This window comes from Ruegeria sp. HKCCD7181, assembly GCF_057221055.1.
Genome location: NZ_JBWVBC010000002.1, coordinates 556,962 through 612,837, shown reverse-complemented (window position 1 = coordinate 612,837; position 55,876 = coordinate 556,962). Strand labels below are relative to the sequence as shown.

53 protein-coding genes, 1 tRNA gene and 2 riboswitches (2 of these 56 only partly in view) are annotated in these 55,876 nt (G+C 58.1%); of the genes, 20 read left to right on the top strand and 34 right to left on the bottom strand.

Translation table 11 applies throughout. From position 1 onward, the window contains the following. The 4 genes in view from AC2TCY_RS06570 to AC2TCY_RS06555 are tightly spaced (each overlapping or abutting the next) and all read right to left on the bottom strand, a layout consistent with a single transcriptional unit that may run on beyond the window. Positions 1 to 457, bottom strand: the 5' portion of a protein-coding gene (locus AC2TCY_RS06570) for a Na+/H+ antiporter subunit E (RefSeq protein ID WP_480846311.1). 41 nt of this gene lie to the left of the window's left edge; the window shows 457 of its 498 coding nt (coding positions 1-457); the start codon lies at positions 455 to 457; the stop codon falls past the left edge of the window. Continuing rightward, a complete protein-coding gene (locus tag AC2TCY_RS06565; protein ID WP_480846310.1) occupies positions 457 to 1,995 on the bottom strand; it encodes a monovalent cation/H+ antiporter subunit D in 1,539 nt (512 codons plus the stop codon). The genes AC2TCY_RS06570 and AC2TCY_RS06565 overlap by 1 nt, the downstream gene beginning before the upstream one ends. Next, entirely contained in the window at positions 1,992 to 2,351 is a 360-nt protein-coding gene (locus AC2TCY_RS06560; protein ID WP_480842597.1) for a Na+/H+ antiporter subunit C, read from the bottom strand. Before AC2TCY_RS06560 ends, AC2TCY_RS06565 begins: the two co-directional genes overlap by 4 nt. After that, complete coding sequence (locus AC2TCY_RS06555) at positions 2,351 to 5,221, bottom strand: monovalent cation/H+ antiporter subunit A (protein WP_480846373.1); 2,871 nt, start codon at positions 5,219 to 5,221, stop codon at positions 2,351 to 2,353. Before AC2TCY_RS06555 ends, AC2TCY_RS06560 begins: the two co-directional genes overlap by 1 nt. 219 nt (positions 5,222 to 5,440) lie before the next feature. Here AC2TCY_RS06555 and AC2TCY_RS06550 point away from each other — a divergent pair, with 219 nt between their 5' ends. Then, positions 5,441 to 5,911 (top strand): rhodanese-like domain-containing protein, encoded by a 471-nt coding sequence (locus AC2TCY_RS06550; protein ID WP_480846308.1) that lies wholly within the window; start codon positions 5,441 to 5,443, stop codon positions 5,909 to 5,911. Then, complete coding sequence (locus AC2TCY_RS06545; RefSeq protein ID WP_480846307.1) at positions 5,911 to 6,726, top strand: CE1 family esterase; 816 nt, start codon at positions 5,911 to 5,913, stop codon at positions 6,724 to 6,726. The genes AC2TCY_RS06550 and AC2TCY_RS06545 overlap by 1 nt, the downstream gene beginning before the upstream one ends. Here AC2TCY_RS06545 and mdoH read toward each other — a convergent pair whose 3' ends face one another. From mdoH to AC2TCY_RS06510, 7 genes are all read right to left on the bottom strand, one after another. Further along, positions 6,727 to 8,598: a glucans biosynthesis glucosyltransferase MdoH gene (gene mdoH / locus AC2TCY_RS06540; protein WP_480846306.1), complete on the bottom strand. Its 1,872-nt coding sequence runs from the start codon at positions 8,596 to 8,598 to the stop codon at positions 6,727 to 6,729. Beyond that, entirely contained in the window at positions 8,595 to 10,094 is a 1,500-nt protein-coding gene (locus tag AC2TCY_RS06535) for an OpgD/OpgG family glucan biosynthesis protein (RefSeq protein WP_480846305.1), read from the bottom strand. The genes mdoH and AC2TCY_RS06535 overlap by 4 nt, the downstream gene beginning before the upstream one ends. Continuing rightward, entirely contained in the window at positions 10,091 to 11,308 is a 1,218-nt protein-coding gene (locus AC2TCY_RS06530) for an OpgC family protein (RefSeq protein WP_480846303.1), read from the bottom strand. Before AC2TCY_RS06530 ends, AC2TCY_RS06535 begins: the two co-directional genes overlap by 4 nt. 37 nt (positions 11,309 to 11,345) lie before the next feature. After that, positions 11,346 to 12,716 carry a tetratricopeptide repeat protein gene (locus tag AC2TCY_RS06525; protein WP_480846302.1) on the bottom strand — a complete coding sequence of 457 codons (1,371 nt, stop codon included), beginning with the start codon at positions 12,714 to 12,716 and terminating at the stop codon, positions 11,346 to 11,348. A gap of 180 nt (positions 12,717 to 12,896) precedes the next feature. Next, a complete protein-coding gene (locus tag AC2TCY_RS06520; protein ID WP_480846300.1) occupies positions 12,897 to 14,081 on the bottom strand; it encodes a CaiB/BaiF CoA transferase family protein in 1,185 nt (394 codons plus the stop codon). After that, positions 14,068 to 15,687: a thiamine pyrophosphate-binding protein gene (locus tag AC2TCY_RS06515; protein WP_480846298.1), complete on the bottom strand. Its 1,620-nt coding sequence runs from the start codon at positions 15,685 to 15,687 to the stop codon at positions 14,068 to 14,070. The genes AC2TCY_RS06520 and AC2TCY_RS06515 overlap by 14 nt, the downstream gene beginning before the upstream one ends. Before the next feature lie 79 nt (positions 15,688 to 15,766). After that, on the bottom strand, positions 15,767 to 16,225 hold the full coding sequence (locus tag AC2TCY_RS06510) for a DUF302 domain-containing protein (RefSeq protein WP_480846296.1): 459 nt from the start codon (positions 16,223 to 16,225) through the stop codon (positions 15,767 to 15,769). A 150-nt stretch (positions 16,226 to 16,375) separates the two neighbouring features. On the opposite strand from AC2TCY_RS06510, the gene AC2TCY_RS06505 reads away from it, so the two are divergent. After that, a complete protein-coding gene (locus tag AC2TCY_RS06505) occupies positions 16,376 to 16,720 on the top strand; it encodes a DUF1636 family protein (RefSeq protein ID WP_480846295.1) in 345 nt (114 codons plus the stop codon). Here the strand turns inward: AC2TCY_RS06505 and AC2TCY_RS06500 are convergent. The 9 genes from AC2TCY_RS06500 to cbiE form a co-directional block, all read right to left on the bottom strand. Beyond that, on the bottom strand, positions 16,717 to 17,211 hold the full coding sequence (locus tag AC2TCY_RS06500; RefSeq protein WP_480846294.1) for a hypothetical protein: 495 nt from the start codon (positions 17,209 to 17,211) through the stop codon (positions 16,717 to 16,719). The two genes, AC2TCY_RS06505 and AC2TCY_RS06500, sit on opposite strands and share 4 nt — an antisense overlap. Positions 17,212 to 17,273: 62 nt before the next feature. Continuing rightward, entirely contained in the window at positions 17,274 to 17,972 is a 699-nt protein-coding gene (locus tag AC2TCY_RS06495) for a CbtA family protein (RefSeq protein ID WP_480846372.1), read from the bottom strand. Positions 17,973 to 17,976: 4 nt separating this feature from the next. Next, positions 17,977 to 18,147, bottom strand: a complete 171-nt coding sequence (locus AC2TCY_RS06490; protein ID WP_480842572.1) for a CbtB domain-containing protein — start codon at positions 18,145 to 18,147, stop codon at positions 17,977 to 17,979. Between the two features lie 36 nt (positions 18,148 to 18,183). Beyond that, positions 18,184 to 18,389: riboswitch (cobalamin riboswitch) on the bottom strand. Positions 18,390 to 18,432: 43 nt separating this feature from the next. Next, positions 18,433 to 19,176, bottom strand: a complete 744-nt coding sequence (gene cobF / locus AC2TCY_RS06485; RefSeq protein ID WP_480846292.1) for a precorrin-6A synthase (deacetylating) — start codon at positions 19,174 to 19,176, stop codon at positions 18,433 to 18,435. Beyond that, a complete protein-coding gene (gene cobA / locus AC2TCY_RS06480) occupies positions 19,169 to 19,897 on the bottom strand; it encodes a uroporphyrinogen-III C-methyltransferase (protein WP_480846291.1) in 729 nt (242 codons plus the stop codon). Before cobA ends, cobF begins: the two co-directional genes overlap by 8 nt. Beyond that, the gene (locus tag AC2TCY_RS06475) at positions 19,894 to 21,216 is read right to left on the bottom strand and encodes a cobyrinic acid a,c-diamide synthase CobB (RefSeq protein WP_480846290.1); all 1,323 of its coding nucleotides are present in this window, start codon (positions 21,214 to 21,216) and stop codon (positions 19,894 to 19,896) included. Before AC2TCY_RS06475 ends, cobA begins: the two co-directional genes overlap by 4 nt. Continuing rightward, on the bottom strand, positions 21,203 to 21,997 hold the full coding sequence (gene cobM, locus AC2TCY_RS06470) for a precorrin-4 C(11)-methyltransferase (RefSeq protein WP_480846288.1): 795 nt from the start codon (positions 21,995 to 21,997) through the stop codon (positions 21,203 to 21,205). Before cobM ends, AC2TCY_RS06475 begins: the two co-directional genes overlap by 14 nt. Further along, positions 21,994 to 22,362 carry a cobalamin biosynthesis protein gene (locus tag AC2TCY_RS06465; RefSeq protein ID WP_480846370.1) on the bottom strand — a complete coding sequence of 123 codons (369 nt, stop codon included), beginning with the start codon at positions 22,360 to 22,362 and terminating at the stop codon, positions 21,994 to 21,996. Before AC2TCY_RS06465 ends, cobM begins: the two co-directional genes overlap by 4 nt. Continuing rightward, positions 22,359 to 23,558 carry a precorrin-6y C5,15-methyltransferase (decarboxylating) subunit CbiE gene (cbiE, locus tag AC2TCY_RS06460; protein WP_480846287.1) on the bottom strand — a complete coding sequence of 400 codons (1,200 nt, stop codon included), beginning with the start codon at positions 23,556 to 23,558 and terminating at the stop codon, positions 22,359 to 22,361. The genes AC2TCY_RS06465 and cbiE overlap by 4 nt, the downstream gene beginning before the upstream one ends. Between cbiE and AC2TCY_RS06455 the strand changes: the two genes are divergently transcribed. Further along, complete coding sequence (locus tag AC2TCY_RS06455) at positions 23,557 to 24,306, top strand: cobalt-precorrin-6A reductase (protein WP_480846285.1); 750 nt, start codon at positions 23,557 to 23,559, stop codon at positions 24,304 to 24,306. The two genes, cbiE and AC2TCY_RS06455, sit on opposite strands and share 2 nt — an antisense overlap. Here the strand turns inward: AC2TCY_RS06455 and cobJ are convergent. The 7 genes from cobJ to AC2TCY_RS06420 are packed head-to-tail and all read right to left on the bottom strand — an operon-like array spanning position 24,279 to position 32,248. After that, positions 24,279 to 25,031: a precorrin-3B C(17)-methyltransferase gene (gene cobJ, locus AC2TCY_RS06450; protein WP_480846283.1), complete on the bottom strand. Its 753-nt coding sequence runs from the start codon at positions 25,029 to 25,031 to the stop codon at positions 24,279 to 24,281. The genes AC2TCY_RS06455 and cobJ overlap by 28 nt on opposite strands. Further along, positions 25,028 to 25,756: a precorrin-2 C(20)-methyltransferase gene (locus AC2TCY_RS06445; RefSeq protein WP_480846282.1), complete on the bottom strand. Its 729-nt coding sequence runs from the start codon at positions 25,754 to 25,756 to the stop codon at positions 25,028 to 25,030. The genes cobJ and AC2TCY_RS06445 overlap by 4 nt, the downstream gene beginning before the upstream one ends. Beyond that, the gene (locus tag AC2TCY_RS06440) at positions 25,753 to 26,382 is read right to left on the bottom strand and encodes a precorrin-8X methylmutase (protein WP_480846281.1); all 630 of its coding nucleotides are present in this window, start codon (positions 26,380 to 26,382) and stop codon (positions 25,753 to 25,755) included. The genes AC2TCY_RS06445 and AC2TCY_RS06440 overlap by 4 nt, the downstream gene beginning before the upstream one ends. Beyond that, positions 26,382 to 27,509, bottom strand: coding sequence for a cobalamin biosynthesis protein CobG (locus tag AC2TCY_RS06435; protein ID WP_480846279.1), 1,128 nt, complete (start codon positions 27,507 to 27,509; stop codon positions 26,382 to 26,384). The genes AC2TCY_RS06440 and AC2TCY_RS06435 overlap by 1 nt, the downstream gene beginning before the upstream one ends. After that, positions 27,506 to 30,799 (bottom strand): cobaltochelatase subunit CobN, encoded by a 3,294-nt coding sequence (gene cobN, locus AC2TCY_RS06430; RefSeq protein ID WP_480846277.1) that lies wholly within the window; start codon positions 30,797 to 30,799, stop codon positions 27,506 to 27,508. The genes AC2TCY_RS06435 and cobN overlap by 4 nt, the downstream gene beginning before the upstream one ends. Positions 30,800 to 30,805: 6 nt before the next feature. Next, on the bottom strand, positions 30,806 to 31,861 hold the full coding sequence (gene cobW, locus AC2TCY_RS06425) for a cobalamin biosynthesis protein CobW (RefSeq protein ID WP_480846276.1): 1,056 nt from the start codon (positions 31,859 to 31,861) through the stop codon (positions 30,806 to 30,808). Positions 31,862 to 31,864: 3 nt separating this feature from the next. Next, complete coding sequence (locus tag AC2TCY_RS06420; RefSeq protein ID WP_480846274.1) at positions 31,865 to 32,248, bottom strand: DUF1636 family protein; 384 nt, start codon at positions 32,246 to 32,248, stop codon at positions 31,865 to 31,867. An 83-nt stretch (positions 32,249 to 32,331) separates the two neighbouring features. Next, positions 32,332 to 32,536: riboswitch (cobalamin riboswitch) on the bottom strand. A 147-nt stretch (positions 32,537 to 32,683) separates the two neighbouring features. Here AC2TCY_RS06420 and AC2TCY_RS06415 point away from each other — a divergent pair. After that, positions 32,684 to 33,640 carry an NAD(P)-dependent oxidoreductase gene (locus AC2TCY_RS06415; protein WP_480846273.1) on the top strand — a complete coding sequence of 319 codons (957 nt, stop codon included), beginning with the start codon at positions 32,684 to 32,686 and terminating at the stop codon, positions 33,638 to 33,640. Here the strand turns inward: AC2TCY_RS06415 and AC2TCY_RS06410 are convergent. Both AC2TCY_RS06410 and AC2TCY_RS06405 read right to left on the bottom strand, forming a co-directional pair. Then, a complete protein-coding gene (locus AC2TCY_RS06410) occupies positions 33,534 to 34,103 on the bottom strand; it encodes a hypothetical protein (RefSeq protein ID WP_480846369.1) in 570 nt (189 codons plus the stop codon). The two genes, AC2TCY_RS06415 and AC2TCY_RS06410, sit on opposite strands and share 107 nt — an antisense overlap. A gap of 346 nt (positions 34,104 to 34,449) precedes the next feature. Further along, a tRNA-Cys gene (locus tag AC2TCY_RS06405) sits at positions 34,450 to 34,523 on the bottom strand. A 237-nt stretch (positions 34,524 to 34,760) separates the two neighbouring features. On the opposite strand from AC2TCY_RS06405, the gene AC2TCY_RS06400 reads away from it, so the two are divergent. The 3 genes from AC2TCY_RS06400 (at position 34,761) to AC2TCY_RS06390 (ending at position 37,836) form a co-directional block, all read left to right on the top strand. Beyond that, positions 34,761 to 35,414 carry a protein-L-isoaspartate O-methyltransferase family protein gene (locus AC2TCY_RS06400; RefSeq protein WP_480846272.1) on the top strand — a complete coding sequence of 218 codons (654 nt, stop codon included), beginning with the start codon at positions 34,761 to 34,763 and terminating at the stop codon, positions 35,412 to 35,414. Between the two features lie 95 nt (positions 35,415 to 35,509). Continuing rightward, positions 35,510 to 36,928, top strand: a complete 1,419-nt coding sequence (locus AC2TCY_RS06395) for a TolC family outer membrane protein (protein WP_480846271.1) — start codon at positions 35,510 to 35,512, stop codon at positions 36,926 to 36,928. 74 nt (positions 36,929 to 37,002) lie between these two features. Continuing rightward, on the top strand, positions 37,003 to 37,836 hold the full coding sequence (locus tag AC2TCY_RS06390) for a hypothetical protein (RefSeq protein ID WP_480846270.1): 834 nt from the start codon (positions 37,003 to 37,005) through the stop codon (positions 37,834 to 37,836). A 3-nt stretch (positions 37,837 to 37,839) separates the two neighbouring features. Here the strand turns inward: AC2TCY_RS06390 and AC2TCY_RS06385 are convergent, their stop codons facing one another. Further along, entirely contained in the window at positions 37,840 to 39,297 is a 1,458-nt protein-coding gene (locus AC2TCY_RS06385) for a cobyric acid synthase (protein ID WP_480846269.1), read from the bottom strand. Between the two features lie 60 nt (positions 39,298 to 39,357). Between AC2TCY_RS06385 and AC2TCY_RS06380 the strand changes: the two genes are divergently transcribed. After that, a complete protein-coding gene (locus AC2TCY_RS06380; protein ID WP_480846268.1) occupies positions 39,358 to 39,819 on the top strand; it encodes a cobalamin biosynthesis protein CobQ in 462 nt (153 codons plus the stop codon). A 180-nt stretch (positions 39,820 to 39,999) separates the two neighbouring features. Here the strand turns inward: AC2TCY_RS06380 and AC2TCY_RS06375 are convergent, their stop codons facing one another. Further along, complete coding sequence (locus AC2TCY_RS06375) at positions 40,000 to 40,320, bottom strand: DUF6280 family protein (RefSeq protein WP_008757056.1); 321 nt, start codon at positions 40,318 to 40,320, stop codon at positions 40,000 to 40,002. Positions 40,321 to 40,539: 219 nt separating this feature from the next. On the opposite strand from AC2TCY_RS06375, the gene efp reads away from it, so the two are divergent. After that, positions 40,540 to 41,103, top strand: coding sequence for an elongation factor P (efp, locus tag AC2TCY_RS06370; protein WP_480846266.1), 564 nt, complete (start codon positions 40,540 to 40,542; stop codon positions 41,101 to 41,103). Between the two features lie 54 nt (positions 41,104 to 41,157). Here efp and AC2TCY_RS06365 read toward each other — a convergent pair whose 3' ends face one another. Both AC2TCY_RS06365 and ygfZ read right to left on the bottom strand, forming a co-directional pair. After that, entirely contained in the window at positions 41,158 to 42,105 is a 948-nt protein-coding gene (locus tag AC2TCY_RS06365; RefSeq protein WP_480846265.1) for an ABC transporter transmembrane domain-containing protein, read from the bottom strand. Positions 42,106 to 42,213: 108 nt separating this feature from the next. Then, positions 42,214 to 42,951, bottom strand: coding sequence for a CAF17-like 4Fe-4S cluster assembly/insertion protein YgfZ (gene ygfZ / locus AC2TCY_RS06360; protein WP_480846263.1), 738 nt, complete (start codon positions 42,949 to 42,951; stop codon positions 42,214 to 42,216). A gap of 73 nt (positions 42,952 to 43,024) precedes the next feature. Here ygfZ and AC2TCY_RS06355 point away from each other — a divergent pair, with 73 nt between their 5' ends. Beyond that, positions 43,025 to 43,699: a TIGR04283 family arsenosugar biosynthesis glycosyltransferase gene (locus tag AC2TCY_RS06355; RefSeq protein WP_480846262.1), complete on the top strand. Its 675-nt coding sequence runs from the start codon at positions 43,025 to 43,027 to the stop codon at positions 43,697 to 43,699. Positions 43,700 to 44,531: 832 nt separating this feature from the next. Here AC2TCY_RS06355 and AC2TCY_RS06350 read toward each other — a convergent pair. Beyond that, on the bottom strand, positions 44,532 to 45,401 hold the full coding sequence (locus AC2TCY_RS06350; protein WP_480846260.1) for a MurR/RpiR family transcriptional regulator: 870 nt from the start codon (positions 45,399 to 45,401) through the stop codon (positions 44,532 to 44,534). A 120-nt stretch (positions 45,402 to 45,521) separates the two neighbouring features. Here AC2TCY_RS06350 and AC2TCY_RS06345 point away from each other — a divergent pair, with 120 nt between their 5' ends. The 9 genes from AC2TCY_RS06345 to AC2TCY_RS06305 form a co-directional block, all read left to right on the top strand. Beyond that, positions 45,522 to 46,298: an N-formylglutamate amidohydrolase gene (locus AC2TCY_RS06345; RefSeq protein ID WP_480846259.1), complete on the top strand. Its 777-nt coding sequence runs from the start codon at positions 45,522 to 45,524 to the stop codon at positions 46,296 to 46,298. Further along, positions 46,295 to 46,879: a TRAP transporter small permease subunit gene (locus AC2TCY_RS06340; RefSeq protein ID WP_480846258.1), complete on the top strand. Its 585-nt coding sequence runs from the start codon at positions 46,295 to 46,297 to the stop codon at positions 46,877 to 46,879. The genes AC2TCY_RS06345 and AC2TCY_RS06340 overlap by 4 nt, the downstream gene beginning before the upstream one ends. Further along, positions 46,876 to 48,195: a TRAP transporter large permease gene (locus tag AC2TCY_RS06335; protein ID WP_480846257.1), complete on the top strand. Its 1,320-nt coding sequence runs from the start codon at positions 46,876 to 46,878 to the stop codon at positions 48,193 to 48,195. Before AC2TCY_RS06340 ends, AC2TCY_RS06335 begins: the two co-directional genes overlap by 4 nt. Positions 48,196 to 48,246: 51 nt before the next feature. Then, a complete protein-coding gene (locus AC2TCY_RS06330; protein ID WP_480846256.1) occupies positions 48,247 to 49,281 on the top strand; it encodes a TRAP transporter substrate-binding protein in 1,035 nt (344 codons plus the stop codon). 147 nt (positions 49,282 to 49,428) lie between these two features. Next, positions 49,429 to 51,114: a Na/Pi cotransporter family protein gene (locus AC2TCY_RS06325; protein ID WP_480846255.1), complete on the top strand. Its 1,686-nt coding sequence runs from the start codon at positions 49,429 to 49,431 to the stop codon at positions 51,112 to 51,114. 56 nt (positions 51,115 to 51,170) lie between these two features. Continuing rightward, positions 51,171 to 52,532: a glutamine synthetase family protein gene (locus tag AC2TCY_RS06320; protein WP_480846253.1), complete on the top strand. Its 1,362-nt coding sequence runs from the start codon at positions 51,171 to 51,173 to the stop codon at positions 52,530 to 52,532. Between the two features lie 91 nt (positions 52,533 to 52,623). Further along, positions 52,624 to 54,006 (top strand): aldehyde dehydrogenase family protein, encoded by a 1,383-nt coding sequence (locus AC2TCY_RS06315; protein WP_480846251.1) that lies wholly within the window; start codon positions 52,624 to 52,626, stop codon positions 54,004 to 54,006. Next, on the top strand, positions 54,003 to 55,148 hold the full coding sequence (locus AC2TCY_RS06310; protein WP_480846250.1) for an iron-containing alcohol dehydrogenase: 1,146 nt from the start codon (positions 54,003 to 54,005) through the stop codon (positions 55,146 to 55,148). The genes AC2TCY_RS06315 and AC2TCY_RS06310 overlap by 4 nt, the downstream gene beginning before the upstream one ends. Positions 55,149 to 55,222: 74 nt before the next feature. Beyond that, a protein-coding gene (locus AC2TCY_RS06305) for an EamA family transporter (RefSeq protein WP_480846249.1) crosses the window boundary here: on the top strand, positions 55,223 to 55,876 show its 5' portion. The gene runs 186 nt beyond the window's last position; the window shows 654 of its 840 coding nt (coding positions 1-654); it begins with the start codon at positions 55,223 to 55,225; its stop codon lies off the right edge, out of view.

The following is a 55,876-nucleotide window of genomic DNA, read 5'->3' as shown; positions in this document are numbered from 1 at the left end:
TGATCTGGTCGCGGACGCTGTCGGGGTCAGGCGCGTCCAGACAATGAACCAGCAGGTTGTGACCCTGGGCCGACAGATCACAACTAACCGTGCCAGGCGTCATGGTGATGGTTCCGGCAAGGACGGTGATAGCCTCGGGTGTACGCAGCTCCAGCGGGACACAGATCCAGTTCGGTTGGCGGTCCGCGTCGCGTTTGAACAGGATGATCCGGGCGACTGTGATGTTGGCCATCACGATATCCCAGAGCACCACCAGCATGTATTCCACGATCATTGGCCAATTGCGCAGTATTGGGCGATCCGGCCAGTAGGGTTGCGTGATGAACGGGATGATGATTCCAAGGATCAGCCCGAATACTAGCGAATTCAGCGAAGGCTCGTTCGCCAGCAGCATCCAGACCAGCGTCAATAGGACCGTCAGGTGAGGGTGTGGAAAAACTCGGCGCAGCAGCTTCATTACTCTTCCCTTCCCAATACGGCCGAGATGTAATCATCCGGCGTGAACAGTTGATGCGCAGTTTTGCTGGTATACTCCAAAGCCGGCCCGGCAAAGAGTGTAAGCAGGACGAGGCCTAAAACAGCGCCAAAGACTGCGGTAAAGGCGAGCCCCGGTTGCGGTTCAGGTGCGGCAGATTGCTCGACCTCTTCTTCGGTCTCGGTCTGAGGGCCGTTCACTGTGTCATAGCTTTTCCAGAAGATCAGCGAGCCAGCACGGGCAAGACCAACGATCGTGACGAATGACCCGATCAGGATCACCGCCCAGATCACATTGGCGTCTGGGGCGTTCCGTGCCGCATCAAGTACGAGCAGTTTTCCGACGAAACCCGACAATGGCGGCATCCCTGCCATTGCAATTGCGCCCACAAAGAACAGCGAGGCGATAAGTCCGCTCTGCGGCATGGGTGGTTTGGCCGCGATTGCACCGCCCTGACGCTCCATCACCATGTCGGCCACAAGGAAAAGCAACGCCGTCGCCAACGTCGAATGGAAGATGTAATAGAGTGCGGCTGCCGTTGCCGTTTCGTCGAACAATGAGATCGCGATTAGCAAGGTGCCCATAGATGCAATGGCGCAAAAGGCCACCATCCGCGCGATATGCCGTGTACCCAGGATACCAATTGTTCCGACGGCCAACGTCAGCAAGGCGGCAGGTTGCAGCCAGTCGCCGATAAGACCTTCAGTCGCTGCAACGTCCGGTCCGAAAGCAAGAGTATAAACCCGCAGGATCGAATAGGCGCCCACCTTGGTCATAATGGCGAACAGCGCGGCCACGGGCAGCGGCGCGTTGGCATAGCTGGCCGGCAGCCAGAAATGCAAAGGCAAGACAGCAGCTTTGATGCAAAAGACAAGTAACAACAGGACGGCACCAACACGCAGCAGCGCGGTGTCTTCTGGCGGTATCTCTGCAACGCGCACGGCCAGATCGGCCATGTTCAAAGTCCCGGTCACGCCGTAAATCGTGCCCAAGGCAAACAGGAACAGGGTCGATCCGATCAGGTTATAGGCGACATATTGCACCCCGGCCTTCAGTCGTACCGATCCGCCGCCATGGGTCATCAAACCGTAAGAGGCGATCAACAAAACTTCGAAGAAAACGAAAAGGTTGAAGGCGTCCCCCGTCAGGAACGCTCCGCAAACGCCCATCAGCTGGAAATGGAACAGCGCGTGGAAATGTTTGCCCCGGTCATCCCATCCCGAAGCAATGGAATATAAGACAATGGGCAGCGCAAGCAGCGCGGTCAGCAGCACCATCATCGCCGACATTCGATCCAGCACCAATACGATGCCGAAGGGGGCAGGCCAGTTTCCGAGCTCATAAACCTGGATGTCTCCGCCCGAAGCCTGGGCGGTGATGGTCAGCGCAATACCCAGAAGGCCGATAACCCCGGCCACCGAGAAGATACGCTGCAGGTCCAGATGGTAACGAAGGACCATGATGATAAAGGGGGCCAGGATCGCGGGCAAGACGATCGGCGCAACGATCCAGTGGTTCATGCGTCTTCTCCCGGCGCGTCCACGCTGTCCTGTGCGGTCATGTCGATATGGTCATCCTTTGAGGACAGATAGGCGCTGAGCGCGATCATCACGATCACAGCCGTCATCCCGAACGAGATCACGATGGCCGTCAGCACTAGCGCCTGCGGCAACGGGTCTGTGTATGGGACATCTTCGTACTTGTTCAGGACTGCTGGCGCGTTCAGCGCCAACCGTCCTGTTGCGAACAGAAAGACGTTAACGGCATAAGTAATCAGGGACAGGCCCAGAATGACGGGGAACGTCCGACGGCGCAGGATCAGGAAAATCCCGGCAGCGGTCAAAACGCCAACGGCAGAGGCTACGAGCGCTTCCATCAGGCCTGCTCCTTCTCTTGTTCTTCTTCCGGCGGATCATCCCGCAACGGGTTGATATCCATCGGATGTTCTTGCGCCATGCCCGGTTGCCAGGCAAAACGCGACAGGCTGTCGAGCGCCAGCATCACCGCGCCCAGAACAGCAAGAAACACGCCTGTGTCGAACAACATGGCCGTGGCCCATTCGAATTCTTCCAGTGGCGGCCAGTTGATGTAGCCGAAATCGCTGGTCAGGAAGGGCCGTTCGTTGAACCACGCGCCCAGACCGGTGGCAGCGGCAATAAGAACACCCCAGCCGATGGTGCCGTGATAGTAGAAACGTTGTCGCTCGATTGCCCATGTGTATCCGCTGGCCATGTATTGCATCAGATAGGCAATGGCGACTATGAGACCGGCGATGAAGCCGCCTCCGGGCTGGTTGTGCCCGCGGAAGAAGATATAGGCCCCGACCATCAGTGCAATCGGCATCATTACTCGCGTTGCGACCACCATCATGAGCGGATGCGAGTCACCTGATTGCGGCCAGTGCGGTTTGCGGTTCAGCAAGTAGCTGCGGACATTGGTGCCCAACACTGCCTCGGTCAGGGCAAAGATGATCAGCGCGGCGATGCCCAGAACGATGATTTCGCCAAAAGTATCAAATCCCCGGAAATCCACGAGGATCACGTTGACGACATTGGTGCCACCACCGCCTTTGTACGAATTCGCCAGATGAAAGTCCGAGATCGTTGGAAAGGCGAAATCGCGCAACATCAGAGCATAGATCAAACCACCTGCGCCCAAGCCCGCCACGACCGAGATCGCAGCATCCCGCCAACGTCGGGGCGCCGTGCTGTCCCACGGCGTTTCGGTTGGAAGGAAGTTGAGCGAGAGCAGCAACAGGATCATCGTTACCACTTCGACCGAAATCTGGGTCAACGCCAGATCCGGCGCGGACAGGTAGTTGAACGCCATCGAGACGATCAGCCCGACAACTCCGATCAGCACCAGCGACAACAGGCGGTTGCGGTGGAACCACATGATCGCCAGCGTCGCGCCGACAAGGCAAATCCATCCGATGATGGGAATGATCGGCGCCGGCAAGGGCACCCGCGTTTCAAGGCCGATGGTGCCGGTGGCGTAGGCATAATACCCCAACCCAACCGTGAATGTGATCAAGATGATCGCATAGCGGCTGATGACGCCGTTATGCAACTCGTCCGTGATCCAACGGCTGACCCGAGTCATCGCACCGATCACCGCGTCAAAGATAGTTTTAGCCTCGGGGCGGGGCAGGGCGTTCCAGATTTGATCACCCCGACGATGCAGCGAAAGCAAGAAAAGACCACCGAGTGTCGCTACGACCGACATATAAAGCGCGGGCGTAAATCCATGCCATAGTTTGAGCGAGTAGTAGGGGAGCTTCTCACCACCGATCACCGCACTTGAAACGACCGCAACCAGCGGTCCGACAATTGCGGCAGAATACAGTCCGATCAGGACGACCAGAACCACCAGAAACGCGGGGGCCAGCCATAGGCCTACCGGCGGATCATGCGGGTGCGCGGGGTAGTCGTCACGCTGTGGTCCGAGGAAGACATGCCCGACAAACCGGAACGAATAGGCGGCCGAGAACACTGCGGCCAGCAAGGCCAGGCCGGGCACCAGGTATTGTGAATGCAGCCATGTGGTGTGAACGGTTTCTTCCAGCATCATTTCCTTGGATAGGAAGCCGTTCAGAGGTGGCAGGCCTGCCATCGACAGGGCCGCAATCGTACCGATCGTGAATGTGATTGGCATCAGATGGCGCAGCCCACCCAGACGTTTGACATCGCGCGTGCCGGTCTCGTGATCGACGATACCGGCGGTCATGAACAATGCGGCTTTAAATGTTGCGTGGTTGATGATGTGGAAAACAGCGGCAACGGCCGCAATCTGGGTGCCAAAGCCCAGCAGCATTGTCACCAATCCCAAATGCGAAACGGTGGAAAACGCCAAAAGTGCCTTCAGGTCATCCTTGAACAGCGCAATCACTGCGCCGATCAGCATGGTCACCAGACCGGTCGTGGCCACGATATAAAACCACGCCTCCGTACCTGCCAGAACCGGCCACATGCGTGCCATCAGGAACAGACCGGCTTTCACCATCGTAGCTGAGTGCAGGTAAGCCGAAACCGGTGTCGGCGCTGCCATCGCGTGCGGCAGCCAGAAATGGAACGGGAACTGTGCGGATTTGGTAAAGCACCCTAGCAGAATCAGGATCAGCGCCGGGAGGTAGTAGGGCGAGTCCTGAATGAGTTCCTTGTTCTGTAAAATGACGCTCAGGTCATAGGACCCCACGATATTGCCCAGGATCAGCATCCCGGCGATCATTGCCAACCCGCCTGATCCGGTCACGGCAAGCGCCATTCGAGCACCTTGGCGCCCCTCGGGCAGGTGCTTCCAATAGCCGATCAGAAGGAATGAACTTAGCGATGTAAGCTCCCAAAAAACAATAAGAAGTAGGATGTTGTCGGATAGCACAATACCGACCATCGCGCCCTGAAAAAGCAGCAAATAGGTATAGAACTGCCCCATTGGGTCTTCGCGCGACAAATAGAACCGCGCATAGAGGATAATCAGCAGGCCAATGCCGAGGATAAGCAGCGCAAACAGGAACCCCAACCCGTCCAGCATGAAATTGGCGTTCAGCCCAAGCCCGGGGATCCAGTCAAAGCGGGCAGTCACCACCTCCCCACGCATTACGGCGGGAATGTGGATTAGCAGCCCGGCCAGCGCCAGGAAGGTGGTCAACCCTGCGGCCGAGGCGGCTGCGTTGCGTCCTGCGCGGATCAGCAGGGCGGGAAAGACAGCTCCGAGGAAAGGAAGGGCCGCGATAAGGAATAGGGACAACAGCGATACTCCGGAATTGGCGGTCATTGCGATAGAACTCGTAGCGATAATTTAATGACTGCTCAACAATTGCAAGGTTTCCAACGACCTCCCAATGCACCTATCACATATGTTTCCCCTGCGTGATAATGACGCGAACTTTACCAGCTGCTCCAAATTTGACGCGGTATCGGCCTTTTGGCTGTGGTAAAAGCAGCTGGCGAACTTGGAGAAAGCGGCGTGGCGGACAAAACGTACCGAACTCGGAGGTGGGTCATATTGGGCGGTGGTTCCGTCGTAGCCGCTGGATTTGCCATCCGCGAATACCGCCTGATTCCTCAGGATTATGCCGGCGGTCAGCTGAGTGTGTCAGACGCTCACGCTCAGGCCCTGTCTGGAAGCATCCTTCTCGTCGACATCCGAACACCGCGCGAATGGCGCGCGACTGGTGTCGGTGACGCTGCCATGCCGCTGGATATGCGTCGCGCGGATTTCGTGCAGGCGTTGACGCAACTGGTGAACGATAACAAGGCCGCCCCAGTGGCGCTGATCTGCGCCCGCGGTGTTCGGTCAGCGCGGCTGAGCAATCAACTAACCGAGGCCGGGTTTTCCAACATAATTGATGTGCCCGAAGGTATGCTTGGCTCAGCCGTCGGACCGGGTTGGGTGCGCGCAGGATTACCTGTCGACCGTTACACAGGGAACGAATGATGACAGTGAAATATTGGCTCGCCCTGGGTTTTGCGTTGGCTGCCCAACCTGCTTATGCCGCCTGTGACACAGACGAGGGGCTGTGCGAAACGCCCTCGGGGTCCTATCAGATCGAACTGCCCGATGTGGACAACCCACCCCTGGTCGTGTTCCTGCACGGGTACGGCGGCAGCGGCTCTGGGACGATGAAGAACCGCAATATGGTCGATCCGTTGCTGGAGCGAGGCTATGCGGTGATGGCGCCAGAAGGCGCGTTGCGCAACGGTCGAAAGAGTTGGAATTTTTATCCCGGGTGGGAAGGGCGGGACGAGACCGCCTTTTTAACCGAAGTGGTCGACGATGCGGCCGAGCGTTTTGGTATCGACAATAACCGGGTGATCCTGGGTGGGTTTTCGGCAGGCGGTTTCATGGTGAACTACCTGGCTTGTGCAGAGCCCGATGCATTTTCAGCCTATGCACCTGTGTCCGGTGGGTTCTGGCGACCGCATCCCGAAACCTGTGAAGGACCAGTGCGACTGTTTCATACTCACGGCTGGACTGACAATGTCGTCCCGTTGGAAGGGCGCATTCTGGGCGGAGGCCGGTTTCATCAAGGTGACATTTTTTCAGGGCTCGAAATCTGGCGGGTGGCCAACGAATGCCCTGACACCAAACCCGATGCATTTGCAACTACGGGTGACTTCATGCGCCGCAAATGGACACGATGCGCAGATGGCAGTGCGTTGGAGTTTGCCCTGTTTCCCGGTGGCCATGGCGTACCCAAGGGCTGGGCGGACATGATGGTTGACTGGTACGAAGGGTTGCCCGGCAGCTAATCACTCTGCCGGGGTCATTGTGCCTTTGCCTTCGACCAGCCGTTTCAATTCATCTCTGTAACGGCGGGCCGAGCGGGTTATTGCGGGTTCCCTGAAATCCTCGCGCATGCCGACCATCCGGCGCGCCGCTCCGGCTGATACTCCGCTGAGCGCGGACAGAGGAATCGCTAACGCCAGACTGATGGCGATCGGGGCCAGCCAGACAGACACCAGCCCGGCCAGAATGCCGATGCTCAATGCGATTCCGCTGACGGTCTCCAACGCGTGACACAGGATCAGAGTCCGCAATCCATAAGTGCCACCGTCGCGGGCCTGCGGTGACCAACCCTTTTGAATGCCCAGCGCAGTGCGGAAGACGGCAATCATTTGCTGCACCATCAGAATGGGAGCGTAGAGAACGGACAGAACGACTTCGGACAGGAATGAAGTCAGAAACCGCCACCAGCCGCCGAAATCTGAGTAGCGCACACCGCTGAGCGGCAGTGCCGCAACGCCTAGAACCTTGGGTGCCAGAAGCATTGCGTACATGACCAGAATGATCAGAACATGGCGCGTTTCGGACATTTCCGGCCATTGCGGGAACAGTGGATTGTCCGGGCTGAAATAGTGCAGAACGGACGCATCCTTGCCCTGACCGATAAGTGCCCACATCACTAATAAAGCAAACCACAGTGGAGACATCAGGTATCCAACCGCACCGTGGAACATGTGGAATCGTGACACGGCGCGGAATCCGGTCGAGCCCAGCAGTTTGAGGTGCTGCAGGTTGCCCTGACACCAGCGGCGATCCCTCATGGCATGGTCGATCAGGGTTGGAGGTGTTTCTTCGTATGAGCCACGGATGCGCGGCAGGAACCGAACTCCCCATCCCGCGCGGCGTAGAAGACCCGCCTCGACGAAGTCGTGGCTCATGATCAGTTTGTCCTGACCACTGATCGAACGCAGTTTAGGCAGGCCCGCGCAGGACGCGAAGGCGCTGGTACGAATAATAGCGTTGTGACCCCAATAGTTGCCTTCCTGCCCGCACCAGCGCGCCAGGCCTTCGGCAAATGCTATACCGTAAACGCCATTGGCGAATTGCTGCATTCGGGCGAACACCGATTGCGCACCGATCAGTTGCGGATAGCTTTGGATCAGTCCCGCGCCGGGATCACGCGCCAGCGAGTCCGTCAGACGGTAAATGGCGCGACCAGTCATCAGGCTGTCGGCGTCCAAAACCAACATCGCGTCCCAATCGGCGCCCCAACGGCTAACCCAGTCGGCAATGTTACCCACTTTGCGGTCGGTATTCTGTTCACGGCGGCGATAATACAGCTCAAGCCCGGGCGCCAGAGTGGTGCGCAGCGCCTCGACGCTGGCTTGTTCCTGTGCTGCGATTTCCGGGTCACGTGTGTCGGATAAGATAAACATGGCGTAGTGATGCTGCCCGCCACGCGCGCGCAAGTCTTCCAGCATGGTGCGAGCATTGCCCAGAACGAACCACGGAACTTCGTTATACACCGGCATCAGCAAGGCCACCCGCAGAGGTTGGGGTCTGGTCTGGCTTTTAGGTTGGTCCTGACGGGAAAGCGATACCATGCCTAACAGAACGGTGCAGACGGTAAACGATATCCAGAAGAAATTGAACGAGATCAGCGCCAGCAGTATCCCCTCAATCAGATTGATCCCCTGTGCTCCGAACCAATCTGTCATTATCCAAAGCAACGCTATGGTCGCCGCCATGGCGGGTGAGAAGGCCAGTGCGCGCCAAAACCCTGCAGACGGCTCGCTTCCGCCAATGGGTACCTGTGCATCGCGGAAATCAGTACTGAAATCCTGTGCTGGCATCGCCAGAGGTGCCTCAGGTGGCATGATATGAAGATCGTGGCTCATGCGGTCCATCTGTAAAGCCAGACCTCAGAGGCCGGCTGCTTATCTTTCAGCAACTGCGCCCGCAGTTCGACGTGATTTCGGTCGCCGGGCTCAAACGAAAACGCCAATCGCAGGCCACCTGTATCCGGGTTGTGCTGCAGGACTCCGTCCGATGTTTCGGCATGGGGCGAATCGACAAAGATCGTCATCGTTTCGGGATCGTCGAACAGCTCGCTGGCTTCGAAATCGACGACGGCCAGACGACCTTCGCCAAAGGTGTTTTCACCCATTGCGGTATTGATTACGCGCGGCATCGGCGTCCGCTGGGGTTCTTCCCCCCAAATCAGGCGATAGGACATATCGACCTGCTGGCCAGCGGCATACGGCTCGGCCGGGCGCCAATAGGCGACGATGTTGTCGTAAATCTCCTGATCGGCGGGAATCTCGACCAGTGTCACGGAACCTTTGCCCCAATCGCCGTTGGGTTCAACCCACAGTCCCGGACGTTTGTGGTACTTAGCCTCGAGATCGGCATAGTCCGAGAATTCACGCTTGCGCTGCATCAGGCCGAACCCACGCGGGTTCATGTCCACGAACGAGGAAATTTGCAGACGCGTCGGATTCGCCAGAGGACGCCAGATCACCTCTCCCGCACCGTTGCGGATAAGAAGTCCGTCGCTGTCATGTACAGCCGGTCGGAAATCGTCAAATCGACTATGATTGGTCTGATCGAACAGGAACATCGATGTGCCGGGTGCGATGCCCACGTGGGTCAGCTCTTCTCGCGGGAATAGCGTAGCCTCGATGTCCATTATACAATCGGCACCTGCGGTGACATTGAACCGATACGCACCAGTTACACTGGGGCTGTCCATCAGGGCGTGAACCACCATATCGCGCTGACCGGGTTTGGGACGCTCCAGCCAGAACCGGATGAATTCGGGGAATTCCTCGCCATCCGGGTCACCGGTTTTCAAGGCCAGACCACGCGCGGACAGGCCGTAAACCTCATGCAAGCCAATCGCGCGGAAATAGCTGGCACCTTGCCAAACGCAGAATTCATCGGTCTTGCCGGGACGGTGCATCTCGGTGCGCAGACGTAGCCCGGAAAAGCCCAGCGTGTCGTCGATGGGCAGATGCGGTACGTCCTCGGATTTGTCGAACATGGTCAGGTCGAAGGCGACAGGAGTGGCCATACCGTCTTCGATTGTCGAAACCTTAACGGTGCGCGGAAAATAAAGCCCGGGCGTGAAGAAATCGACATTGAACGGTGTATCGGTTTCATACCACAGCGCACGGTCCAACCGGAACCGGATCGAGCGGTACTGTTCATAGGTCAGGTCCTGCCATTCCTGCGGCACCATCTCACGCTCGGCGTAAGGGTGGTTGGCCAGATCGCGGGCCAGTGCAATCACGTCGTTGCGGTCAAAGGGCACCTCGCCACCCGTGGCATACGCGGACGGGGCGAAAGCCAAAGCCGTTGACGAGGCCAGAAATGCGCGGCGCGTAAAATTCATTTTTTCGTCTTCCAAGGATGTGACTTGAACCAGGCGGCCAGATAGGCCACGCCGATGATCATGGCAAAGCCAATCATGTTGGCGGCAAAAACACTGGCAACATCTCGCCCACTCAGGTCCAGTCCGACGCCGATAAGTCGTGCTGCGGCCATGGAAAAAACAAACACAGCCAGCGATTGCTGCCCGACCTTGGAGATCACGGCCAGCAGCCATTGCCAAACCCGCGCACCCAGAGTGTGGCCTGTGGCGATCAGGCGTTGACCATGCTCACCAGCAGCGACCCAACCCAGATAAGCCAGCGATAGGAAGTGGAGATAGCGGAGCAGGCCAAACTCGGTCTTTCCACGCAGTTCCTCTGTCAGCGGCCAGGCCTTGCGGATCAGGGCACCAAGTTCTGGCCAAACAGAATTAACCCACAGGAAAACTTTCCACGACCCGAAGGGCGCGGACACGAGCAGGAACAGCGCTGCGGCCCAGATTAAGGTTTTTGAAACCGGAGGGGCAGGAATCCAGCCGCGCATAAGCGCAAAGCCGGTGAAGAACAGCAACTGCCAGCCGAAGGGATTAAAGAACCACTGGCGGTCTGACCAAGGTTCAGCGGGCAATGCCAGAACCCCGGTTTGCGCAACAAGCCAGATTGCTACAGATGTTCCGGCCATAGCCCAGAAGTTGATCCGGTACAGAGCCATGAACAGGGGCATCATCGCCAGCACCACCAGATACATCGGAAGGATATCAAAGTAGTTCGGCACGTAGGTCAGCGTAAAAAGCCCCACTATCTGCGAGGCTGGATCATTGAAGAAATGCTGTAGGTTCAGGGACGAGATGTAGTTTTTTTCAAATCCACCGGACTGATTCAGCGCAGCCATAGTCATGGCGACGAAAAAAAACAGACAGATATGCGCCCAGTAGACCTGCCAGATCCGGAATGAGACACGGGCCGTGCCCATCAACCATCCTTTGCGCATGAATGCTCCGCCAAAGGCTATGGCTGAGGCCATGCCCGAACAGAACACGAATATCTCAGTCGCGTCGGAATAACCAAACCTCGCGGGAATCCATTTGGCCCATGGGTCGTTTGGTATATGGGCGATCAGGATGATGAACATCGCGATGCCGCGATAAAAATCCAGCCGCGGATCGCGCGTGCCAGCAGCCGCTGCGGCCGAGGCCGCAACAGGTGCAAAATCAGAAGCGGGCGATGCAGTCGCCATACAGTTTCTGTCCTTCTTGGTTTTTTGTCTTTTTTTGTTATTCGGCGGGGACGCTTTGTGCGTCGCCACTGTCGCGGGCCGCTTCGATCAATGCACGGCGCGCAAGTGCGTAATTGTCTTCGCCTCCGGCGCGTTTGGCGCGACGGTCATCCAGAATGCGCTCGACTTCATCCAGGCGACCGGCACGCAGGCCGGAATCAATTGTGATGCGCTCGAATACATCACGTTGGGCGTGGCTGCCACCAGCCAGCTGCATTGTACCACGGGCACTTGCAAGGTGGTCAAATGCAAGCCCATACTGACCGTCGCCAAAGGCTTCAAGCCCCATCGCGGCCGCGACACCCGGGTCGGCCATGCGCCGTGTCGTGTCATTGTCGGCTTGCGATGCGTCCTTGTGAATTCGGCTCAGCATCCTGGCTGTCGCCTCGTTACGATTGTCACCAGTCAAGGCCAGCAGGTAATGCAGGTCGGCAAAGATCAGGCAGCCATCTTCGGTCCGCGCGGCACTGAGGTCCGCCAGTTCTTCCCAACGGTTGCCGACGTCAAAACCTTCAAGCTCCAGCCGCGACAACAGCGAGGTTGCGTTCGAGATATCGCGGTAGTCGTCGGTCTTATCCTTGCGAATATACTCGTCGTACAGGTTCATCACATGATCGACCTGCCCCAAATCCAGATGCATCAGCGCTTTGTGCCACCAGACGTGATAACGGAAGTTGTTGCAATGGGCCCAGGCGTCCTCACGCCCGGCCAGCCAATCGAGGCCCAGTTGAGCATTGCCGGTCATTTCGTGTACATGCGCGACTGCGTGCAGACCCCAGGCATCATCGGACACCATCCACAGAGCCTGGCGACCAGCGATCTCGGCCTTTTCGTAGGCGCCTGTTTCTTCCAACGCAAAGGAATGGCAACCCAGAAGGTATCCGCGGCCCGGGTGGTCCGGTTCATAAGCGGGCATGACCCGTTCCAGCGACCGGCGCATACCTTGCGCATCGCCCAGGACAAAGCGCGCCGCGTGGCTCAACTTCATTGCCAATGTGTCTTGCGGATGCTTGCGCAGGATCTCTTCGAATTTCTGAACAGATTGCGAGGGGTGACCTGCCAGCCAGATGGCCAGAGCGTCGACATACAAACGCTCGCGCTCAGACACGGGCTGCTGTTCCATGGCCGTGTTGGCGGCAGCCAGAGCCTCGACCGCAACCGGCAGTATCTCGCGCCGCCCCAGCAGAACAAAGAACAGGCCCTTGACCGCATGACCCAGTGCGAACTGGGGCTCAAGCTCGAGCACTTTGCCAAGATGCTGCGGAGTAACTGCGGCATGCGCCATGAACCCAAGCAGAACACCATTCCAGGCTTCGACACTTGTCGGCTGGCTCAGGGTGTTCATCTGTCCAAAAACGTCTTGTTTCATGCTTGGGTCCAATCCGGTTGCAAAATTCTACACTGTTCGATGTAGCAGAGTGTGTCAGCGGGTCGTAACAGTATCGACCCTGCTCTCGAATTGGTGAAAAGCTGTGTGTGGAAAACGCGAAAAAAACCGCCGATTCAAGGGCATGTTTCAGCAACATGCCGCTTAAACCTGCGGAGTGTTTCAATCCTCAAAGGGGTTTTCGGCGTTCAAGACGGCCTCAGTATCCGAACCAAAGGTCGGCGGGGCACTGCGATATGTTACAGGTGTGCGGGATAGGTTCAGAGGATTTCCGATCAATTGCACTGCGCCCGGCGCAGCTTTCATGGTGATTTGCATCTGCCGCGCGGCCACCTGATCCGTTTCAAAAACCTGATCCAAAGTTTGCACCGGACCAACTGGCACTTTCAGCGCTTCAAGCCCTTCGATGACCTTGCTGGTCGCAAGGGACTGAACCGCCGGACGCAGGACGGCGTTTAACGCATCCCGGTTTTCAAGCCGGGCGGGGTTGGTTGAAAAACGGGGGTCGTTGGCGAGATCGGGTTTTTCAATGAACCCGCAGAACCTTCGGAACTGGCTGTCATTTCCGACCGCCAATATCACATGCCCGTCGGAGGTTTCATAAACGTCGTATGGCACGATATTCGGGTGACCGTTGCCGCGCCTCTGTGGGACATTGCCCGATGTCAGATAGTTCACGCCCTCATTGATCAGCCAAGCAACCTGAGCGTCCACGAGGGCAAGATCAATCTGCTGGCCTTCGCCAGTCAAATCGCGGTGCCGCAGGGCAGCCAAAATCCCGACACATGCGTACATTCCGCACATGACGTCTGCAATGCCGACGCCGACTTTCATTGGCGGTCCTTCGGGGTCGCCCGTAAGGGACATGACCCCACCATAGCCTTGAGCCATAAGGTCGTAGCCTGGTTTAGAGGCGTTTGGGCCGGTCTGGCCGTAACCCGAGATCGAGCAATAGACCAAGCTCGGAAGTTCCTGCGACAGGGACGGATAATCCAGCCCATATTTGGCCAGACCGCCGGGTTTGAAGTTTTCGATCAGAATATCCGCATGTGACGCCAGCCGCCGGATTTCGGCCTGGCCTTCGGTTGTAGCGATATCGACGGCGACCGATTTCTTGTTGCGGTTCGAGGACATGAAGTAAGCGCTCAGGTCCGAACGGTTGCCGTCTGCGTCCTCGGCATAGGGTGGCCCCCATTGCCGCGTGTCGTCGCCCCCAGTAGCGGGGTTTTCGATCTTGACGACGCTTGCACCCAGATCCCCAAGCAGCTGAGTGCAGGTGGGTCCGGCCAGAATGCGGCTAAGATCCAGAACCTTGACGCCATTCAGGGGGCCTTCAGATGCGGCCATCGTAGCCTCCGCGGTCGATCTCTGCTGCGATAACTGTGAACTTGTCGGCTTTCATGGCCTCATTCAATGCTGTGCGCAGTTCTGAGCGGTTGCGCACTGTATGTCCATTTCCGCCGAACGCCCGACCCATGGCGGAAAAATCGTGACGGTCGAAATCAACACCACGATTCCCCATCTGGCGCTGGCGCTGTTTCAATTCGATTAGCGCAAGGCTGGCATCCACAAAGACCAGAAAGATCGGATTGCCGCCCATTTCGGCGGCTGTCGAGAGCTCGCCAGCCACCATCAGAAATCCCGCATCGCCGGAAAAGCTGATCACGGGGCGCTCGGGTTCCGCCAGTTTCAGACCTATCGCCATCGGTATCGCACAACCCATGGTGCAGAGGGCCGAAGACTGGATCAATCCGCGTTCTTCGGAACACTCCCACATCTGGCTTAGCAGGATACGATGCGCGCCGCTGTCCGCTGTCGCCAGCGTATCAGCGGGCAGGGCGGCTCGTGTTTCCGCAATAACGGCGGCAGGGCCCCAGTCTTCGTCGGTCGGAAAGGCCTTGACCAGGGCTGCTTTGACCTCCGCAGGTTCGCCATCAGACCATGTTTCGCGGGCCGGATTTCCTTTGGCAATGGCCTCCAGCGTTGCGCTGGTGTCTGCGACCAGATGCAGCCCCGCCTGATGCATGTAGTGGTCATTGACCACGGCAGAGATATCGATGACGCGTTTTTCCTCGGGATCCCAGATCTCGCGCCAGCCGGGGCGCATCTCGATCGGGTCATAGCCCAGGCACAAAACCAGATCGGCTTGTTCGATCAGAGGGACCAGATGCTTGTCAGCCAGCGGCGACAGCCCCGCACTGCCCAGACAAAGCGGGTGATCCTCGGGAATGACGCCCTTGGCCTTGTAGGTCGTTACAAACGGTATGCCGAAATGTTCCAGAAATGCCCGAACCAGGCAGCGCGAGTCGTCGTACAGAATGTCCAGACCCAGAATTGCTATTGGGCGTTCGGCCTCGGCAACCCAGCGGCGGGCCTTTTCCAGACATTCTCCTTCGGGAGAAACAGGCGCAACCTTGGCCAACCTGCGCCGTTTCACGCCAGTCACACGGGTATCTGCAACCGAGATCGGCACATCGACATGCACTGGGCCGGGGCGCGGCTGCGTTGCCAGAGATACCGCTTTGTCCGCGACTACGTCGGCACCTTCGGCAGTAAGCAGGTATGTACCCTTGGTGATCGAGCGATAGACCTGAGAATGGTCCATCACCTGATGGGTATAGGTCAGCGCCTCATGTGCATCGACACAGCCGGTCAGCACGATCATTGGCACACGGTCCTGCAAGGCGTTCGCGACTACGTTGATTCCGTTCATCGCACCGGGGCCCAGCGTCGCGACAAGAATGGCTGGTGCACCGTCACGATGATGAACGGCTTCGGCCATGAAACCCGCGGCGTTTTCATGTTTGGTCAGATGAAAGGTAATGCCTGCCGTCTCCAGCGCATCCACCAGTGTCAATACTTCGCCGCCGGGCATACCGAATGCATGGCGGCAACCGGCCTCGTACAACCTTTGGGCCAGAAGATCCGCGGCGCGGGGAGAAGGATCCTGCATCAGTCATGCTCCGAAGTGTTTATTGGCAAGCAGATTGCGGAGGACGCCCCCGGACGCAAGGTGGTTCACGCCAGTGTGACTATTTGACTGCGGATTCGGCCACGGCCTGAAACTTGGCGTCCAGCTCGTTGGCAATTTCGGCCAGAGCCTGCCCGCCTTCTGCCGCATAGGGTGCAAAGACAAAGCTGGGCGTTTTGTAAGACAGGGTGGCGTTTCCGTCCTCATTCTCGGTCACGTAGAACCGGATCGGAGCTTCGATCATCGCAGCGGTGGAGGTTTCCAAAACGCGCACAGCGTAATCATTGTTGAAAGCACCGATCACGCGGTTGCCCGGTATGGCGATGCCACGGGCCGCTGCTGCCTTGGTGGGACCAGCCTGCGTGACAACGATCAGGCCGTTTTCCTTCACAGCAGTCTTGGTGTCGTCCACCAACTGTTCATAGGTTTTTTCGGTCGGATAGACGGCCCATCCGGCCAATGGCTCTTCAGCCAAGGCGGGCAAGGCCAGCATGCAAAAGACGGGTATGAGTGCTTTCATCGCTACGCCTCCTATGGTTCGGGTGCGCGATTGTTGCCAGACTTTGCTGTGTGGCGCACTCACATTCTTGTGCGTGAAAGCGCGGCCGAGGCTTGCACCGCAGAACCGAAACACGCAAAAAACGCGCAGATGCATCGATGTGAGGCCGAGTTGAACAAGATTCGTTTGCTGATCTGTGAAAGCTGCGCTGGCACGCGCGATCGCGGTGCCGAACGTCAGGCCGTACAAGCGGCACTGACCAAGTCAGGCCTGGAGGATCGGGTCCAGATCAGTGCCCATGCCTGCTTCAGTGGCTGCGAAACGCCAACGGCTCTGGCATTGCAGGGGCAAGGGATCGCCTCATACGTTTTTACAGGAATTGATGTCGTTGCGGATGCAGAAGACATCGCGGCGACATGTCAGACGATTTTGAACAGCCCGTCCGGCTGGATTGACGACGCCCGACCATGCGGACGCCTTCGAATGTGTCTGCGTGCACGCATTCCGGCGTTTTAGTCGACCTGAACCGTAACTGCCGTACTGACCGGCACGTTATCAACCATCAGCGGGCTGTGGCTGTTGGCGTTCAACGAGACAGAAACCTCGACCTCACCCTTAGGCAGATCAGAGATATGCATCCAGTTGCCGTATAGCCGCGCCAGTTTTTCGCCATTGATATAAACGTGAGCGTGACCTTCACCTTCTTTGTCAGCCGCCGATGCGTTTTCCGGCGAGAACCGGAAGTTCTGAGGCATGACGTGCAAGTTCCATCCTGCCATGGGGTCCTGGATCACCGCGATCTCCAGACCGGGTGCGTTCGGGCCGGCTGGCAGATTAACAGCAGTGGAATGGTCGTGGGCCATCGCTTCGGCTTGGCCGCCGCCGTGATGAGAAGGATCGGAATGGTCATGGCCGTCGAAAGTGACGCCATTGGCCGCGGCCAGTACAAACCCTGCGCCTCCGCCAAAGACCAGACCAATTGCAAACAGAGCAAGTGAGCGGGACATTTCTTATCCTTGAAAAACAAAAGCCCGCCGGGATTGTCCCGACGGGCATTATTTGAGGCTGATCAAGCGTTCGCTTCAGCGTGCTTAGATTCTTTCTGCCAAAAGTACCCGGCGAAAGAACCAACAAGAACCCACGCGACCAAACCTATACCAAAGGCACGGGCTGCAAACAGGGCACCGATTTCCGTTGGCACAGGACCGGTGAAGACATCAGGTTCCGGTGCACCGATCACATGCGGGGCCATCAGCAGAGCGGCCGCGACCACGTAACTGATGAGGTTGCCTCCAAAGGCGATCAGCCACATGGCAACGCTGGCTGCAGCCACTGTCGCGAACCACCAGACTTGGCGGGCATAGACGTCGGCAGCCGCAACACCGGGAACTTCCGGTGCCAGTGTAAAGCCAGGTGCCATATGGAAGGCTATGAAACCCGCGAGGCCCCAAAGCACTCCAGTTCGGCCATCGATTTTATGTCCCAGACCTTCTGTCACCGACATCACGGCAATCAGCACGAGCGCATAACCGGTATAGGTCAGCATGGTGAAGATCACGCTCAGCGCGTCGCGGGTCAGGTCCGAGAACATGCCCGGCAATTCGGGATGGGCAGACACTGCCTCGGCCCCGAAATGCACCAGCTCTCCTGATTCATACAGTTCGGCGTGCAACAGAACAGGTTGCACAAACGCAAGCTGCAGCAAGGCGGCAATCAGCCCCGCTGCAGCACCAGCGAACAACGCGCTGGTCAGAATGCGACTGAACATTGTCTCAGTGGCAGGGGAAGCCGGTTGCGTGGCGTACGTCATGTGCCGCGTCATGCAGCGCAGCCGCCTGAACGTGGCCGGTCAGGGTGATGATGCCCAGACCCAGCGCAACAGCGAACAGAGCCGAGAGTACACCTGTGCGTGCGACTGATGCCGTTTGAGTTTGTGTTGTCATTTCTTGTCCTCCAATGCCGCCGCACCCGACGGCCGGTGTTTCTACGTTCGCCTGGCAGGTCTCCTGGCTCGCGGGTCAGTGCCTCTGTTCGCCTTCCCCCCAAGATCGGGAGTGGCTGGTTGAACAGGGCTCACCGCTTACAGTCGCGGGGGCGGCTTTGGATTTGACCTGCGCGCAGGCCGCACCAAATTCCCTCTTAGCATCCGGATGACTCCGGCAGGACCAGACGTTTTCATTTAGCCGCGATAAGCCCGTGCACGCAATGACCAATTGCGACGTTTTCGGTCAGTTCTCGCGCTTTTTCAGCAAATAGATATCCATGATCCAGCCATGCGCAGCCCTGTGCCGAGCGCGACTGGCCAGAATCTCTTCACATACATCATTCAAAGGGCCATGGATCAGGATTTCCTCTTTCATTCCCACGTAAGCCCCCCACCAAATGAAGTATTCCGCCATCTCGAGGCTTTGAAAAGAGCACTCGCCGTCCAACATAACCGCTACGGTTGACGCCGCCTTGGGCCAGCCTTCGTCGCGCAATCGGCGTCCGGTCGTCACGACATAGGGCGCGCCGATGTCGTTGATCGGTATTGCGTGGGCGGCCGTCAGCGCTTGCAATGCCGTTATACCTGGAATCACACGCGTTTTCGGCTGCGGGTTCAGCCGCGAGGCAATCCGAAGCGAGCTGTCGTAAAGCGAAGGATCGCCCCAAATCAATAACGCAACGGTGTGCGCTTCGGGATGGGCGTCAATCACTTCACTCCATCGCCGCGCGATGGCGTCATGCCATTCATCCACTCCGCGCAGGTATCCGTCTTCGGCCCGCCGTTGAGGGATGTCAAAATAGGCAATCTTTGGTTGCGTGTCCGCCACATGCGCGATGATTTGCTCGCGAATTCCGGCCAGATCGGCTTTGTTATCACCTTTGCGGGGGATCAGAATCAGATCAGCCGCTCGAATCGCCTGCGCGCCCTGATAGGTCACGTGATCGGGATTACCGGTACCAACACCGACGAGGTTCAGTTCAATCATCGCCGAACTCCGCCAGCGGTCCATACAGGATCAGAGCAGGGGCGGTTCCGATCTCTGCTGCCAGCTTCTCTGACAGGGCGCCGATTGTGGAACGGTGCAAAGCCTGATCAGGGGTCGAAACCGACTCGGCCATAAGAGCAGGCGTATCCAACGACAGACCGTGCGCATGCAGAGCTTCGACCAGCAGCGGAAAAGTACGCTTACCCATGAAAACAACCGTTGTCGCGCCGGAATCGGCCAATGCGGGAAGGTTGAGGTCTTTAGGTAACTTGCCGCTGACATCATGGCCGGTGACAAACTGCACACGCCGTGCGGTCAGGCGACGGGTTAGGGGAATGCCTGCTGCAGCAGCTGCGGCAACTGCCGAGGGAATACCGGGAATGATCTCATATTCGATCCCGGCGTCGCGCAGCGCGACAAGTTCTTCTTCCAGACGCCCGAACATGCCGCCATCACCGGATTTGAGGCGCACCACATGCTGTCCGGTTTGTGCATATTCCACGAGCAAACGGCTGACATGATCCTGCTTGGGCGAAGGACGGCCGGCGCGTTTGCCCACGCCCACCAGATCGGCGTCCGCGCGTGCATGGGTCAGGATTGGGCCGCTGCTCAGGTCGTCGAACAATACCGCGTCGGCTTTTTGCATCCGGTCCACGGCTTTGAGTGTAAGCAACTCCGGATCGCCGGGACCCGAGCCGATGAATGAGACGAAGCCGCTCATGCCGATGCCTCTGCGATCAAGTGAAAAAACGTGCCGGTGACGTTGCCCCGTTGCGAGCCCGTCTGCGGGCCTTCTGCCCCTTCGGCATCAAAAACGCGTGCAAGCGGCGCGTCCGGCTGCTCAACAATCGACGAATAATGAAACTCATGACCGCGCATCGCCGTTCCGGCCGCAAAACCCGGCATCGGCGCCAGCAGTTCCGCCCGACGATAACCAAGGTTGAACTTGCGCTTTTCATACGAAGTCACCAACCCCAACAGGCCAGCCATCTGGTGTGCGGTCCCTTCCTTGTCAATCAGGACCTCGCCCAACGCCATATATCCACCGCACTCACCGTGTACGGGCAGTGTTTCAGCGTGCTTTCGTAGGCCGGTCAGGAACTTGTCGGCAGCCGCCAAAGTTCCCGCATGCAGTTCCGGGTATCCGCCAGGCAGCCAGACCAGATCTGCATCTTCGGCAGGTGCTTGGTCAGCCAAAGGGGAAAATGGCAGGATCTCCGCCCCTGCGGCACTCCAACCTTCCAGAAGGTGCGGGTAGGTAAAGGAAAACGCCGCATCCCGCGCGAGGGCAATTCGCTGAGCCGGAGGGCGCGGCAGCGCGGCAGACGATGGCCCAATTGGGCCTGAGGAAGCCGCACCCTTGATCGCCTCAAGATCTACGTGTTCGCGCAAAAAAGCGGCGTATCCGGCGATCGCATTTTCCAGATCTGGATGCTCGACCGCTTGGATAAGCCCCAGATGCCTTTCGGGCAGGGTCAAGTCGCCGCGCCGGGGCAGAACGCCCAGAACCGGCATGCCAGCACGTTCCATGCCCAGCCGGGTCAGGCGTTCATGCCTTGGGCTTGCACAGCGGTTCAGGATCACACCGGCAAACGGCAGGTCTGGGTTATACATGCGGAACCCCAGCGCTGTTGCCGCCGCAGATTGCGCCTGACCGCCCACATCCAGCACCAGAACCACCGGCCAGCCCATGCGCAATGCAGTCTCGGCGCTGGACCCGTGGCCCAACTCTCCGGGCTTGGCAACGCCGTCAAACAGGCCCATCGAACCTTCTGCGATGACGATGTCTGCCCCTTCGGCTTGGGTCGAAATCGCACTCAGCAAGGGCTCATTCATTGCCCAGCTGTCCAGATTGAACGAGGCCCGCCCCGCTGCCGCCCTGTGAAAGGCGGGATCAATGTAATCCGGTCCGCTTTTGAAGGGTTGCACGGTCATGCCGTCCTCAGCCAGTGCCCGTAGCAATCCCAGCATAACGGTGGTTTTTCCGGTGCCCGACGAGGGCGCGGAGATTAATAAGCCCGGAGGGTTAGTCATCGCCATGGCTCCAGCTCGACCACGGGCTGTCGGCGCTTTGCGGGCGGTAACGGCGGTCGTAGGTTTTGGAATACAGGCAGCTTTCGTCAAACCCTTCACCGGCCAGCGCTGGGCCGACCAAGATCAGCGCGGTGCGCGAAATGCTCTCGTCCAATCCGTCTTTTAGCGTCTCCAGCGTCGCGCGAATGATCTGCTCATCCGGCCAGCTGGCACGGTAGACAACGGCCACCGGGCAGTCTGCGCCATAGGCTGGGGTCAGGTCAGCGATGACCTTGTCCAGATTGCCGATCGAAAGGTGGATGGCCAAAGTTGCCCCGGTCCGTGCGAAATTCTCCAAAGTCTCGCCTTCAGGCATTGACGAGGCGCGACCCGGTGTCCGGGTCAGGATCACCGACTGCGCCAAACCAGGCAAGGTCAGTTCTGTGCCAAGTGCGGCGGCTGCAGCGGCGAACGACGGCACGCCGGGGGTGACGCTGACTGGTATGCCCATCTCTTTCAGGCGGCGGATCTGTTCGCCCATCGCCGACCAGACAGACAGGTCACCTGAATGCAGCCGCGCCACATCCTGACCCGCTTTGTGCGCGGCTTCGATTTCGGCCATGATCTGATCCAGGTCCATCGGTGCCGTATTCACGATCTTTGCGCCTTCGGGGCAGTGGTTCAGAATCTCCTCGGGCACCAGAGACCCAGCATACAGGCATACCGGACAAGAGGTGATGATATCCCGTCCGCGCAGGGTCAGAAGGTCGGCAGCGCCCGGTCCGGCGCCGATGAAATGAACGGTCATGATTGTCCTCCGATGGCGACGGCGCAAGTGGCAAGCCGGTCGTCCGAGATTTGTCTGGGAGAGATCAGCCGCGCACCGGGTCCGGCGGCGGCAAGGGCGGATGCTTCTGCCACACTGCCAGTGCCATATGTGGCGCGGCTACGGGGCGAGCAGGTGAGGGTACGCTGTCCGGTTAGATCGTTGGTTTGAACGAAGTGCAGGGGCAAGCGAGCGGTCTCGGCGAATTCGGCAAGCGCCGGGTGTCCCTTTTTGTCAGCGGCTGTTGCCAGTGCTTCAATGTGTTGACCTACAGATGCCAGATGGAATGCGGCACGCAGGCTGTCCGCAGTTGCGGCGGAGGAAAATCCGATACCGGCCACGATCATAGTATCACGCTCCATTGCACCACCGGATATGCGGATTTCCAGCCACGCCGGGGACCAAGGGGGCCTGCTTGCGCCAGTTCGATACGCAGCATGTCCCCGCCCAGTTTCGCGTGCCACTCTGAAAGCAGAGATTCGCTTTCCAATGTAACGGCGTTGGCGACCAGACGGGTGCCAGGAGGCAGATTTTCGTGCAGCCAGCTCAGGAGTTCGGTGCTTAATCCACCGCCGATGAAAACTACGTCCGGCCGGGGTAGACCAACCAAGCCTTCAGGCGCTGTGCCGTGCACCACGTCCAGCCGGTCCTGCCCCAGAGAGTCCGCATTGCGCCGGATACGCTCCGCGCGGTCCGCGCGCGGTTCAATCGTGGTGGCGGTCAGCGTCGGATCACACATCAGCCATTCGATGCTGATCGATCCAGTGCCGCCACCGATATCCCAGAGACGCTCACCTCTTTGCGGCGCCAGAGCCGACAATGTTAGTGCGCGGATCGGGCGTTTGGTAATCTGTCCATCCGTTTCGAAGATGTCGTCCGGCTTGCCCGAGGCCTTTGGGAAAGCGCGACCGGGACCCGTGACCTCAAGCCCGACGCAAACCGGATGGTCAAACGTCCCCATCAGCGCCTCGGTCAGCGACACAATCTGGGTGTTTTCACGCGGCCCACCCAGAGCTTGCATGACGTGAAGCTTACTATCGGCAAAGCCGGTCTCAGTCAGGTAGGAAGCCAGCTCGGCAACTGCCTTGCCGTCTCGCAGCAGCAGAATGGCATGTAGTCCAGTGGAAAGATGAGGTCGCAGGCGAGTCAAAGGCGCGGCGTGCAAGCCAAAGGTCAACGTGCTCTCCAGCGGCCAGCCTAGCCGGGCAGCTGCCAGCGAAAAGGTCGACTGGCCGGGCAGTGCGGCCCATTCTCCGGCTTCGAAATTGCGCGCGATAACCGATCCGGCACCGAACCAAAATGGATCACCCGAGGCGAGAACGACTGTGCGGCGCCCACGCAGATCGTTCAGGATCGGTAAGCCATTGGCGAACGGAACCGGCCATTCAATGCGTTCTGCGCTGGTTTCAGGGATCAACGACAGATGTCGCGGCGGTCCCATGACAACTTCGGCGTTGTCCAGCACTTGACGGCTTGCGGGCGACAGGCCATCCAGTCCATCCTCGCCCAGTCCCAGAACGGTCAGCCACGGAGTCTCACGCATGTCCAACCTCCTGATCCTTGGTGGTACGACCGAGGCCAACGCATTGGCCAAAACTGTTGCCGAACAGGGTATTACAGCCACCTACTCTTACGCCGGGCGTGTAGACAGCCCGCGCCCACAACCCTTGCCGATGCGTATCGGCGGCTTTGGGGGTGCAGAAGGGTTGGTGCAATACATCCGCGAAAATGGTATCAGCCACGTGGTTGATGCAACCCACCCCTTTGCGGCGCAGATGAGCCGAAACGCGGATGTAGCGTGCAGCCTGACGAATACACCAATGGCGGCGCTGACGCGCCCCGCCTGGATCCCTCAGGCCGGGGATCGTTGGCACCACGTTCCCGATATCGCGGACGCGGTCGATGCCCTGTCGGGTCACACGCAGCGTGTCTTTCTGGCTGTTGGTCGGATGCACCTTGAGGATTTCGCCGCTCAACCCCAACACAACTACTTGCTTCGACTGGTGGACGAGCCGGGAGAGTTGCCGCTGCCGGACTGCGACGTGGTCGTTTCGCGCGGTCCGTTCACAGTGGAAGGTGACCGGGCGCTGATGGAACGCCACAGGACCGAACTTGTTGTGTCCAAGAATGCAGGCGGCACCGGTGCGCGCGCCAAGCTGGACGCCGCGCGGGCGCTGGGTGTGCCGGTGTTGATGATCGACCGCCCCGTCCTGCCGGAGCGGACGGAACTGTCGAGTGTGACGCAGGTTCTGGACTGGCTGGCTCATTCCGGAGTGAACCTCGGCGTGTAAACAATCGGGGTGTTGTTCCGTTCGATCACGCGTGTGCGCGAAGATCCGACAATCACCACAGTCTGCATGTCCGCCATGTCCGGTGTCGCCTCGGCCAGAGTCGAAATGCGGATCGCCTCATCAGCGCGCGAGACGGCGCGGGCGAACAGGATCAGGCGTTCGGGTTCGCATTCCTCACGCAGGATTTCCAGTGTCTTTACAAACCCTCCCGGCCGAGACTTCGATCGAGGATTGTAGAAGGCCATCGAGAAATCGGCCTGAGCTGCCAGACGTAGGCGCTTTTCGATCAGAGACCACGGTTTGAGGTTGTCGCTAAGGTTGATGGCGCAGAAATCATGCCCCAGAGGGGCACCGGCGCGCGCGGATGCGGCGAGCATCGCGGTGATCCCCGGTAGCACGTCGATCTGAATATCGCGCCACTCTTCCGGGCCGTTTTCCAGGGCCTCAAACACCGCCGCCGCCATGGCGAAAACACCTGGGTCACCCGAAGAAACCACGACCACGCGCTTACCTTCGGCAGCCATCTGCAACGCGTGTTGAGACCGGTCGATCTCGACGCGGTTATCGCTGGCGTGCAAGGTCAACCCCTCGCGCTCTGCCACACGTGCAACGTAGGGAATGTACCCCACCACATCCGTTGCTTCAGCCAGCGCCGTCGAAACCTCTGGCGTCACCAAGTCTTCGTTGCCCGGCCCAAGGCCAGCGATCTTGACCCAGCCGCTCATGGACGACGTCCCTGACCATGCACGATGATAATTGAGAAATACGGTGTCACTTTCTCGCATGCCTCGGACAGTTTCGTCACGGTTTGGTTTGGCATCTGTGCGTATTCCACAATCCACGCGCGATCATAGAGGCCCGCCGTTTTCAGGGCACGCTTCACCTTGTCGATGTTGCGCCCGATCTTCATCACCACAAGAGCGTCAGTCTGAGCCATACGTTCTGCCAAAGTGTCTTCAGGCAAGGTGCCAACCAGCACCGTCAGAACGTCATCGCCCCAGGTGATTGGGTCGCCCGTCGCAGTCCAGGCCCCAGACATCCCGGTGATGGCAGGTACAACATTAACATCAACTTCATCGCGCAAGCGACTGTAAAGGTGCATAAAAGATCCGTAGAAAAACGGATCTCCCTCACAAAGAACAACAACGTCTTCTCCGCTGTCCGCCAGTGCTTTTAGATGCGCGGAGCAATCCTCATAGAATGCGGCGAGCAGTTCATTGTAGCGCGGGTCGGTCACGGGGATTTCCGTGGTTACAGGGTATTCCATAGGGAATTCCACTGCTTCGCTGGGGATCATGCCGTTTACGATCTTTCGCGCCTGCCCGCTGCGGCCAGGTTTGCGGAAGAACGCGACGTGGCGTGCATTTCGCAACAGTCGATCTGCCCGAACGCTCATCAAATCCGGGTCGCCGGGACCGAGGCCCAGACCATATATCTTGCCCGCGCTCATTCCGCACGGCTCGCAATGGCGTTGACGGCGGCGACGGTGATGGCGCTGCCGCCGAGACGGCCCTTTACGATGCAAGACGGCACAGGCTGAGCCTCCCACAAGGCGTCCTTGGATTCCACCGCGCCGACGAAACCTACCGGACAGCCGATAATGGCTGCCGGACGCGGGCATTCAGGGTCTTCCAGCATGTTCAGCAGGTGGAACAGAGCTGTGGGTGCATTGCCGATTGCGACCAACGCGCCTTCCAGCTTGGGCCGCCATAGCTCCAGCGCGGCGGCGGATCGGGTGTTGCTCATTTCGGTCGCCAGAGGGCGAACGCGTTCATCATGCAAGGTGCAAACCACTTCGTTGTCCGCAGGCAGGCGAAAACGGGTGACGCCTTCGCTGACCATGCGCGCGTCACACAGAATCGGCGCGCCGTTTTCCAGGGCGGTACGGGCAGTCGAGACGAAGCCGGGCGAGAAATGCACGAATTCCTCCAGCCCGACCATCCCGGCGGCATGGACCATGCGGACGGCGACCTGTTCCTCATCAGCTTCAAAGCGGGCCAGATCGGCCTCGGACCGGATCGTGGCAAAGCTTTCTTTGTAGATCGCCGCGCCATCAGTTTCGTATTCATAGGGCATCAGGTCAGGTCCATGGTCAAAAGTGTTTCGGGGGTCAGCCCGCGCTGGCTGGGCTCATCCCCTGCGCGGCCTTGTTTGACAAGATCAAATCGTCCGGAATTGCCAACCAAAGTCACATTCGCCGGGCCCATCCGGGCGCAGCCTTTAGCGCAGCCAGACACGTGCAGGCTGCCAGATACGCGCGGCGCCAAACTGCGGGCAATATCGCGTGTTGTCACCTGCGCCTGCGGGCAGAAAGGCGCGCCGGGGCAGGCATCCGTGGTCATCAGTGCGTCTGCACTATCGGTAACAAAGTCCAAGGTCGGAACCGTCGCGCCGCCCTCCAGCAGGATCAACCGCCAAGGGGAGACCCGCAAAGCGGAAGCACTCGATTTTTCAAACAGATCTTTCAGTTGCTGGGCGGGCAATTGACCGAAAGGTGCGCCATAAAGCGTGCCTAGGGTATGATCGCCCGGCTCGATACGCTCTCCGACAGGGCCGGGGTCGCTGCCCTGCCAGTCTTGCGGCAGGCTTAGCTCTGCAACCAATCGCGCCATACGGCGGGTGTTGGGCGTGAAATTTCCGGCGAACCAACCGGCCAGATCTATCAGGCGGTCGATAGCTTCGGCTTCGGTCACGCGGCGTCCGGTCCCTGATCCGTCTGCCCGAAGAATTAGCCCATCCGCGCCAAGCTCCAGCCGGATATCTGCCGAATCTGACACCAACAGCCGTGCGGGGCCGGTGTCGATGGCAAAACCAAACTTGGCGGGTAGGCTGGGCAATTCCTCCAGGCGGTCAGTCAGTTCCTTAGCCAGCCGCGTGGTCAAGTCACCCGCTTGATACAGAGGAGAGACCAGAATGTTGCGCCGTACTTCGATGCCGGGCTCAGAGTCCAGCAGGTTCAGGGCAGACAGTTCTTTAAGCAGCGGCCTATGGTCAGACTCCTGAACGCCACGCAGTTGCAAGTTCGCGCGATTCGTCAGATCAATGGTCCCGTTGCCAAACCGAAGGGCCAGATCGCACAGACCCAACGCTTGATCCGCGTCCAGCCGCGCTAGTCTGGGTCGCACTCGTACGACCAGGCCGTCGCCCGACATCATTGGTCGATGTGCACCAGGGCACCAGCCTTTTACGATCGGAGCGCTCATCCCAATCCCTCCAGATCTGCCCGTATCGAGTTACGGCGCGTGTTCCACAAACCGGCATCGAGCAGAGCCCGAAACCGATCCTGCATGGCTTGATAGGCTTGCGGATTGGCCCCTTGCAGGAAGGCATCCACTTCGGCATCTCCCAGCGTTGCATCGTGGTAGAGATCGAACAAATGCGGTGCAACAGTGCCTGACAGATGTGCAAATGAGGCCATGTGATCCAGCGTCGCCGCTATCTCGGCGGCGCCACGGAATCCGTGACGTTGCATTCCGGCGATCCAGTCGGGGTTGGCAGCCCGAGCATGAACCACGCGGCTGATTTCTTCTGGCAAGGTGCGCGCACGAGGGTTTTCCGGGTTCGTATTGTCGAGGTGATAAAGCTGCGCGGCGCCGCCGGTGATCTTTTTGGCCGCCGCAAACCCGGCCTCATGGGTGGCGTAGTCGTTGGCGAGCAGAAGATCTGTCTCGGTCAAGTCTTGCAGGTGCACAAAGCTGTCGGCGTCGCTGACGCGTTGCGTGATGCCTTCAACGTCCTGTGCGATATGTTCACCTTCCAGCGCAAAGGAACTGGCATCCAGCCACGCTTGTCCGGCCTGGGCGCGGGCCTCGTCCGTGTAGGTCTCGGATAGGTGGGTCATACTCAGACCATAGCTGCCTGGTGCCGGACCATAGACTCGGGCAGCAGGGGCATGTCCCGCATATGGATTCCAGTCGGGCGCCTCGTCGCGCTCGGACAGCGCGCGCACTGCCTGACCAAAAAGTGCCGACAGCGTCGGGAACACATCCCGAAACAGACCTGAGACGCGCAGGGTCACATCCAGGCGCGGGCGGTCCAGATCGGTAATCGGCAGAACTTCGATACCTGAAACCCGTTCCGATCCTTTGTCCCAAACGGGTTTCACGCCGAGCAGATGCAATGCCATAGCGAACTCTTCACCTGCCGTACGCATGGTGGCCGAGCCCCAGAGATCGACGATCAGACCCTTCGGGTAATCGCCTTCTTCCTGTAGGTGCCGCCTGACCAGTTCTTCGGCCAGCTTCACACCCTGCGTATATGCTGCGCGAGTTGGCACTGACCGCGGGTCGGTCGTAAAAAGGTTGCGCCCGGTCGGCAGCACATCAGCCCGCCCACGATGAGGCGAGCCTGACGGACCTGCCGCGATCCGCTGTCCAGCCAGAGCGTCCAGCAGCGCGGCGCGTTCGGCATGCGCAGACGGCGTAGCATTGAAATTACTTTTCGCTTCGGGCACGCGACCAAAGATATGCAGCCCGTCACCGAACTGGCTTTCCTTGATATCGCAAACAAAGCGGTCGATGCGAGTGATCGCCTCGGCGGTGCTGGTGGCTTGATCAAGACCCAGATCGTTTTCCAGCCCGATGGCCTGCGCCTCGTCCCGGATATCGGCTTGCAACCGGTCGCGGCGCTTGGGATCCAGCCCGTCGGCGTTCGAGAATTCATCGAGCAGAGATTCCAGCCGCACCATGCGATCCGGAGTGCCGCTTTCCTTCATCGGAGGCGGGATGTGGCCCAGCGTAACGGCCCCGATCCGGCGTTTGGCCTGCGCGGCCTCTCCGGGATCATTGACGATAAAGGGGTATATCACTGGCAGGTCGCGGATCAGTGCTTCGGGCCAGCACTCAGATGACAAGGCAACCGATTTTCCCGGCAGCCATTCCAGCGTTCCGTGCGCACCGATGTGGATCAGCGCATCTGTGCCGAGGCCTTGGCGTAGCCACAGATAGAACGCGACGTAGCTGTGGCGCGGGGTGCGCGACAGGTCATGGTAGTCGTCATCGCGCAGCTCGGGTATGCCGCGTTCGGGTTGCAAGGCCACAAGGGCCTTACCGCGACGAAGGGCGGTAAAATGAATTGCGCCTTCTGCAAAGGATGGGTCGTCCTCGGGCTTTCCCCAGACCGTTTCGAGATCCGCGCGCAGCTGTGCAGGTAAACCCGATAGGGCCGAAAGGTAGTGGTCCAATGGCCATGAAATCTGCGCGTCCAACAACGTGGCGGCAATAGGTTCAGCGGGGGCAGTGTCGTAGCCTGCGCCTTGAAGGTCAGACAATATCGCTTCGGCAGAAGCCAGTGCATCCAGACCAACCGCATGCGCCATCTGCCAGTCCTTGCCAGGGTATGTGGACAGCACCAAGGCTGGTATTTTCTGTGAATTGGGCGTGTCTGACAACTTCAGCCAGCCGGATACGCGATCGACGATGGCCTCGATCCGCTCCGGCTCGGCCCGGTGGGCAAAGCGGGAATATTCCAGATGCGGATCGCGCTTGCCCGGTTCCTTGAACGAGGCGATGCCCGCTGAGATCCGCCCGTCCACTTCGGGCAGCACTACATGCATGGCCAGATCGGCAGGTGATAGACCGCGTTCTGCCTCGATCCATGCCTTGCGGCGAGAGGTGGCCAGCGCAACCTGAAACACCGGAACATTGGCAGCGTCCAACGGAGAGGTGCCCGACGCGCCTTTGCCTGAAAAAGAGGTGGCGTTGATGATCGCCGATGGGGCCAATTCGACGACCTGTTCGCGCAGCCAGCCGGCAGCTGCCGGAGCTTTTAGTGAAGGAGCGAAAAGCCCGATCGCCTCGAAGCCACGTGCACGCAGGCACCGTATCAGGGCGGCAACGGGTGCAGTGTCGGCAGACGTCAGGTAGGCGCGATAGAAAGTAACCAAGACGCATTTGGCGTCACCCGTAAGCGCGGTTTCCGCTGGAACTACCCCGCGATCCGGGCACCACGCGCCGCAATCGGGCAAGGTTTTTGCGCCCATCACCGGTCCGGCGTAAAGCCCAGCCGCCAACGCCAACTGCGCAAGCGCCGCTTGTGCCGCAACTTCTCCTCCTGTGTCACACAGGTGCGCAAGTCTTCGTAGGGTCGAGACAGGCAAGGTGGAATACTCGTCCAGCCGTGTATCCTCGCGCCCGTCGGCTGGTAGCACGGCCAGAGCAATGCCTTTGGCCTGCGCTAGCGCCAGAACTTGCTGTAAGCCGTATGCCCAATAGGGGACACCGCCGATGAGACGGATCAGGATACCCCTGGCGCCTTCAAGCGTTTGCTCGACATAGGTGTCAACAGACAAGGGGTGCTTCAACGCTGTCAGGTTGGCCAACCGCATCGTCGGCATCCGACCATCAGGTCCCCCGCCGCGATGCCAGCCTGCCGCGAAAGCACCGAGGTCGCTGTCGGAAAAGGACAAAACCACCAGATCCGCCGGGCTCTGACCCAGGTCGGTTGGGGTTTCTGTCTCTTCTAACCCGTGGCTTTCGCGGAAGACGACGTGCATTTTCTTTTACACAGCAGCTTCGGTGACACCGACAAGGATATCGCGAATCGCGACCTCGTTGATGTCGTCATGCTCGGCAATCACCACCAGACGCGAGCGACGCTCTTCACTAGTTTTCCAGGGGCGGTCATACTGATGGCGAACGCGGGCGCCAACAGCCTGAACCAGCAGGCGCATAGGTTTGCCGGAAACAGCAGCGTAACCTTTGACGCGTAGGATGTTCAGTTCATTGGCAAGACGCTCGATATTGGCAACCAGATTGGCGGGATCGGTTTGTTCGGGCAGTTCAACCACGATGCTTTCGAAATCGTCGTGTTCATGGTCATCATGATCGTCGTGATGCGACGGACGAGCGTCCATGTCATCCTCAGCGGCCGCCTCAAGCCCCAGTACAACCCGGACATCCACGGCACCTTCGGCAACCTCGACAACCGGCAGAGGGCGAGGGGCCTCGGCGGCAATGATCTCTTTGGCTTTGGCTACGCCTTCGGGGCCCGCAAGATCTGGTTTTGTCAGCAGAATGATATCTGCGCAGGAAATCTGATCCTCGAACACTTCGGAGAGGGGTGTTTCGTGATCGATCGAGTCGTCGGCCAAGCGCTGGGCGTCTACAGCTTCGACATTCGGCGCAAAGCGACCGGCTGCAACAGCTTCGGCATCGGCCAGGGCGATTACACCATCCACGGTAATTTTCGAGCGGATATCGGGCCAGTCGAACGCTTTCAGCAGCGGTTTCGGCAGCGCCAGCCCAGAGGTTTCGATCAGGATATGATCGGGGCGCGGCTCCAGTGCCATCAGGGCCTCGATGGTTGGAATGAAATCGTCGGCCACGGTACAGCAGATGCAGCCGTTGGCCAGTTCCATTATGTTTTCCGCCGGGCAGTCCGGGATAGCGCAGGATTTCAGGATGTCGCCGTCGACGCCAACATCGCCGAACTCATTGACCACCACCGCCAGACGCTTGCCTTGCGGGTTCTGCATCAGGTGGCGGATCAGGGTGGTTTTACCCGAGCCCAGAAAGCCGGTGATAACGGTGACGGGGAGTTTTTCGAGGTTGCTCATTCATCAGGCTCCAATCGGGGGAATACGGGCCGCACAGTTCTTGCGGAAATGTTCAGGACGTTCGCGCCACTTCACCAGGCCATCTTCGGTGGCCAGATATTTGGTTGCGCCTTCGACGATGATTTCGACATCGTTGGCTTCGTTCAAGTTTTCATAGACAAAAGTCCAGCGCGCGGGCCCACCGCGCAAGACGATCGAGCAGCCCTGGTCGCAGTTCGACAGACACTCGACAGGTTTCAAAGTGATGCCCTCGGGCCACTCGACACCAGCCAGAGCCTTGTGCAACAGCGCTCCGGGTCGCTGTGCGTCGTCTTCGACCGGCTCACCGCGTCGACAGGTTGTGCAGACCAGCAGTTCGACTGATGCGGTCTCGTTCAAGTCTCTCATCCCCCCAAACCTCTCGTGGGGGACGGGGTCTCATGCGGGCCACGTGTCTCGACATGGACCCGACACCGGAACACCCCGTCCGGTTTCTACTTCGGGTGTTGGCAGGTCTCCCGGCTTGCAGATGTCAGGGTGATTACCCTGTCGGATGTCCCGCCTTCCCGGCCTGCAGGCCAGTGGCATTGGGCACCCTCTCCGGTCACGGTCGCGGGGGCGGCTGCGTTTGACGGTAGACCGCTGACGCATTCCCTTTTCATCCATAAAATGGACACCAACGGAAGCGACATGCGGTACGGGCGGGCGCCTTGTCAAGCGAGTCGCGTGCATCTTGTGCATAAGGGGGTAAAAAGCGACGTGACGGCGTCGCTGGGCGGCATGACGCGCCGTGGATGGATGTGGTGCCATGAACTGCTGAACTCGAATGGGGAGTACTTATAAATGAAAGTTGGTTTTATCGGCTTGGGGAATGTGGGTGGTAAGCTCTCGGGTTCACTGCTGCGCAACGGGGTCGATCTCACGGTGCATGACCTGAACTCGGATCTGGTTTCAGGTGCTGTAGCCAAAGGGGCAAAGGCCGCAGACGGGCCAGCCCAGTTGATGCGCGACTGTGATGCCGTCATCACCTGCTTGCCTTCTCCAGCCGCATCTGATGCGGTCATGCAAGAGATGCTACCCGAAGTCGGTCCGGGCAAAATCTGGATGGAAATGTCCACAACCGACGAAGCCGAAGTCAAACGTCTGGGTGCCCAAGTGATCGCGCGTGGCGGTGCGGCGGTTGACTGCCCCGTTTCTGGAGGGTGTCACAGGGCAGCAACCGGCAATATATCGATCTTCGCGGGTTGTGATCGCGATACGTTCGAGCAAATTTTGCCATTTCTGACAACGATGGGTCGGCGCATTCTGCATACGGGAGACCTCGGTTCGGCCTCAGTTCTGAAGGTGCTTACCAACTATCTGGCCACTGCCAACCTCATCACCTGCGCCGAAGCGCTGGTCACGGCCAAGGCCGCGGGGATGGACCTGAGTACGACATATGAGGCGATCAAGATTTCCTCGGGAACCTCTTTCGTGCACGAAACGGAAAGCCAGGTCATCCTGAACGGTTCGCGCGATATTTCCTTTACTATGGACCTTGTGAAAAAAGATATTGGCCTATTTCAGGACGTCGCGGACCGCGCTGGGGTGCCGTTGGAAATTAATCCGGTAATGATCAAGATATTCGAGGATGGAATAGCGCGGTTTGGTGAACGGGAACTGTCGCCCAACATCATCAAACGATTGGAAGAAGTTACTGGTTTGGACGTACGCGCACCTGGTTTCCCGCCTGAGATGCTGGATGATGAACCCGAAGAGCCAGGGTATGAGGTAATCCCGAATAACAGGGTGACTTATTAACCGTGTAATGCTCTGCCCGGATGCCGGTAATCCATAGACCAACATATGTGGGCCGCTGTATTGAATGTAGCGGCCGCACAATCTGAGCAGGTTGATTCAGGAGGGATACCCGCACATTCACTCCCTTGTCCGCAAGTTCCGTCAAAAACTGCCTGCGTCCGCTATGCGAGCTAGCGCCCTTAATGCCTGCCGCGCAAAATTTGGCAAACAGATTCACAATCGTCTGAGGGCTGAACCCGCCACGCTTTGCACTGAAGAACAATGGAGCGTCAGGTTTGCTAACGTGGCGTGGATAGGTGTTTGCGTAGACAGTAAGAGCTTTGCTCAGCCTTTTGCTGACGAGAACGGTGCCAGCTTCATCACCCATGGTTTGTGCCGCCGCAAGAAAAACTGTGTCACGAGGTTCACCGTTGCCATCAAAAACATCACTAACCTTCAATCCTGCAATCTCACACGCGCGCAGGCCAGCAAAGAAGCTGAATGCGAAAATGGCGCGGTTGCGAGCGCTGTAGCGGTGCGCATCAATGACGGCATATGGCCTGCGGCTTTACGACGCCCGTGGCGCGGCAGCCACGAGGCTTGTGCGGCGGGTCTATCACTCTCACAGATTGCAGGATGCATGGGGTGGTCTCTACGCACTGCTGCGGTAATGATTGAGCGTTACGCGCAGGTTTCGCCGGGTGAAACTGACGACGTTTTGACGCTTCTAAGTGAGGCCAAAGAGAGCAATGCGTGAATAGAATTGTAAAATGGATTGTAAAATGCGCTACGGCAGAAATTGCCAATGCTTCTAACCCATTGAAAAGTAGTGGAGGCGAGTACCGGAATCGAACCGGTGTACACGGATTTGCAATCCGCTGCGTCACCACTCCGCCAACTCGCCTTTTCAAGTAAAATCAATTACTTAACGTGGTGTGATAGGCGTTCTAACAGCTTTCGCAAAGAACGTCCAGAGGGTAGGTTGCAAAACCATCATGGCCAAGTGGTTCTGCCAAGTGTTTCCGCCGGTGAAATCGACTGCACAGTTTTGCCGCGGCATGATTCAGTTCATGGCCCGTTGCCGCAGGGAATTGGATGTGGCACAAGCTCGTCAGACTTGGGAATATGGAAGAGCGATCATATGACAGATTTCGCAGCTCGGCGCCTTACGATGGTTGATACGCAAATTCGTCCCTCGGACGTGACAAAATTCCCCATAATTGATGCGATGCTATCCGTTGAGCGAGAGAAATTTGTGCCGGATACACAGCGCGAAGCAGCTTATGCCGGAGACCTGATGGAATTAGGCGAGGGCCGCTGCCTGCTGGAGCCGCGGACCCTGGCAAAAATGCTGGATGTGCTGAACATCTCCGGCGATGAAATGGTGTTGGATATCGCTCCGGCCTTTGGGTATTCGACCGCTGTTGCAGCCCGTATGGCGCAGCTGGTGGTTGGGGTTGAAGACGACGATTCCCTGGCGTCAGAGGCGCAGACTGTCCTGATGGAATCGGACGTAGACAACGCCATCATTCACACCGGTCCGCTGGATCAGGGCGCCGCCGAGCATGGACCTTATGATGTGATAATGATTCAGGGCGGGGTCGAGCGTCTGCCCGACACCTTGCTGGATCAGTTGAAAGAACACGGAAGGATCGCATGCCTGTTTATGGAGGGCGAGTTGGGAACCGTTCGGGTTGGTCGCAAATCAGGCGGGCGCGTCACCTGGCGCTATTCATTTAACGCCAGCGCTCCGGTCTTGCCTGCATTTTGCGCCGAGTGTGCATTTTCGCTATAGTGCCGTATTAGATTTTTTTGGCGCCTTGATTACTTGAAAGTAAGGGCGCAAAGTGCCTGTGAGGCAGTAAAAAAATAAATTTGAGAGGGTTTGAGATGCGTGGGACAGCACGAGGTAAGCTGGCCAAAGCCTTTGTGGTGGCAGCCGGATTGGCGATTAGCGTTTTGCCCGGGAGGCCTGTTTGGGCCGATAATCTGACCGATGCTTTCATTGGAGCGTACAACACAAGCGGCTTGCTTGAACAGAACCGCGCGCTTTTGCGAGCTGCTGACGAAGATGTGGCAATTGCGCTTTCTGCATTGCGCCCGATCATAAACTGGACCGTTCAGGTCAGCGATAATTACAACAAGAGGAGAGTTGGCACCGTTGTTTCAACAACCAGGCCAACGAACTTCTTTTCCGGCCTTACGCTCAGCCAACTGATTTATGACGGTGGTTTTTCGGTCCTTGGCAAGCAATCGGCGCAGGAAACTGTGCTGTCCACCCGCCAAACCCTGCTTGATATCGAACAACAGGTTCTGATCCGCGCGGCAAATGCCTACTTGGGTGTGCTGCTGCAGGAAGAAACCGTGGCAATCCGGCTGAACAACGTGGATGTATCCGCGGAGGAACTCCGGGCTTCTCAGGATCGGTTTGAAGTTGGCGAAGTCACACGTACAGACGTGGCGTTGTCCGAAGCCCAGCTGGCCAGCTCGCAAGCGGATTTGGCTGTGGCACGCGGTAATCTGAGTATCGCACAGGCAGAATATGTAAATGCGGTCGGCAAAACACCGGGGCGGACCGCAGGTCAGCCCAGCTTACCCAACCTTCCGCGATCCGAGGGCGAAGCCGTCAGCTTAGCGCAGCGCAATCACCCCGCCATTCTTTCGGCGCAACATCAGGTGCGAGCGCTGGATTTGGTCGTTCAGCAACAGCGTGCGAATCTGGGCCCCAATGTCAGTCTGAATGCTGATGCCGGGATCACCGAAAGCTACGACAATGATGACTACATTAACGACGCGCGGATCTCGTTGAACTTCAACCAGCCGATTTATTCGGGCGGTGGCCTGGCCGCCGCAGTGCGTCGAGCAATGGCAACACGCGATGCATCCCGCGCAAATCTTTTGAATGTTCAGAAGAATATAACTCAAGGGGTGGCCGATCGTTATGCCGCTTACCAAGCCGCTACCGCCAGCCTGAGGGCTTCGACGGAACGGGTTCGGGCGTCGCAGGTCGCCTTTGACGGTATTCGGGAAGAAGCGACTTTGGGTGCACGAACCACGCTGGATGTTCTGAATGCTCAGCAGGATTTGCTGGATGCACAGTTGGCCGAAGTGGCATCGCGGACCGAGCGGTCTCGGGCAGCCTATGAACTGTTGCAGGCGCAAGGTTTGCTGACAGCGGAACGTCTGGGGCTTGCGGTGCAAATCTATGACCCGACACTGTATTACAACCTTGTTAAAAAGGCTCCGTCCCAGGTCAGCAAGCAGAGCCGCGATCTGGATCGGGTGCTCAAGGCCTTGCGTCGCGACTAAGTAGCATTACTACCGGTTGTTAGCTTTGACAGGATTGGCTACACTTGTGCCAAGGCTGAGAGCGGTAGAAAAAAATGTCAGATAGTCTCGTCAATACAGATGCTGAGGACGTTCTGTCTTCGATCAAACGTTTGGTCAACGAAGATGGGCGTGAAGAATCGGAGTTTATTTTTATTCCGACGCCACCGGCGCCAAAACCCGGCAGACTGGTTCTGACCGATGCCTTGCGTGTCGGTGACGAGCCATTGCTCGGGGATAAACCCTCACCGTTAAAGCTGAGACGCGAGGATAGTGCTGATTCCGCGCGGCAGCTCGGTGCGGCAAACGCGCCAGAAAGCCCTGTAGAACCCATGCGTCTTGAGCCCTGCGATGCTGTTCAGGCCGAGAGCACTGTATCGCCCAGCAAGGCCGCGAAAAACGTACAACCCGTCCCACAGGATGAAGACGTTGAACCGGAGGTCGGTGGTGCCAAACGAGATTTGGCAGGCAGTCTCAGCGCAAAGATCGAAGCGCTGGAAGCGGCTATAGCCCGAACCGAAGATCAGTGGGAACCCGACGGCGAAAGCAATGATGCTTATTCAGGCACCCGGACACGGTCCGTGAACTGGTCCGTTCATGGAGGCTTTGACAAGCCGGAATCAGAGTCACAAGAAAGCGCTGATTCCACAGGTGCGGCGACACCTGCGACGTTCATTCGTCATTCAGAAAACGCTATGCCTCAGCCTTCCGAAGAGGAGGGTGCGCAGCCTTCCGCCGAATTCCCGGACGAAGACGCGCTGCGCGAATTCATAGCGCAGGTCGTGCGGGAAGAGTTGCAAGGCGCTTTGGGTGAACGGATCACCCGGAACCTGCGCAAGATGGTTCGGCGCGAAATTTACCGGGCAATGGTGGCTCAAAAGCTGGAATGAACCTCACGCCCGATTGGGCGTTTGGGCCAGCGAAAGCAAAAGATCCAGATCCAAGTTCTGCTCCAGATGATCAGCCAGTGAGTCCAAAACCTGATCGATGCCGTCTTCGTAGGCGATTTCCGACGTGACGCCCAGTATTGACAGATAGCTGGCGCGAAACGCGTCCGACGCGAAAATCCCGTGCAGATAACTACCTCGTATGCGTCCATTTGCGCTAGCCGCGCCTTCAGGGCGGCCTTCGACCTGCAACCATGCTCGAGCGCTATCGGCGCCCTCGGTGCGTCCCATATGGATTTCATAGCCGCTGACGGGCTCGCCGCCGGGCAGGGCCGTGGCCGCGCGAAGAGTAACCTGTTTTTCACCTGCCATGACCGTTTCAACGTCTAGCAGGCCGAGACCTTCGACCGACCCCGGGTTCCCGTCGACGCCGTCCGGGTCCGAGATTGTCTTGCCTAGCATCTGATAACCGCCGCACAGCCCCAGCACGTGGCCCCCTCGGCGTACATGAGCGTACAAATCCACATCCCAGCCTTGCGCACGAAAATAGGCAAGATCACCGATTGTCGATTTGCTGCCTGGCAAGAGAACCAGATCGGCGTCACCGGGCAGGGCGCGCCCGGCCGGAACGATTTCGACCGCAACGCCGGGCTCGGCTGACAGTGGGTCGAGATCATCGAAATTGGCCATCCGTTCGAGCTGTGGAACGACAACCTTGCAAGTTCCTCCGCTATGAGAACGGATATCCATCATGTCCTCTGCGGGCAGCCTCCAAGCATCCTGAAACCAGGGCACCACACCAATACAAGGCCAGCCCGTCCGCGTTGCGATGTCGTCGCGCCCCTCATCGAACAACGACACATCGCCCTTGAACCGATTGACTGCAAAGCCCCGTATCATCTCGAGGTCATTTACATCCAGCACGGCTTGCGTGCCGACAATCTGGGCGATCACGCCGCCACGGTGGATGTCACCAACCAGCACAACGGGTACGCCGGCAGCGCAAGCAAAACCCATATTGGCGATGTCGCCTTTACGCAGGTTGGTCTCGGCCGGGCTGCCGGCACCTTCGATCAACACCAGATCGGCATCAGCGCAGAGCCTGTCAAAACTCTCAAGTGCCGCACCCAGCAGCTTGGATTTGTCCTTGCGATAGTCGCCAGCCTTCATCGTGCCTGCGCGCTGCCCTTGCACGATGATCTGCGCGCCGGTGTCAGTTTCCGGCTTTAGCAGTATCGGGTTCATGTCCGTATGAGTCGGGCGATTTGCCGCGCGTGCCTGCAAGGCTTGGGCACGCCCGATTTCACCTCCGTTTTCCGTGACGGCGGCATTATTCGACATGTTCTGCGGTTTGAACGGTGCAACGCGTAAGCCACGTCGCGTGTAGGCGCGTGCAAGCCCGGCCACCAAAACCGATTTTCCGACATTGCTGCCGGTGCCCTGAATCATGATGGACCGAACCATGGCCTGTCTCCTATGTTGACGCGCAGATGACCCGATTTGCGCGTAAAGGAAAAGCCCCTGATGAATACGCCCGCGCATCTTTTGATCGGTGCCGCCGTCTTTGCCCGCCCGGCCAGAGGTCCTGTATTGGCTGCGGCTTTGTTCGGGGCATTGTTGCCTGATCTGTCACTTTATTTGATGGCAGGTGTATCCATTTTCATCCTGGGAACCCCTGACAAGGTGGTTTTTGACGAACTCTATTATTCTCCGGCCTGGCAGGCAGTTTTTGCCGTCGACAACTCTTTTTTTCTGTGGGGGCTTGCGCTTGGATTTGGGTGGTTATGCGCATGCCGCACCTTGATCGCAGGCGCGGGGGCAGGGCTGCTGCATCTGGCGATGGGCTTTCCGTTGCATGCAAGTGATGGTCGGCCGCAAGTCTGGCCGTTCAGTGACTGGGTTTTTCACAGCCCGGTCAGCTACTGGGACAGTGCTCACTATGCGCCTTGGGTTGCCTTGTTGGGCGTCTTGGCTTGCGTGGCATAATTCATAATCTTATGGCGGCGCGGTATCGCAGATTGGGCCAAGGTATTCTTTGCCGTCCGGCTCGCGGCCGAGTTCTGGGTGGCGCGGCAGTGGGTGTTGTTCTTCTGAAACTTGACCGGCCAAAAGAAAAACGCGCTCCGATCCCTGGAGCGCGTTTTTTCCAAAGAACGTCGCCTTGAATCAGGCGGCTTCCGCTTGCTGAGCGGCATTGCGACGCTCACTTTCCTCACGCGACAGAGCCACCGAGGTACGCACGCCGCGACCAACGAACTCCATCAAACCACCAACGACCCGCTCATTCGGGTCGATACCTGCGCATGACAGTACTTCGCGACCATCACGCGACCGTGCCCAACGGGCGATCTGTTCCGGGCCATTGCCGTACTTCTTGTCATCGGCGATGGCATCATCCAGCGCAGCCAACACAACGGCCGCAAAAAGTTTCCGAGCACGATTGCCTTGCTCATTGTTAAAGGCAGTGCCGTCAACGAAATCTCTCATCTCGTCTTCCTTGTTTTTCTTGCTCTTGCAATTTTCGGCGTGACGGTCCTTATGACCTATTAGTTATGATTCGGATACACCTAAAATGCATAGTTGCGTTGCGTCATTTGCATAGCTTGCTGCAAGTGCAGCACTAGGTGTCGTTGTCTTGTCAGGTGTGGTCCCGCCAGATATAGGGGCGACAACTGACGCATCAACCGTTTGTGAAGGATTTATGTAATGCCCAAGATAAATGGGAATGAAATTCGCCCTGGCAATGTGCTTGAGCATAACGACGGGCTTTGGGCAGCGGTCAAGGTAGACCATGTAAAGCCCGGAAAAGGCGGCGCATTTGCTCAGGTCGAGCTGCGCAACCTGCGGAACGGGTCCAAACTGAACGAAAGGTTCCGTTCGGCGGACAAAGTCGAACGCGTACGGCTGGAGCAAAAAGATCAGCAATTCCTGTACGAATCCGACGGAATGTTGGTGTTCATGGATGCCGAAACCTATGAACAGATCGAGCTGCCGGCGGATATTCTGGGTGATCGTCGCCCGTTTTTGCAGGATGGCATGACCATCGTCGTCGAATTTCACGAAAGCGAGGCGCTGAATGCGACGCTGCCGCAGAAAGTGACCTGCAAGATCGTCGAGACCGAGCCGGTGGTCAAAGGTCAGACAGCGGCGAATTCGTTCAAGCCCGCGATTTTGGATAACGGCGTCAAAGTGATGGTGCCACCCTTTGTCGGGCAAGATGAATTGATCATCGTGAACACCGAGACCATGGAGTATTCCGAGCGCGCATAACCTCAGGCGCAAAAGGCTCCAAAGACCGCGCAGCGCAGGCTGCCGCGGTCTTTTTTAATCCGGCTTGCGCCTTAGCTGCCGATAGCGCGCAGGGTCGGGACCAAACAGTTCAAGCATCAGTTCGAATTTTATGCGATTGGCGCTGACTTGCCGGTAAAAGGCGATCAGAAAGGCAGTAGGACCCTGAATGCGGGTCAGGCCGGTGGTGGCTGCGACTACAGTGCCAACATCGGTTTTACCGTCTAGAACCAGCCATCCACCCAGCATCAGAATGCCGACAGTCCCGGCACCGTTGATTACGCTAAGAAGGAATTTGGCCGAGAGTTTCCAGATGAACATCTGACGGCGCGTCTCGTAAATATCGTCGAAGAGCGCGTCTATATCCCGCGCGGCAGTTTCGATATCCTCGGTTGTCAGGCGGTCGGTTGAGTTGCGCAATATTCGAACACGCTCCGCCACAAATACGTTCACCCTACGTTGTGAAACCAACACAACGATGATCTGAGGGACAATCATCGAAAACGCGATCAGACCCAATCCAGGCTGGGTCGAGGAAATGTAGCCAATTACACTGATCAAGGTTCCGATCTGCACAACAGGATCGGAAAAGGCACCACCTGCAAACTTGCCCAGCTCTTCCGCCTCGGCGGAAATCGCGGTGGTCATTGTGCCTTTTCGGAACGGTTGACCTTCGTCGTTCAGATCCGTCGTACGGGCCAATAGGCGCTGGCGGATCATGCGGATCAGATCCTCTCCCAGTGTTCCTGCTCGGTATCCCAGCACCCATTTCAACACGAGACTCAGCAGGATCACAGCGAGCATTCCCGCACCCAGCTTCACGAGCCGATCGGTTCCAACGTCGTCTGATGTCAGGTGGTTGATGATGTCGCGCTGAAACTCCAGCGGTACAGCGGCAAGGGCTGCAACGGCCAGTGATAGCAGTATGAGTATGATTTGCCGCCCGGCGCTGGCGCGCCAGATCGCCGTGTAGAGGCGAAGCATGCTCGTGTTCCCTAAAAATCCACCGTTCCCAGTGATAGCGTGCTAACCGGCTGGTTCAAATGCGTTGAGAATTCAAGGGAACAAGACGTGCCACCCGGGCAACAAGTCTCACCCCGGCAGGCGCAGTGTCGCGCCACCTGCTTGCATATCACCACTTGCGCGATCGAGGCGCAAATAAGCAATCGCTTTTCCATGGGATTGCGTGAATAACGTCCCTACCGGTTTCCCCCCAGATAGGATTTCTGTCCCAATAGGAGCCGACCCGGATATCTCGACCGTGCGAAGACCTTTGCGCAATTCGGTCTTGTGCTTCATACGGGCGGTAACTTCCTGTCCGACGTAGCATCCTTTTTTGAAGTCCAGACCATTCAGTGCCTCGAACCCCGATTCCAGAATGTAGCTGTCGGGTGTCAGTTCAATCCCGGTTTCAGGGATGCAGTGGCGCACGCGGATGGCGTCCCAATCCGTCCCGTCATCGCTTTCTTGGTCAGATGAATAGGTCCTCCATCCCATTTCAGGATGCCGGGGGTCGGGCAAGGCGCCGTCTGGTGTGCTGCCCGTACCGCGTTGCAGATTCAGATCGGTGTCTTCAATGTCCACATCCGCGCGCAGCTTGTACATCGACAGACGTTTCGCCAAACCATCGGCCAAATCGTCGGCCACGTCCAAAAGGACCTCACGTCCGTCCCGCTTTAGAAAGAAATCTGCCAGATACTTGCCCTGCGGCGTTAATAGAGCGGCATAGACCAGCCCACTATCCAAAAGCTGAACGTCATTGGTGATCAACCCCTGCAGAAAGCTGTCCGTGTCCGTCCCGGTCAGGCGCAGGATGCGGCGTTTGGGCATGGGTTGGTCCTCGTCATTTGGTCTGGCTCCGTGATATAGGAGTTACCGTCGCCATGACCAGAGGGTAACAGACGTGTCTGCTCCGATCAGTGTTGTAATTCCGACCCTGAATGCAGGCGCGGACCTGCCGAAAACCCTGCAATCGCTTATGGAAGGGCTTCATGCCGGGTTGATCCGCGAACTGATAGTTACTGATGGCGGTTCGGATGATGCGACGCTGGAGATTGCCGAGGAAGCAGGTGCCGAGGTTGTGACGGGTCCGCCTTCACGCGGAGGGCAACTGCGGCGAGGTTGCGCTGTGGCCAAAGGGGACTGGATGTTGATCCTGCACGCAGACACGGAATTGCAGCCAGAATGGAGCGCTGCGGTTGCCGCTCACCTGCACCTCAGCTCTCCGGCTGCTTTTCGGCTTCGTTTTCGCGCCAGTGGATTTGGTCCCACTTGGGTGGCCGGGTGGGCCAATCTGCGCAGTAGGCTGTTTGGTTTACCCTACGGTGACCAAGGGTTGCTGGTTCGGCGATCAGACTATCTGTCGGTAGGGGGCTACCCGGATCAGCCACTAATGGAAGATGTCGCGTTGATCCGCACGTTACCGCGTGCAGCGCTCTTGAAGGCAGATGCGGTCACGAGTGCGGAGCGCTATATCCATCAGGGTTGGGTCCGGCAGGGGGTGCGGAATCTTTGGACTCTGACACGGTATTATTTTGGAGCTGATCCTGAACGGCTGGCACAGGCTTACCGGCGCTGAAAGCGCTGCGTAGTTCGACAATCGACTTACCCAAACGGAAAGGTGCGGCAAAGCTGACAAGGCACAACGCGATGATCTGAAGAACCAGAATATGCGCGTTGGCCTGAAGGTATTCCCACTCGTTCTTGAGCTTTCCCACCTGCTCGATCAGATCGTCATAACTTTGGGCAATGATCAGGTAATCCCCGGCGATGGCGGGCACTTTACGGCGCATATTGTCGATCGCGACCTGCGTGGCATCGTCCAGCGACGTAAAGACAAGGAACTGTTCTATATCAAAAGCATCGGCCTTGGCAGCCATGCCGCGGGCCTGTTCCATTTCGTCTTTTGCCTGCCGTCCGAATAAGAAATGCAGGCCCTGTAGGGGCGCGACTTCGTTCGTTACGGCAATAAACAAGGGTAGGTCTGCATTGCTTGCAGTCGAGGCTGAAAGGAATTCGACTTTTTCGCACAAAACGGCGGTATCGGGATCAAAAGCCGGATCACAAAAGCGCAGCCGGAATCGAGCAGCGTCACGGTCGAAAGCCAGCGTCGCGGCATAGGCCACGTCGATCTGGCGATCTAGTCTTGAACTGTCGGAGGTATAAAGCCCCGCCAGCACCGCAACCAAGGCGCCGACACCGCCCAGCACAACCCAAACCAAGTCGGCCAGTTTCCAAGCCCGGTGTCCAGCAGGTTTGCGGAACAGGAACCCCGTACCAATCATGCCGATCAGAAAGAAAACGATCAGCAGCGGCAATTGGTTCTCAGCAATAAATGACATGGGTCCGAGTGTACGTCTTGCGCGCAGGCTGGCAACAGTGCTCACGCGCAGTTGTAGTGTCTGAAAGCTTCAAGACCCTGAGCTTTGGCCAAACTTGCGAAACAATTTGGTCCGGTCAAAAGCCTGTTCCAGCTCATCTGTGCGGTCTTTGACGCTGTCCCAAAGGCGTTCCTGCAATTCGGCGATAACACATTCCAGCAGAACCATTAGCGAAGCCATTGAATCCCATGCGGAAGGCACAGCTATGCGCGCCGCGAAAGTATGTTTCGCAAGCCGGTGAATAGGGGATCGCCATTGGTCGGTCAGAAGTACCACTTCAGCCTTTCGTTCATGGCACAACTGACCGATCAGGAGAGTGGTGTTTTCATAACGACGGACATCCAGTGCGACGAGAACGTCGCCCTCCCTTACCTCCAGCAGGTCATGTGTCCAGGATGCGGCGTCGGATAACAGTTTCACATCCGGACGGATCATCTGCATATGCAGGTACAGATAACGGGCGAGTGTCCCGGTTATGCGCCCTCCGGTAATGAAAATACGTCGTTTCGGGTCGCAGAGCAGACGACAGAAACTGTCAAACTCTTCCGGGTCCACCTCGTCTATTGAACGCCTTTGGTTGACCAGCGCCTGACGGGAGTAGCGGTTCAGGATGTGTTCTTCCGGCAGGTCATTTTGCCAGACATCGCGTTTGGCTTCGGGCCCCGAGATCATCTCTTTGACTTCGCCGCGCACCGCCGACTGGAATTGCGGATAGCCCTCAAACCCCGTTTTCTGCAACATGCGCGCAACCGTAGTTGTCGAGACCGAGGCCACACTGGCCAGTTCGGTGATGCTGCCCAGACCCGCCATCGGGTAATCGTCCAGCAGCACATTTACCAGTTGCCGTTCCGATGGTGTCATCTTGTCCCGATGCGACAAGAGTTTTTCGGTCACTCGCACAGAGTCCCTCCCTCAGTTGCAGTCTGAAGTTGTGTAAATTTTGACGTCTCGTTCAAGCCTGTTGAATTTTGTACAGGAAAAATATTGACAGGTGAATGGTGAGTGTGGAGATTTTCCCACATGGAATCACAAGACAGCAAACTCGACTTTGGGCCGGTTGTTCACAAGGCGCAGGCCAGCGGCGGGCCTTCGGTGCTTGTGGTTTGCGAACATGCCTCAAACCGGATTCCGGGTTTTTTGGGCGACATGGGTTTAAGCCGCGACGCGTTGCAAAGCCATATTGCCTGGGATCCGGGCGCGTTGCCGGTGGCCAAGGCGATTGCAGACCAGATGTCGGCGTCACTGATTTTTGGCGGCGTGTCGCGGTTGGTTTATGACTGCAACCGCCCTCCGGAAGCTTTGGACGCCATGCCGGCGCGCAGTGAGAATATATCGATCCCTGCGAACGCTGAACTGACGGCCGATGAGCGGGCAGAGCGGATCGAGCAAGTTTACACCCCATTTGCGGCGGCTTTGTCGAACGAAATCGCTATGCACCACGAAACGCTGGACCTTATGGTCACAGTACACAGTTTCACCCCGGTTTATCGTGGCCAAAATCGCAGTGTCGAACTGGGATTGCTGCACGGCACTGACGGCCGTTTTGCCGAAACGATGCTGACCATGGCGCCAGCTCAATTGCCCTTTGTCACACGTCTGAACGAACCCTACTCGGCTGCGGACGGGGTTGCTCATACATTGGATGTACAGGCCTTTCCCAACGGCTTGCTGAACGTGATGATCGAAATCCGGAATGACCTGGTCCAAACGCCCGAGCAGCAACAGACGATGGCTGATTGGCTGGCGCCCTGGATCGAAAGAACTTTGGCGGCACTCCACGAAAGGGGGCTCGCATGATCAGGATGATGGCCGGATACGTACATGTCGTGGACGCAATCAACTACCGGATTGGTCGGGCCATGATGTGGGGCCTGTTCGTGATGATGGGTATCCTTCTATGGTCTTCGATCTCAAAGACCTTCTTCCTGCCATCACTCTGGACGCTGGAAATGGCACAGTTCGCGATGGTGACCTATTATATCATTGGCGGGCCGTATTCGATCCAGTTGGGTTCGAATGTTCGCATGGACCTGTTCTATCATAACTGGAGCCCCCGCCGGAAAGCGTGGTTTGATGCCTTCACGGTGCTTCTTCTGATCCTGTATCTTGGCGTGCTGTTCTACGGAGGGCTGGGCTCAACTGCTTATAGTCTGGGTTATTGGGGCGATGAACCGGTTTCGTATTTTACCGGGCTTCTGACGGGCGGCGAAGAAATTGGCCGGCTTGAACGCTCATCGACGGCGTGGCGGCCGTACATCTGGCCGATCAAGGCGATCATGGTTTTCGGCTTCTTCCTGATGTTGCTGCAGGCGATTTCAGAATTTTTCAAAGACGTAGCCCGGATCAAAGGGCAAGAAATCGGGGTCCGTCGGGCATGAGCCAGGAATATATTGCCATCTTCATGTTCGCATTGATGATGCTGATGCTGTTCACGGGACAGCGTGTCTTTGGCGCGATCGGAGCTGTGGCCACGATTGCCGCGCTGGCACTTTGGGGAACGGGCGGGCAGGATATCACGTTCTCGGCAGCGATGAAGCTGATGAAATGGTATCCCCTGCTAACGCTGCCGATGTTCATTTTCATGGGTTATGTCCTCAGCGAAAGCCGTCTGGCCGATGACCTTTATCGGATGTTCCATGTCTGGATGGGGCCGGTAAATGGCGGTCTGGCGATTGGCACCATCGGGTTGATGGTTCTGGTTTCTGCTATGAACGGCCTCAGCGTTGCCGGGATGGCCATCGGTGCAACGATTGCTTTGCCCGAGTTGCTACGACGCGGCTACGACAAAACCATGGTAACCGGCGTCATTCAGGCGGGGTCCAGTTTGGGAATTCTGGTTCCGCCTTCGGTGGTTCTGGTTCTGTATGCCATGATCGCACGCCAGCCGGTTGGGCAGCTCTGGTTGGCCGGCATTCTGCCCGGACTGCTGATGGCAGCGTTGTTTATTCTGTACATCTGGATACGTTGCCGCATTCAGCCACAGCTTGGCCCCGCAATGGAAGACGCGCACGAAGTCCCCCGAGCCGAGAAAATCAGGTTGCTGGGCGCAGGGGCGCTGCCATTGATCATCTTCGCCGCAATGATGGTGCCATTCGTGAACGGGTGGACTTCGCTGGTGGAAAGCTCGGCCATTGGCGCGCTGACTGCATTGGTTGTCTCGGTCATCAAACGCCGGATGACGTGGAAGATTTTCGAGGACTGCACCAAGCAGACGCTGGCGATATCCTGCATGTTCATGTGGATCATTCTGGCCGCACTCGGTTTCGGAGCCGTATTTGACGGGTTGGGTGCGGTAAAGGCCATCGACAATCTGTTCACCGAACAGCTGGGCCTGTCGCCATGGATGATTTTGATCCTGATGCAACTCAGCTTCATCGTTATGGGCACGTTCCTTGATGACACGGCGATGCTGGTCATCGTGGCCCCGCTTTATGTGCCATTGGTTGGCGCGCTGGGCTTTGATTTGATCTGGTACGGCGTGCTTTACACGATCACCACACAGATCGCGTATATGACGCCGCCTTTCGGCTATAACCTGTTCCTGATGCGCGCAATGGCGCCACCGGAAATCAGTCTGCGGGACATCTATCGTTCGATCTTTCCCTTTGTAGCAGTGATGGTCCTGGCCCTGGTGATCATCATGGTTTTCCCGGAAATCGCCCTTTGGCTGCCCGGCTATATCTATGGAAACTAATAAGAAGGCCCACCAAACGGGCACGCTAACTTTAACGGAGAGGAATTAGACATGACAACAAGACGTAAGTTTTTGAAAACGGCAGGGGTCGGCGTTGCAGCTGCACCGCTGGCGACGCCAGCATTGGCGCAAAACACGATCACGTGGCGTATGCAAACCTATGCCGGCCCGGCACTGGCCGAACACGTGATTGATCCAGCCATCAAAATGTTCAACCAGATCGCTGGCGATCGTATGCAGATCGAGCTGTTTTACGCCGACCAGCTTGTACCCACCGGAGAGCTGTTCCGCGCCATGCAGAAGGGGACGATCGACGCGGTTCAGTCGGACGATGACTCGATGGCCTCTCCGACCGAAGTTACCGTTTTCGGCGGCTACTTCCCATTTGCGTCGCGCTATTCGCTGGATGTACCGGTGCTGTTCAACCAATACGGCCTGAACGAGATCTGGGATGAGGAATACTCCAAGGTTGGCGTCAAACATATCAGCGCGGGGGCCTGGGATCCCTGCCACTTCGCCACCAAGGACCCGATCAACTCGCTGGCCGACCTTAAGGGCAAACGCATCTTCACCTTCCCAACCGCGGGCCGGTTCCTCAGCCAGTTCGGAGTGGTTCCTGTCACTCTGCCGTGGGAAGATATCGAGGTCGCCGTACAAACCGGAGAGCTGGATGGTATCGCTTGGTCCGGCATCACCGAGGATTACACCGTCGGCTGGGCGGATGTGACCAACTACTTCCTTACCAACAACGTTTCGGGTGCTTGGGCCGGGCATTTCTTTGCCAATATGGACCGCTGGAACGAGCTTCCTGAAGATCTGCAAACCCTCTTCAAGGTCTGCTGTGATCAGTCGCATTACTATCGCCAGTGGTGGTATTGGGGAGGCGAAGCCAGCCTGCGTGTCAATGGGGACAAGATGCAGCTGACGACAATCCCTGATGAAGAATGGGCACAGGTCGAACAGGCTGCTGTGAAATTCTGGGACGAGATCGCCGCCGAAAGCCCAACGAAGGCGAAAGTGGTCGAAATCTTCAAAAAATACAACGAAGTCATGCAACAGGCCGGACGGCCCTACCGCTACGGCTAATAACATAAGATCCCGACGCAAGACTACGAACTTGCGTCGGGATTGGACAACAGGAACCAACACCTCGTATGCTGTTAATCTTTCAGAAAGCAAAAAACAAAGCCCGGACGTTTTTCGGCGTTTCGCGGGTTATCGAGGTGTAAGTAGATGGCCATCGCAAGCTTTTTGATTGAGATCTTTGCAGCGACCATGTTGCTGCTCTTTGCCGTGCGTTTGGTGCGTACCGGGATCGAGCGGCGGTTCGGTGCCTTGTTTCAATCAATCCTGACGCAGCACTCTAACAGCTTTGTCGCAGGTGGTGCCGGGATGGTTCTGGCCACGATCTTGCAAAGTTCGGCTGCAGTCGCAGTATTGCTGACCGGGTTTGCCGCTGCAGGAATGGTCAGCTTTGGCATGGCTCTTGCGGGTGTTTTGGGGGCTGATCTCGGCTCGGCTCTGGTCATTCAGGTCCTGTCTTACGATCTGGGATGGTTGCAACCCATGTTGCTGGGGTTGGGGGGCTGGCTGTATCTCAAATCGGACCGTGCGAATGTACGTCTGATGGGGCGGATCATCGTGGGTGTCGCGTTCATCCTAATCTCGCTGCAGTTTCTTCGAGACGCCGTTGAACCAATCCGTGAAAGCACCTTTTTGCCAGCAATTGCTGGCTATCTCGAAAGTGACTACTTCAGCGCCTTTATCGTTGGCGCGGTTCTGGCATTTGTCATGCACAGCTCGGTCGCCACCATTCTGATGTGTGTCACGCTGGTACAGATCGGAGCGATACCATTCGCGGCTGGTCTGTCATTGGTGCTGGGGGCCAATCTGGGTTCGGCCTTTATCCCGATCTGGTTGACGCGGGATATGACGATTTCGGCCCGGCGCATACCGCTGGCCAACCTTTTTCTGCGCGGCAGCGCAGCCTTGCTATTGCTGATTGTTGTCAATGTATCTGGCGCGGAACAGGCGTTGATGGTGGCCAGTGCAGGGCAGTCCCTGATCCTGTCACATATCGGATTTAACCTTGCGGTCTTTTTGCTGGCCACTGGATTTGTCTCGTGGATGGAAAAGCCAATGTCGGTGATCCTGCCTGAGCCGGAGACCGAAAAAAACCCGCTGGATCAGTTTTCGGGCGCTCTCAGCCCGCTTGGCGATCCCAGCGCATCCGGTGCCAGCGTGGCGATGTCATCCGTGCGTCACGAACTGCTGCAGATGGTTACGCAGGTCGAGCGAATGTTCCGCCCGGTTTTGGATATCTATGAACAGGACGACAACGATGCGATCTCGGCCCTTTGGCAGCAGGATGAAAGGGTCAACGCGCAACTGACCGAGATCCGCCGGTTTGTCGCACGGATGCCAAGGCAGAACATGAGCAAGGCGCAGATCAAGACCGCCCGCGGGCTGGTGGAATACGCCATCCGCCTTGAAGCCGCGGGTGACGTGGTGTCGAACCGCATGACGCGCACGGCACAGATCAAACACACGGATCGTACGGAGTTTTCAGCGCAGGGCTGGAAAGAGCTGAAAGACCTTCATGGCACGATACTCGAGAGCTTCTCTCTGGCGCGCCATGTGCTTCTAGTCGACGATATGGACTGTGCCCGCCGGTTGGTTCTGGACAAGGCCGAGGTCAAACGGTTGTCCCGCGATAGCCGCAAGGCCCACCTCAAACGGCTGGAGCGTGGCCAGACAGAGAGCTTCCAATCCAGCGATCTGCACTTGGAAACATTGCGTTCGATGCGTGATTTGCACGGGCATGTGGCCGCAATAGCTTATCCGATCCTTTACCGGAGCGGACAGGTTCTGGAGACGCGTCTGGTTATGGAAATGGAAAAAGAAGCGGCTGAAGATTGACGGTGAACAGGGGAAACCGAGACCGGGATAACTCGGGGTAACAAAGGATGACTACGATGGGCAAGAACGCTGTATTGGCCGATCTGAAGGCCAAGGTCGACGCAGGTGATATCGACACTGTATTGGTCTGCATGGTTGACATGCAGGGTCGTTTGATGGGCAAGCGGTTTCATGCGGGTCATTTTGTGGCGGGAGCGTGGGAAGAGACGCATTGCTGCAACTATCTGCTGGCGACGGATCTGGAGATGGCGACGCCTGATGGGTATGCCTCGACCAGTTGGGAACGGGGTTATGGCGACTATGTCATGAAACCTGATCTGGACACATTGCGCCCGGTTCCTTGGCTCGAGGGCACGGTGATGGTGATGTGTGATGTGCTGGATCATCACACGCATGAGGAAGTGCCCCATGCGCCGCGTTCGATCCTGAAGAAACAGGTGGGCCGCCTGAAAGCGATGGGCTATGACGCGATGACCGCGACCGAGCTGGAGTTTTTCCTGTTTGAGAAGAGCTTCGATGCGATCCGCAAGGAGGGGTTCCGCGATCTGGAGCCGATCTCGGGGTATAACGAAGACTATCACATCCTGCAGACCACCAAGGAAGAGCATGTGATGCGCCCAATCCGCAACCATCTGTGGAATGCGGGGATTCCGGTCGAGAACTCCAAGGGCGAGGCCGAGACCGGGCAGGAAGAGCTCAACATCAAATACGCCGCGGCGATGGACACCGCCGAGTATCATTCGATCGCCAAAAACGCGATCAAGGAGATTGCATGGCAGCACGGCCATGCCGCGACATTCCTGCCGAAATGGCACCATGACAAGGTGGGCAGCTCGTCCCATGTGCATCAGTCACTATGGGCCGATGGCAAGCCTGCATTCTATGACGCGAATGACGAGCTGGGCATGTCGGCACTGATGAAAAGCTACATGGCCGGTTTGCTGAAATACGCCCCCGATTACACCGCTTTCATGGCGCCTTACATCAACAGCTACAAGCGCTTCATGAAAGGCACCTTCGCGCCGACGCGGATCATCTGGTCGGTGGACAATCGCACCGCTGGATACCGGTTGTGCGGTGATGGCACCAAGGCGGTTCGTGTCGAGTGCCGCATACCAGGTTCCGACATGAACCCTTACCTGGCGATGGCCGGGATGCTGGCGGCAGGGATCGCGGGCATTGAAGAGGGGCTGGAGTTGCAGCCGCCCACCACCGGCGATGTCTATCAGGGCGAGAGCGGCATGATTCCGGGCAATCTGCGCGCGGCGCGCGATGCGCTGCTTGGTTCGGCCATGTTGCGGGCGGCCATGGGGGATGAAGTGGTCGATCACTACGCCCGTGCGGCCGAGGTCGAGATCGAAGAGTTCGAGCGTGTAGTGACAGATTGGGAAGTGGCCCGCGGGTTCGAGCGGGCATAACGGACAGAGTGAGAGGTCGGCCTCTCACACCCCCGGTTACTTTTGGAAAGAGGAAGCAGGGCGCGGACGCCCTCAATGTGGAGTTGATGGCATGAGCCAGACACTGAAATGCATCTCACCGATCGACGGATCGGTTTATGCAGAACGCGAAACACTGTCGCGCGCGGCGGCATTTGAGGTTGCGGAGCGTGCGCGGGCGGCGCAGTCGGGCTGGGCGGCGCGACCGTTGCAAGAGCGTATTGATCTCGTGATGGCGGGTGTGGCCGCCGTGGGAGCGATGAACGACGAGATTGTACCGGAACTGGCGCATATGATGGGCCGACCGGTGCGTTATGGCGGTGAGTTCGGCGGCTTCAACGAGCGCGCGAGCCATATGGCGACGATTGCCGAGACATCTCTGGCCGATATCGAGGTGGGTGAGGACGAGACGTTCAAACGCTATATCAAGCGCATTCCGCATGGGGTGGTCTTTGTGGTGGCACCCTGGAACTATCCCTATATGACGGCGATCAACACGGTGGCCCCGGCGCTGATCGCGGGCAATACGGTGATCCTGAAACATGCCACGCAGACCCTGCTGGTGGGTGAGCGCATGGCGCAGGCTTTCCATGCGGCGGGTGTGCCCGACGATGTGTTCCAGAACGTCTTTCTGAGCCATGACGTGACCAATGACCTGATCGCGGGCAAGGCGTTCAACTTCGTGAATTTTACCGGCTCTGTCGGCGGTGGTCAGGCGATGGAACGTGCCGCGGCGGGCACCTTCACCGGTGTAGGTACCGAATTGGGCGGCAAAGATCCCGGCTATGTGATGGAGGATGCCGACCTGGACGCGGCGGTCGAAACGCTGATCGACGGAGCGATGTTCAACGCGGGTCAGTGTTGTTGCGGGATCGAGCGGATTTATGTGCACGAAAGCCTCTTTGACGACTTTGTCGCCAAGGCGGTGGAGATCGTGAAGGGATACAAGCTGGGCAACCCGCTGGAAGCGGAGACGACGATTGGCCCGATGGCAAATGTGCGTTTTGCCAATGAAGTGCGGGCGCAGATAGCCGAGGCGATTGAAGCCGGAGCGGTGGCGCAGATCGATACTTTCGCCGAAGATGATGGCGGCGCCTACCTGACACCGCAAGTCCTGACCAACTTGACCCACGATATGCGGGTGATGCGGGACGAGAGCTTTGGCCCCGTCGTGGGCATCATGAAAGTGTCTTCGGATGACGAGGCTATAGCACTGATGAATGACAGCGAGTTTGGCCTGACTGCCTCGCTCTGGACCCGCGATGTGGATCGTGCGGCGCGAGTGGGTGATGCGATCGAGACCGGCACCGTGTTCATGAACCGCGCCGATTATCTGGACCCGGGGCTGTGCTGGACCGGATGCAAGAATACCGGGCGCGGCGGCGGTCTGTCCGTCATCGGCTATCACAACCTGACCCGTCCTAAATCCTACCATCTGAAAAAGGTGACAACATGAGCCTTGTTGGAAACTGGTCTTATCCGACCGCAATCAAGTTTGGTGCCGGCCGCATCAAAGAGCTGCCCGAGGCCTGCGCGGCGGCGGGGATGAAAAAGCCCCTGCTGGTCACCGACAGGGGGCTGGCCGATCTGCCGATCACCACGGCGACGCTGGATATCCTCGAGGCCGCCGGTCTGGGCCGCGGCCTGTTCGCCGATGTGGACCCGAACCCCAATGAGAAGAACCTCGATGCCGGTGTTGCGGCTTATAACGCTGGCGGTCATGACGGTGTGATTGCCTTCGGCGGCGGCTCGGGGCTGGATCTGGGCAAGATGGTGGCCTTCATGGCCGGTCAGACGCGCTCGGTCTGGGATTTTGAGGATATCGGCGACTGGTGGACCCGCGCCGATGCCGATGCCATCGCGCCGATCATCGCGGTGCCAACAACCGCCGGGACCGGGTCCGAGGTGGGCCGCGCCAGCGTCATCACCAATTCCGAAACACACGCCAAGAAGATCATCTTTCATCCCAAGGTGCTGCCCACGGTGGTGATCTGCGACCCGGAACTGACCGTGGGTATGCCGAAGTTCATCACCGCAGGTACTGGTCTGGACGCGTTCGCCCATTGCGTCGAAGCCTTCTCCAGCCCGCATTACCACCCGATGAGCCAGGGGATTGCTCTGGAAGGAATGCGGCTGGTCCAGGAGTATCTGCCGCGCGCCTATGCCGACGGTACGGACATCGAGGCCCGCGCCCAGATGATGAGCGCCGCGGCGATGGGCGCGACCGCCTTCCAGAAAGGCCTCGGCGCGATACACGCCATGAGCCACCCCGTAGGTGCGCACTTCAACACCCATCATGGCACCACCAACGCGGTGTGCATGCCCACAGTGCTGGAGTTCAACGCGCCGGCCATCGCGGACCGGTTCCAATCGGCTGCGGCCTATCTGGGCATCGACGGCGGGTTCGACGGCTTTCGCACGTTCGTGCAGGAACTCAACGACAGCATGGGTATCCCACTAAAGCTCTCTGATCTGAGCGTCACCGAAGCTGCAATCCCCGAACTGGTCAAGGGCGCGATCATCGACCCGTCTTGCGGCGGTAATCCCATCGAACTGACCGAAGAAAACCTGACCACGCTGTTTAAGGCAGCATTGTGATCAGCCGATCATTGTGCAAGTAACGCCACCGGCCCGCATTTTGGGCCGGTTTTCTCTGCTCGAAAGGTCCGGATGTGACACCGTTTGTCATCGCCATCATTTTGACGGCAGCGCTGCTGCACGCGGTTTGGAATGCGATTGTCAAAACCGCGGCCGACCGGACGACGACTCTGGGTCTTGTAGCGTTGGGTCACGTCATACCTGCAACGGTCATGATTCTGTTGCTGCCGCTGCCCAGTGCGGAGAGTTTTCCATATATCCTGATCTCGACCGTCGTGCATTTCGGGTATTACTACATGCTGGGCAAGGCGTATCAGCATGGGGATCTAAGCGTCGTCTACCCAATTGCCCGGGGCGTTGTACCGGCGCTTGTGGCTTTGTGGGCTTTGCTGTTGGTGGGCGAAGTGCTGCCGTTGCAAGCCTGGGGCGGGATCGCGTTGATCGCGGTTGGCATCCAACTGAGCAGTTGGAAGGCCCTGCGGTCTGGCGTCGGGCTCTGGGCCTTTGGTTTTGCTCTTGGCACGGGCTTTTGTATATCGATCTATTCGGTCGTTGATGGCGTCGGCGTGCGGCTGTCCGGCAACACGCTCAGTTACTGGGCTTGGGGCGCGTTCCTGCACGTGTTCATCGCTGGGTTCATCGGCATTCGGAAAGGGAAGACTCTGGCCGCGCTTCCCGCCAAAACGTGGATGCTCGGTATACTGGGTGGCCTGGTGTCAATGACGGCC

Excerpts from the sequence above, each read along its gene's own strand:
- AC2TCY_RS06315 (WP_480846251.1), top strand. The coding sequence starts at position 52,624 with ATGAGCCAGACACTGAAATGCATCTCACCGATCGACGGATCGGTTTAT.
- AC2TCY_RS06420 (WP_480846274.1), bottom strand. The coding sequence starts at position 32,248 with ATGAGAGACTTGAACGAGACCGCATCAGTCGAACTGCTGGTCTGCACA.
- ygfZ (WP_480846263.1), bottom strand. The coding sequence starts at position 42,951 with ATGCCCAAACGCCGCATCCTGCGCCTGACCGGGACGGACACGGACAGC.
- AC2TCY_RS06525 (WP_480846302.1), bottom strand. The coding sequence starts at position 12,716 with ATGAAACAAGACGTTTTTGGACAGATGAACACCCTGAGCCAGCCGACA.
- cobA (WP_480846291.1), bottom strand. The coding sequence starts at position 19,897 with ATGAGCGGCTTCGTCTCATTCATCGGCTCGGGTCCCGGCGATCCGGAG.
- AC2TCY_RS06560 (WP_480842597.1), bottom strand. The coding sequence starts at position 2,351 with ATGGAAGCGCTCGTAGCCTCTGCCGTTGGCGTTTTGACCGCTGCCGGG.
- AC2TCY_RS06500 (WP_480846294.1), bottom strand. The coding sequence starts at position 17,211 with ATGTCCCGCTCACTTGCTCTGTTTGCAATTGGTCTGGTCTTTGGCGGA.
- mdoH (WP_480846306.1), bottom strand. The coding sequence starts at position 8,598 with ATGAGCCACGATCTTCATATCATGCCACCTGAGGCACCTCTGGCGATG.
- AC2TCY_RS06325 (WP_480846255.1), top strand. The coding sequence starts at position 49,429 with ATGGCCATCGCAAGCTTTTTGATTGAGATCTTTGCAGCGACCATGTTG.
- AC2TCY_RS06345 (WP_480846259.1), top strand. The coding sequence starts at position 45,522 with ATGGAATCACAAGACAGCAAACTCGACTTTGGGCCGGTTGTTCACAAG.
- AC2TCY_RS06435 (WP_480846279.1), bottom strand. The coding sequence starts at position 27,509 with ATGAGCGCTCCGATCGTAAAAGGCTGGTGCCCTGGTGCACATCGACCA.
- AC2TCY_RS06390 (WP_480846270.1), top strand. The coding sequence starts at position 37,003 with ATGTCAGATAGTCTCGTCAATACAGATGCTGAGGACGTTCTGTCTTCG.
- AC2TCY_RS06465 (WP_480846370.1), bottom strand. The coding sequence starts at position 22,362 with ATGATCGTGGCCGGTATCGGATTTTCCTCCGCCGCAACTGCGGACAGC.
- AC2TCY_RS06490 (WP_480842572.1), bottom strand. The coding sequence starts at position 18,147 with ATGACAACACAAACTCAAACGGCATCAGTCGCACGCACAGGTGTACTC.
- AC2TCY_RS06535 (WP_480846305.1), bottom strand. The coding sequence starts at position 10,094 with ATGAATTTTACGCGCCGCGCATTTCTGGCCTCGTCAACGGCTTTGGCT.
- AC2TCY_RS06385 (WP_480846269.1), bottom strand. The coding sequence starts at position 39,297 with ATGGTTCGGTCCATCATGATTCAGGGCACCGGCAGCAATGTCGGAAAA.
- AC2TCY_RS06375 (WP_008757056.1), bottom strand. The coding sequence starts at position 40,320 with ATGAGAGATTTCGTTGACGGCACTGCCTTTAACAATGAGCAAGGCAAT.
- AC2TCY_RS06440 (WP_480846281.1), bottom strand. The coding sequence starts at position 26,382 with ATGCCCTATGAATACGAAACTGATGGCGCGGCGATCTACAAAGAAAGC.
- AC2TCY_RS06335 (WP_480846257.1), top strand. The coding sequence starts at position 46,876 with ATGAGCCAGGAATATATTGCCATCTTCATGTTCGCATTGATGATGCTG.
- cbiE (WP_480846287.1), bottom strand. The coding sequence starts at position 23,558 with ATGCGTGAGACTCCGTGGCTGACCGTTCTGGGACTGGGCGAGGATGGA.
- AC2TCY_RS06415 (WP_480846273.1), top strand. The coding sequence starts at position 32,684 with ATGAAAGTTGGTTTTATCGGCTTGGGGAATGTGGGTGGTAAGCTCTCG.
- efp (WP_480846266.1), top strand. The coding sequence starts at position 40,540 with ATGCCCAAGATAAATGGGAATGAAATTCGCCCTGGCAATGTGCTTGAG.
- AC2TCY_RS06320 (WP_480846253.1), top strand. The coding sequence starts at position 51,171 with ATGGGCAAGAACGCTGTATTGGCCGATCTGAAGGCCAAGGTCGACGCA.
- AC2TCY_RS06455 (WP_480846285.1), top strand. The coding sequence starts at position 23,557 with ATGTCCAACCTCCTGATCCTTGGTGGTACGACCGAGGCCAACGCATTG.
- AC2TCY_RS06310 (WP_480846250.1), top strand. The coding sequence starts at position 54,003 with ATGAGCCTTGTTGGAAACTGGTCTTATCCGACCGCAATCAAGTTTGGT.
- AC2TCY_RS06495 (WP_480846372.1), bottom strand. The coding sequence starts at position 17,972 with ATGTTCAGTCGCATTCTGACCAGCGCGTTGTTCGCTGGTGCTGCAGCG.
- AC2TCY_RS06520 (WP_480846300.1), bottom strand. The coding sequence starts at position 14,081 with ATGGCCGCATCTGAAGGCCCCCTGAATGGCGTCAAGGTTCTGGATCTT.
- cobJ (WP_480846283.1), bottom strand. The coding sequence starts at position 25,031 with ATGAGCGGCTGGGTCAAGATCGCTGGCCTTGGGCCGGGCAACGAAGAC.
- AC2TCY_RS06565 (WP_480846310.1), bottom strand. The coding sequence starts at position 1,995 with ATGAACCACTGGATCGTTGCGCCGATCGTCTTGCCCGCGATCCTGGCC.
- AC2TCY_RS06340 (WP_480846258.1), top strand. The coding sequence starts at position 46,295 with ATGATCAGGATGATGGCCGGATACGTACATGTCGTGGACGCAATCAAC.
- AC2TCY_RS06395 (WP_480846271.1), top strand. The coding sequence starts at position 35,510 with ATGCGTGGGACAGCACGAGGTAAGCTGGCCAAAGCCTTTGTGGTGGCA.
- AC2TCY_RS06475 (WP_480846290.1), bottom strand. The coding sequence starts at position 21,216 with ATGGCGATGACTAACCCTCCGGGCTTATTAATCTCCGCGCCCTCGTCG.
- AC2TCY_RS06530 (WP_480846303.1), bottom strand. The coding sequence starts at position 11,308 with ATGGCGACTGCATCGCCCGCTTCTGATTTTGCACCTGTTGCGGCCTCG.
- AC2TCY_RS06365 (WP_480846265.1), bottom strand. The coding sequence starts at position 42,105 with ATGCTTCGCCTCTACACGGCGATCTGGCGCGCCAGCGCCGGGCGGCAA.
- AC2TCY_RS06380 (WP_480846268.1), top strand. The coding sequence starts at position 39,358 with ATGAATACGCCCGCGCATCTTTTGATCGGTGCCGCCGTCTTTGCCCGC.
- cobN (WP_480846277.1), bottom strand. The coding sequence starts at position 30,799 with ATGCACGTCGTCTTCCGCGAAAGCCACGGGTTAGAAGAGACAGAAACC.
- AC2TCY_RS06545 (WP_480846307.1), top strand. The coding sequence starts at position 5,911 with ATGACAGTGAAATATTGGCTCGCCCTGGGTTTTGCGTTGGCTGCCCAA.
- AC2TCY_RS06400 (WP_480846272.1), top strand. The coding sequence starts at position 34,761 with ATGACAGATTTCGCAGCTCGGCGCCTTACGATGGTTGATACGCAAATT.
- AC2TCY_RS06445 (WP_480846282.1), bottom strand. The coding sequence starts at position 25,756 with ATGAGCGCGGGCAAGATATATGGTCTGGGCCTCGGTCCCGGCGACCCG.
- cobM (WP_480846288.1), bottom strand. The coding sequence starts at position 21,997 with ATGACCGTTCATTTCATCGGCGCCGGACCGGGCGCTGCCGACCTTCTG.
- AC2TCY_RS06330 (WP_480846256.1), top strand. The coding sequence starts at position 48,247 with ATGACAACAAGACGTAAGTTTTTGAAAACGGCAGGGGTCGGCGTTGCA.
- cobF (WP_480846292.1), bottom strand. The coding sequence starts at position 19,176 with ATGATTGAACTGAACCTCGTCGGTGTTGGTACCGGTAATCCCGATCAC.
- AC2TCY_RS06515 (WP_480846298.1), bottom strand. The coding sequence starts at position 15,687 with ATGCAGGATCCTTCTCCCCGCGCCGCGGATCTTCTGGCCCAAAGGTTG.
- cobW (WP_480846276.1), bottom strand. The coding sequence starts at position 31,861 with ATGAGCAACCTCGAAAAACTCCCCGTCACCGTTATCACCGGCTTTCTG.
- AC2TCY_RS06510 (WP_480846296.1), bottom strand. The coding sequence starts at position 16,225 with ATGAAAGCACTCATACCCGTCTTTTGCATGCTGGCCTTGCCCGCCTTG.